The sequence below is a fragment of the Enterobacter sp. MGH119 genome, assembly GCF_001037675.1.
GTDB lineage: Bacteria > Pseudomonadota > Gammaproteobacteria > Enterobacterales > Enterobacteriaceae > Enterobacter > Enterobacter hormaechei_C.
Window position 1 is genome coordinate 1 of record NZ_KQ089930.1, and the last position, 55,023, is coordinate 55,023.

Below are 55,023 nucleotides of genomic sequence, written 5' to 3' on the forward strand. Positions count from 1 at the left end.
CCACTAACACACAAGCTGATTCAGACTCCGGGCTGCTCCCCGTTCGCTCGCCGCTACTGGGGGAATCTCGGTTGATTTCTTTTCCTCGGGGTACTTAGATGTTTCAGTTCCCCCGGTTCGCCTCGTTAACCTATGTATTCAGTTAACGATAGTGTGTCGGAACACACTGGGTTTCCCCATTCGGACATCGCCGGGTCAAGGGTTCATATCACCTCGCCGGCGCTTTTCGCAGATTAGCACGTCCTTCATCGCCTCTGACTGCCAGGGCATCCACCGTGTACGCTTAGTCGCTTAACCTCACAACCCGAAGATGTTTCACTTCTGATTGCGAAAATTTGAGAGACTCGAACACACATGAGCTGTGTGTCGTTTCAATTTTCAGCTTGATCCAGATTTTTAAAGAGCAAATATCTCAAACGTGACTCGCAAGTCAGTTTTGAGATATGACGGCAGGTGACTTTCACTCACGAACCAGCAAGTGGCGTCCCCTAGGGGATTCGAACCCCTGTTACCGCCGTGAAAGGGCGGTGTCCTGGGCCTCTAGACGAAGGGGACGTACAGTCTCAATCGCAAGACGCCTTGCTATTTACTTTTCATCAGACAATCTGTGTGGACACTACAAAGGCAGGTTCTTTAAGGTAAGGAGGTGATCCAACCGCAGGTTCCCCTACGGTTACCTTGTTACGACTTCACCCCAGTCATGAATCACAAAGTGGTAAGCGCCCTCCCGAAGGTTAAGCTACCTACTTCTTTTGCAACCCACTCCCATGGTGTGACGGGCGGTGTGTACAAGGCCCGGGAACGTATTCACCGTGGCATTCTGATCCACGATTACTAGCGATTCCGACTTCATGGAGTCGAGTTGCAGACTCCAATCCGGACTACGACGCACTTTATGAGGTCCGCTTGCTCTCGCGAGGTCGCTTCTCTTTGTATGCGCCATTGTAGCACGTGTGTAGCCCTACTCGTAAGGGCCATGATGACTTGACGTCATCCCCACCTTCCTCCAGTTTATCACTGGCAGTCTCCTTTGAGTTCCCGGCCGGACCGCTGGCAACAAAGGATAAGGGTTGCGCTCGTTGCGGGACTTAACCCAACATTTCACAACACGAGCTGACGACAGCCATGCAGCACCTGTCTCAGAGTTCCCGAAGGCACCAATCCATCTCTGGTAAGTTCTCTGGATGTCAAGAGTAGGTAAGGTTCTTCGCGTTGCATCGAATTAAACCACATGCTCCACCGCTTGTGCGGGCCCCCGTCAATTCATTTGAGTTTTAACCTTGCGGCCGTACTCCCCAGGCGGTCGACTTAACGCGTTAGCTCCGGAAGCCACGCCTCAAGGGCACAACCTCCAAGTCGACATCGTTTACGGCGTGGACTACCAGGGTATCTAATCCTGTTTGCTCCCCACGCTTTCGCACCTGAGCGTCAGTCTTTGTCCAGGGGGCCGCCTTCGCCACCGGTATTCCTCCAGATCTCTACGCATTTCACCGCTACACCTGGAATTCTACCCCCCTCTACAAGACTCTAGCCTGCCAGTTTCGAATGCAGTTCCCAGGTTGAGCCCGGGGATTTCACATCCGACTTGACAGACCGCCTGCGTGCGCTTTACGCCCAGTAATTCCGATTAACGCTTGCACCCTCCGTATTACCGCGGCTGCTGGCACGGAGTTAGCCGGTGCTTCTTCTGCGGGTAACGTCAATCGACAAGGTTATTAACCTTATCGCCTTCCTCCCCGCTGAAAGTACTTTACAACCCGAAGGCCTTCTTCATACACGCGGCATGGCTGCATCAGGCTTGCGCCCATTGTGCAATATTCCCCACTGCTGCCTCCCGTAGGAGTCTGGACCGTGTCTCAGTTCCAGTGTGGCTGGTCATCCTCTCAGACCAGCTAGGGATCGTCGCCTAGGTGAGCCGTTACCCCACCTACTAGCTAATCCCATCTGGGCACATCCGATGGCAAGAGGCCCGAAGGTCCCCCTCTTTGGTCTTGCGACGTTATGCGGTATTAGCTACCGTTTCCAGTAGTTATCCCCCTCCATCAGGCAGTTTCCCAGACATTACTCACCCGTCCGCCACTCGTCAGCGAAGCAGCAAGCTGCTTCCTGTTACCGTTCGACTTGCATGTGTTAGGCCTGCCGCCAGCGTTCAATCTGAGCCATGATCAAACTCTTCAATTTAAAAGTTTGATGCTCAATGAATTAAACTTCGTAATGAATTACGTGTTCACTCGTTGAGACTTGGTATTCATTTAGTGTCCGAGGACATTAAGAATCCATGTCACTTTGAGTGCCCACACAGATTGTCTGATAAATTGTTAAAGAGCAGTGCCGCTTCGTTTTCGCTGCGGCGCGGGGTGTGCATATTACGCTTTCCCGCTTCAGAGTCAAGCGTTTGTTTTGCTTTTCTCTGCTGACCCGGCGGCGTGTGTGCCGTTGTTCCGTGTCAGTGGAGGCGCATTATAGGGAGTTATTCTGAGGCTGCAAGTGCAAAGTGAAAATTATTTACCGACTGCTCACTTTCCAGGCAAAACACATCTCAGACATTAATTCTTGCCTGGTTTTTAAACAAAAACGAGCCGCAAGCGGCCCGTTTTTGCGTTTTGTGACTTACTGCACTGCCACAATTCGGTCTTCGTTGGCTTCCAGACGGATAACTTTGCCCGGAACCAGCTCCCCAGAGAGGATTTGCTGCGCCAGCGGGTTTTCGATCTGCTGCTGGATAGCACGTTTTAACGGACGCGCACCATAAACAGGATCGTAACCATTCTCGCTCAGCAGTTTCAGCGCATCGTCGGAAATGTGGATTTCATACCCACGCTCTTCCAGACGTTTGTACAGACGCTGCAACTGGATCTGCGCAATCGACGCAATGTGTTTCTCACCCAGCGGATGGAACACGACCACTTCATCAATACGGTTGATGAACTCCGGACGGAAGTTTTGGCTGACCACACCCAGCACCAGATCTTTCATATGGCTGTAATCCAGCTCACCGAAGCGTTCCTGAATTAAATCGGAACCCAGGTTCGAGGTCATGATCACCACCGTGTTACGGAAGTCAACCGTTCTCCCCTGCCCGTCCGTCAGGCGTCCATCATCCAGTACCTGCAACAGGATGTTAAATACGTCAGGATGTGCCTTTTCCACTTCATCCAGCAGGATGACGGAATAAGGACGACGGCGAACCGCTTCCGTCAGATAACCGCCCTCTTCATAACCGACATATCCCGGAGGCGCACCGACCAGACGCGAGACGGCGTGTTTCTCCATAAACTCGGACATATCGATACGCACCATCGCGTCATCGCTGTCGAACATAAAGTTAGCCAGCGCTTTACACAGCTCGGTTTTACCGACACCGGTTGGCCCCAGGAACAGGAACGAGCCGATTGGACGATTCGGATCGGACAGCCCCGCACGGCTACGACGAATGGCGTTAGATACCGCTTCGACCGCTTCGTTCTGTCCAATGACGCGCTGATGCAGATCCTGCTCCATACGCAGCAGTTTCTCGCGTTCGCTTTCCATCATGCGAGCCACAGGAATACCCGTCCAGCGCGCCAGCACTTCGGCAATCTCGGCATCCGTCACTTTATTACGCAACAGACGCATGGTTTTGCCTTCCGATTGCGTGGCGATCTCAAGTTGTTTTTCCAGCTCAGGGATCTTGCCGTACTGTAGTTCGGACATCCGTGCCAGATCCCCTACGCGACGCGCCTGCTCAATGGCAATTTTAGCCTGCTCCAGCTCCGCCTTGATTGTCTGGGTGCCAGAGAGGGAGGCTTTCTCAGCTTTCCACTCTTCTTCCAGCTCAGAATACTGACGCTCTTTCTCGTCCAGTTCTTCGTTGAGCATATCAAGGCGTTTCTTGCTCGCTTCATCAGACTCTTTGCTCAGCGCCTGCTGTTCCAGCTTGAGCTGGATAATACGGCGATCGAGTCGGTCCAGCTCTTCCGGTTTCGAGTCAATCTGCATACGGATGCTGGACGCCGCTTCATCGATAAGGTCAATGGCTTTATCCGGCAACTGACGGTCGGCAATGTAACGATGCGAAAGCGTCGCCGCCGCAACGATGGCCGGGTCGGTGATCTGCACGTGATGGTGCAGCTCATAACGCTCTTTCAGACCACGCAAAATGGCGATGGTATCTTCAACGCTTGGTTCAGCGACAAACACCTTCTGGAAACGACGCTCCAGCGCGGCATCTTTCTCAATGTACTGACGATACTCGTCAAGCGTAGTGGCGCCGACGCAGTGAAGTTCACCGCGCGCCAGAGCAGGTTTCAGCATGTTCCCGGCATCCATTGCGCCGTCAGCTTTACCCGCCCCCACCATGGTGTGCAGTTCGTCGATAAACAGGATGACGTTACCTTCCTGTTTCGCCAGATCGTTCAGCACGCCTTTCAGACGCTCTTCAAATTCACCGCGGTATTTCGCCCCGGCCACCAGCGCGCCCATATCCAGCGCCAGTACGCGACGGCCTTTCAGCCCTTCGGGCACTTCGCCATTAACGATACGCTGCGCCAGCCCTTCAACAATGGCGGTTTTACCGACGCCTGGCTCACCAATCAGCACCGGGTTGTTTTTGGTACGACGTTGCAGTACCTGGATTGTCCGGCGGATTTCTTCGTCGCGGCCGATCACCGGGTCAAGTTTGCCCTGCTCGGCACGTTCGGTCAGGTCGACCGTAAATTTCTTCAAAGCCTGACGTTGGTCTTCGGCTCCCTGGTCGTTCACGCTTTCACCTCCGCGCATGTTCTCAATCGCCTGGGTCACATTAGCGGTGGTTGCACCGGCGGATTTCAGCAGGTCGGTTAAGGTACCGCGTGATTCAAGCGCCGCCAGAACAAAGAGCTCTGACGAAATAAAGTTGTCCCCACGTTTTTGCGCCAGCTTGTCGCAAAGGTTCAGCACGCGCACCAGATCCTGCGACGGCTGCACGTCGCCGCCGGTACCTTCTACCTGCGGTAAACGGCTCAGCGCCTGATCGATGGCGGTGCGTAACTGGCCGGCATTAATGCCAGCGGACGTTAATAAAGGACGTACCGATCCCCCTTCCTGATTCAGCAAGGCGCTCATTAGATGAAGAGGTTCGATAAATTGGTTGTCGTGCCCCAGTGCAAGGGACTGGGCATCGGCGAGAGCAAGCTGGAATTTATTAGTAAGACGATCCAGACGCATAACTCCTCCCATAACAGGTCAAATTTGCTACTGGAGATTAAATGAGGTCATCCCTCAATTATTCAAGGTTAATAACCTGAATTATGTGAAAAGAAAACGGCGCGTACCGGATCGTCTTGATTCTTTAGGTTATATCAGCCAAATGAAACTTGCCATACGGCCTGTCGTCTTGTCGCGGCGATAGGAGAAAAAATCACCCTTTTCGGTGAAGGTACAGCGATCTCCGCCGAAGATTTGGGTCACACCGACGTTATTCAGGCGCTGGCGGGCAAGCTGGTAAATATCGGCCAGATATTTATCTCCGGAAGCCACAAACGCTTCGACCGCTTGTGGATCTTTTTCCATAAAGGCATCGCGCACTTCGGGCCCGACCTCAAATGCCTGCGGGCCAATCGCCGGGCCAAGCCAGGCGATGAGATTTGCAGAATCGTCCTGGAAGCAGGCGACGGTCTCTTCCAGCACGCCTTCGCACAGGCCTCGCCATCCGGCGTGGGCAGCAGCCACTTCAGTTCCTGCCTGATTGCAGAACAACACCGGCAGGCAATCAGCAGTCATCACCGCGCAAACCGTTCCCGGCGTATTGCTGTACGAAGCATCGGCGCGTTTAGACGCATAGGGCTCACCCGTCAGCTTCAGCACCGCTTTACCGTGCACCTGCTCAAGCCAGACCGGTTTTGAAGGAAGGTTTCCCGCAGCAAAGAGGCGTTTACGGTTCTCTTCAACGTGCTCCAGGTTATCGCCACAGTGCGCACCGAGGTTCAAAGACTCCCACGCGCCCTGGCTCACGCCACCGATACGGGTTGAACTACAGGCGGCCACGCCTTCAGGCAGTGGCCACTCCGGGACAATCAGTTTGGTCATAACCAGTCCACGTGATCCTTATGTTCTTCGAAATCTGCGCGCATCGCGTCGATAAGTTCCACCATATCCTGTGGGATCGGCGCATGCCATTCCATCTGAATTCCGGTGATTGGGTGGTAAAGACGCAGCATCGTCGCATGCAGCGCTTGGCGATCGAATTTACGCAGCACGGAGATGAATTCATCCGATGCGCCCTTTGGTGGACGCGGACGACCGCCGTAAACCGGGTCACCCACCAGCGGATGGGTAATATGCGCCATGTGCACGCGGATCTGGTGAGTACGCCCGGTTTCCAGGCGCAGACGCAGGCGCGTATGAATACGGAAATGTTCCATGATGCGGTAATGGGTCACCGCCGGTTTGCCCATCGGGTGTACGGACATATGCGTACGCTTGGTTGGGTGACGGCTGATAGGCTCTTCCACCGTGCCGCCAGAGGTCATATGACCAATCGCCACCGCTTCATACTCACGGGTGATTTCGCGCAGTTGCAACGATTCCACCAGGCGAGTCTGGGCGGGAACCGTCTTCGCCACCACCATCAGACCCGTGGTGTCTTTATCCAGACGGTGAACAATACCGGCACGCGGTACGTCGGCAATCGGCGGATAATAATGAAGGAGTGCGTTAAGTACCGTACCGTCAGGATTGCCCGCGCCCGGGTGAACAACAAAGTCGCGCGGCTTGTTGATGACCAGAATGTCGTCATCTTCGTAGACGATATCCAGCGGGATATCCTGCGGCTCGAAGCGGATTTCCTCTTCGATTTCAGCATTGATGGCGACAGCTTCCCCACCAAACACTTTCTCTTTTGGTTTGTCCCAGATCTTGCCGTTTACCAGCACGCGCTGGTCAAGGATCCATTCTTTTATGCGTGAACGCGAATAATCAGGGAACAATTCGGCCAAAGCCTGATCTAAGCGTTGACCGAGCTGATTTTCGGAGACTGTTGCGGTGAGTTCTACTCGTTGTGCCATAAACTGCTTCTTCGTTTAACGTTGGGTTTTACGGCTTTGCCGTTTAATATAGTGTGCTATTGTAGCTGGTCTTAATCGGGAGCAGGAACTGAGTTTCTCCCGGACAAACATTTGAGGAAAGTCAAAACGTCATGACGCGCATGAAATATCTGGTGGCAGCGGCCACGTTGAGCCTGGCTTTGGTGGGCTGCTCCGGTTCGAATGAACAGGTCCCTGACAATCCGCCGAATGAAATCTATGCGACTGCACAACAAAAGTTGCAGGACGGTAACTGGAAACAGGCGATAACGCAACTGGAAGCGTTGGATAATCGCTATCCGTTTGGTCCGTATTCGCAGCAGGTACAGTTAGATCTTATCTACGCCTACTACAAAAATGCCGATCTGCCGCTGGCTCAGGCAACGATCGATCGTTTCATGCGTCTGAACCCTACCCATCCTAACATCGATTACGTGATGTACATGCGCGGCCTGACTAACATGGCGCTGGATGACAGTGCATTGCAGGGCTTCTTCGGGGTGGATCGTTCAGACCGTGACCCGCAACATGCGCGTGATGCTTTCAATGACTTCTCCAAACTGGTGCGTAGCTACCCGAACAGCCAGTACATTACCGATGCCACTAAGCGTCTGGTGTTCCTGAAAGATCGTCTGGCGAAATATGAGTACTCCGTTGCGGAATACTACACCCGCCGTGGCGCATGGGTTGCCGTGGTTAACCGTGTAGAAGGCATGCTGCGTGATTATCCGGATACCCAAGCCACGCGTGATGGCCTGAAGCTGATGGAAAATGCGTATCGCCAGATGCAGATGACGGCTCAGGCTGACAAAGTGGCGAAAATCATCGCCGCGAACAGCAGCAAAACCTGATACCGCTACAACGCATAACGGCAGCCCGCGGGCTGCCGTTTTTTTATTCTTTCAGACTTACGCTGAAGCGGTTTAGCTTCAACACATCCATTCAACTATGACCGCAATTGTTGGCTTCGACAAGGTAAATCTCACCTCTTCCTGCCCTGCCTCACAAAAAAGATTCCCTGACAAAAACCGACAAAATAACGTGATCTAAATCACACATTTTGACATTGGGTCGGGTATGCTGGAATCACCAAGACGGAAAGACAAGAGGTAAAATTTATGACAATGAACATTACCAGTAAACAAATGGAAATTACTCCGGCAATCCGCCAGCACGTCGCAGACCGTCTCGCCAAACTGGATAAATGGCAAACACATTTGATTAATCCACATATCATCCTGTCCAAGGAGCCGCAGGGTTTCATCGCTGATGCAACTATCAATACTCCAAACGGCCATCTGGTCGCCAGCGCAAAACACGAGGATATGTACACCGCAATTAACGATTTGATCAACAAGCTGGAACGGCAGCTCAATAAAGTGCAACACAAAGGTGAAGCACGTCGCGCCGCAACCTCGGTGAAAGACGCCAGCTTCGCGGAAGAAGTTGAAGAAGAGTAATCCTCTAAAATTGAGTGTACCGACAACGCGCCTTCGGGCGCGTTTTTTATTGACAGGATCAAAACAGTGCAGGTACTTTAACCCTATCAATTTCAGGATGACTTTATGAAACAGACGCCGTTTTTCTTCGCATTCTTTTTTACCTTCCCCTGACCGGGAGGCGTTTCGTCGTGTGATAAAGAATGCGAAGACGAACAACAAGGCCTCCCACACCGGGAGGCCTTTTTTATTGATAACGATAAAATGAGACAGACAACACTATGACACCGGAAAACCCGCTCCTGGATTTACGCGTAAAAATCAGTGCACTCGACGAAAAATTACTGGCCCTGCTGGCAGAACGCCGCGCACTCGCCGTTGAAGTGGGAAAAGCCAAGCTCGAGTCCCATCGGCCGGTGCGCGATATCGATCGCGAACGTGATTTACTGGAACGGTTGATTCAACTCGGCAAAGCGCGTCATCTGGATGCGCACTACATCACCCGCCTGTTCCAGCTCATCATCGAAGACTCCGTTCTGACGCAACAGGCCCTGCTCCAGCAGCATCTGAACAAAACCAACCCGCACTCTGCTCGTATCGCTTTCCTCGGCCCGAAAGGGTCCTATTCTCACCTGGCGGCTCGCCAGTACGCAGCCCGCCATTTCGAAGAGTTTATTGAGAGCGGCTGCGCGAAATTTGCAGACATTTTCAACCAGGTCGAAACCGGCCAGGCAGATTACGCCGTGGTGCCTATTGAGAACACCAGTTCCGGCGCCATCAACGATGTTTACGATTTGCTCCAGCACACCAGCCTGTCGTTAGTCGGCGAGTTGACCATCCCTATCGATCACTGTGTGCTGGTCTCTGGCTCAACCGATCTGAGTCAGATCGAAACGGTGTACAGTCACCCGCAGCCGTTCCAGCAGTGCAGCCAGTTCCTGAACCGTTATCCGCACTGGAAAATTGAGTACACCGAAAGCACCTCGGCGGCGATGGAAAAAGTGGCGCAGGCAAACTCTCCTGCCGTCGCGGCTCTCGGTAGCGAAGCGGGCGGCGCGCTGTATGGCTTACAGGTGCTGGAACGCAATCTGGCCAACCAGACGCAGAACATCACCCGTTTCGTGGTTCTGGCCCGCAAGGCCATCAACGTATCGGATCAGGTCCCGGCGAAAACCACCCTGCTGATGGCGACCGGCCAGCAGGCGGGTGCGCTGGTTGAAGCGCTGCTGGTGCTGCGTAATCACAACCTGATCATGACGAAGCTGGAATCCCGTCCAATCCATGGCAACCCGTGGGAAGAGATGTTCTATCTCGACGTTCAGGCCAACCTGGAGTCTGCATCCATGCAGAAAGCCCTGCGCGAACTGGGCGAGATCACACGCTCCATGAAAGTGCTGGGCTGCTATCCGAGCGAAACCGTGGTCCCGGTCGATCCGGCTTAATGTTCGATAAAGCGGCTTTTCTTCATCCCTGCCACATTTACTGGCAGGGTGAAGATGGCACCGGAAAGCGGGTATTTCGCCAGCTCCTCCGCCTCCATATTTTCCCGCGTGGTGGTGATAAACAGCGTTTTCATATCGTCGCCGCCAAAGCAGACCATTGTCGGGCAGCGTACCGGCAGCCGGTGCTCTTCCAGCTGTTCGCCTTGCGGTGAAAACCGTGCGATACGCCAGCCGTCAAACAGTGCGCTCCAGTAACAGCCTTCCTCATCCATTGCCGCACCGTCGGGAATACCGTCTCCCTCGCTAAACCGGCGAAACTCTTCGCGCTTACCGGGTTCCCCCTGCTCATCAAGCGGCGTACGGTAAATCACACCGTTCGGCGTATCAGAAGTAAACATCCACCGTTTGTCAGGACTAAACGCTAAACCGTTATGTCCGTGAATATCGCACTGGATCACTTTCGGCGTCAGGTCGTTGTCGATACGCATCAGCATGGCGCCGTTATAATCTCCCGGCCCCCAGAACGTGCCCGCATAAAACCGTCCCTGATGGTCGGTGCTTCCATCGTTAAAGCGTGCAAGCTGCGGGTTGGACGGGTTATCGCAAACCTTACGCTGGAGCAGGCCGTGTTTATCGGTCAGCCAGATGGCGTTTCGCATCGCGACGATAAATCCGCCGCGTTCACGCAGGGCAAAACACCCAACTTCTTCATGGAATGAGAGCACCGAGTGTTCCGCGGTGGGCAGATGGTACCGATGGATCTCCCCTTCCAGGATATCCGCCCAGTAGAGCGCCTTCTCTTCTGCACTCCACGTCGGGCATTCAGGCAGATGCCCGGTATAGTTCAACAGCAGCTGCGGTTCAGCCATGACAGTTCCCCAAAATGAAAAAAGCCAGCAATGCTGGCTTTCAGTATATACATCATTACATTACTGGCGACTGTCATTTGCCTGGCGCAACAGCGTGCGGCTTTCACTCTGGAATCGCGTGGCGTAATCACCGAACCAGTGCTCCACTTTACGGAAACTGTCGATAAACGCTTGTTTATCGCCGTGTTCCAGCAAGGTGATCGCTTCGCCAAAACGCTGATAGTAGCGCTTGATCAGCGCCAGGTTATTTTCAGACGACATGATGATGTCGGCGTAAAGCTGTGGATCCTGGGCAAACAGTCGCCCCACCATCGCCAGCTCCAGACGATAGATTGGCGAGGAAAGCGCCAGCAATTGTTCAAGCTGAACGTTCTCTTCCGCCAGGTGCAGACCATAGGCGAAGGTTGCAAAGTGGCGCAGCGCCTGAATAAACGCCATGTTCTGATCGTGCTCAACCGCACTGATACGGTGCAAACGTGCCCCCCAGACCTGAATCTGTTCCAGGAACCACTGATACGCTTCCGGCTGACGACCGTCGCAGTAAACCACTACCTGCTTCGCCAGGCTGCCGCTGTCCGGGCCAAACATCGGGTGTAACCCAAGCACGGGCCCGGTGTGCGCCGCCAGCATTGCCTGTAGAGGACCATTTTTAACGGACGCCAGATCCACCAGAATGCAATCTTCCGGCAGCGGAGGAAGTTTCGCGATAATCTGCTCCGTCACATGAATCGGTACGCTGACGATAACCATTCCGGCATCCTTCATGAGTTCCGGTGCATGCGGCCAGTCCTCTTTTTCCAGGATGCGCACCTGATAGCCAGAAAGCGTCAGCATTTTTTCAAACAGACGCCCCATCTGGCCGCCGCCACCGACAATCACCACCGGACGCAGCGACGGACAGAGGGTTTTGAAGCCCTTGTCGTTTTCGCTGGAATAGGATTCCCGCATCACACGACGCAGGACATCTTCAATTAAGTCCGGTGAAACGCCCAGCGCCTGTGCCTCTTTACGGCGGGAGGCGAGCATAGAGGCCTCACGCTCCGGAACGTAAATTGGCAGGCCGTATTTGCTTTTAACTTCGCCGACCTCAGCAACCAGTGCCATGCGGCGCGCCAGCAGATCCAGCAACGCCTTATCCACTTCATCAATTTGATCGCGTAATGCGGTCAATTCAGCAACCATAACTATCCTCTTATGCCAGACGCGTCGCCAGCTGGCCGTTCAAATCTTTGTGGATCTCACGCAGTAGCGCATCAGTGGTTTCCCAGCTGATGCAAGCATCCGTGACGGAGACGCCGGGCTTCATCGCGCTACGCGGCTGTTCCGATGACTGATTGCCTTCATGAATATTACTTTCAATCATCAGGCCGATAATTGAACGGTTACCATCTTTAATCTGTGCAATCACAGATTCTGCAACCGCAGGCTGGCGACGGTAATCTTTATTCGAATTACCATGACTGCAATCTACCATCAGCGCCGGACGCAGTCCCGCCTGTTCCATCTCTTTTTCACACTGCGCGACATCCGCCGGGCTGTAGTTTGGCGCTTTACCGCCGCGCAGGATCACATGCCCGTCCGGGTTGCCCTGAGTTTGCAGCAGGCATACCTGGCCCGCCTGGTTGATCCCGACAAAACGATGGGGCATAGCGGCGGCGCGCATGGCGTTAATCGCCGTAGCCAGGCTGCCGTCGGTACCGTTTTTAAAACCAACCGGCATAGACAGGCCAGACGCCATCTCGCGGTGGGTTTGCGACTCGGTGGTGCGCGCCCCAATCGCAGACCAGCTAAACAGATCGCCGAGGTACTGCGGGCTGTTCGGATCCAGCGCTTCGGTTGCCAGCGGCAGCCCCATGCTGACCAGCTCCACCAGCAGGCGACGCGCAATCTTCAGGCCCGCTTCCACATCAAACGAGCCATCCATGTGCGGATCGTTAATCAACCCTTTCCAGCCAACCGTAGTACGTGGCTTTTCAAAATAGACGCGCATCACCAGATAGAGGCTATCGCTGACCTCCTCCGCTAATGCTTTAAATCGACGAGCGTACTCAATGGCGGTTTCAGGATCGTGAATGGAGCAAGGACCACATACCACCAGCAGGCGCGGATCGCGGCCTGCGATAATGTCAGAAATGGTCTGGCGCGAGTGCTCAATCTGAGCTTCCTGCGCGACGCTCAGCGGGAATTCCGCCTTCAGTTGATCCGGGGTGATTAACACCTGTTCGTCAGTGATATGTACGTTGTTCAGCGCGTCTTTTTGCATGATTGCGATCCTGTCAAACTCGTTTGCGATAGTGGTTTTCCTCGAAGAGGTGACACAACGATATCACATCAAGTAAAGATTTCAATCCAAAATACGTACACATTACTTTACAGAAGCCCTTTAGTTGCAAAATTAATGGCCTAAAACCGTAAATTTAAAATTACACACGCACACTTGTAAGCCAGGCTATGCTCACAAAAAGGAGAATAGCCATGCGTTCAATTACTCTCATGTTGTTGTCGCTGATTTTGTCGGGTTGCCAGATCAATCCTTATACTTTTCAGCCTGGCTGGACCAGCCCGGACTGGTTCACTGCCGGTAAAGAAGACGCTATGAATGGTGTTCCGGTTAAAGATAACCAGGCGCTGGCCGATAGTTTTAATGACCCCCAGGTTGATCGAGGGGAATATCTTCGTGGCTACGCTGACGGACAGAAAAAAATATGCGAAGAGGGCTTTATTCACGCCTGGGGATTAGCGGGAAAATCATTTCCTGCCAGCTGCGATACAACTGAAAATGCAGTAAAACTGCATGAATCCTGGCAACAAGGATTGGATGAAAGTATGCGTTCCAGCAGGCTTAATTGAGCCTGCCTTAATTCCTCTGAATATAGCTCACTGTAAGATTTAGCTTAGGTCAAAACAGGGATATTTCTGACATAATGACGGCTTTGATAAACAATGGTATTCTGCCGACAATTCTTAAGGACATCTATTTCCGGGGCGGTTTGGCGGATTCTGATGAGAAATGCAATCTTGATCGCTTTGCTCCGACTCCCCCTGGCGCTAATGCTGTTCATTTTAGTGGCCCCTGCAAAGGCAGGCTCGTTCACTGAAACGGATAAATCAGTACGTTCGATTGTTTCTGGTATTGTGAGCTACACCCGATGGCCAGCACTGTCTGGCCAGCCTAAGCTCTGTATTTATGCCTCTTCCCATTACAGACAGGCGCTCAGCAGTGAAGATGAACACAACCCGTTGCCCTATAGTCCTGTCATTGTGCATAGCGATCGGGAAGCACTCACAGCAAGGTGCGATGCCCTCTATTTCGGGAGCGAGTCGCCAGCAAAACAACAGGAAATAATAAATCAATATCAGGACCAGGCGTTGCTATTAATGTCAGAACAAAATCCTGAATGCGTTATTGGCAGCGCATTTTGTCTGATAATAGAGCACAACCAGGTCAGGTTTTCCGTAAATCTGGATGCGCTGGCGCGCAGTGGCGTAAGAGTCAATCCGGATGTATTAATGCTCGCACGGAATAAGAAGCATGAATAAGGAAGTCGTACCAACACCGCGTCCGACGTTTAAAAGAACGTTGCGGCGAATCAGCATGATAAGCGTCATTATAACGATGACGTTTATATGGTTGCTGCTGTGTTTCGCTTCCGTGGTGACATTAAAGCAATACGCGCAAAAAAACCTCGAACTTACCGGCGCCACCATGAGCCACAGCCTTGAAGCCTCTCTGGTGTTCAACGATGCCATGGCAGCAAATGAAACGCTGGCGACCCTCGGCAAGCAGGGGCAGTTTGCCGTGGCGGAAGTGCTTAATGCACATCATAAACGGTTTGCCTGGTGGTCGTGGAACCCGGCGGATAATACCGACACGCTGGGCGCGCTGGTCAACCGGTGGCTGTTCCCTGTTCCTGTCGCACAGCCCATCATACATAACGGCAATGTGATTGGCGAAATTCGTCTGACCGCACGCGACAGCCTGATTAGCCACTTTATCTGGCTCTCGTTTGCAGTCCTCACCGGGTGCATTCTTTTTGCTTCTGCCGTCGCATTGACCATCACCCGCTCGCTACATCATGGCATGGTTGTTGAAATGCAAAACATCACTGACGTTGTGCATGACGTTCGCACCAACCGCAACTTTTCTCGCCGGGTAACGGAAGGCCGCATTGAAGAGTTCCACCAGTTTGGAGAAGACTTCAACAGCCTGCTGGATGAAATGGAAGAGTGGCAGCTCAAACTACAGGCGAAAAACGCTCAACTGTTGCGTACCGCCATGCACGATCCGCTCACGGGGCTTGCAAACCGCGCCGCGTTTCGCAACAACATTGCAGCATTAATGAATGACGCTTCGGCAAAAACCAATTCCGCCCTGCTATTTCTGGACGGTGATAACTTCAAGTTTATCAATGACACCTGGGGTCATGCCGCGGGTGACTGCGTTCTGATCGAAGCCGCAAAAAGGATGGTCGAATTTGGCGAAAAACGTCATCAGTCTTACCGTCTTGGCGGCGACGAATTTGCCATGATCCTTTACGGCGTCCACACCGCGCGTGAGGTCGAATATATTTGCGCTGCGCTGTCGCAGCAATTTATCCGTCCGTTTGATCTGCATAACGGGCACACAGCATCAATGTCACTCAGCATTGGCTTTGCTCTGGCATGGGAAAATGCCTCCGTTGAGGCCTTACTGGAGCAAGCCGATCGCAATATGTATCTGGTCAAAAACCAGCGTTCGAAAACAATATCCTGAAAGGAAGACGATATGTTAAAGCGATATTTTGCGCCGTTGTTACTGGCATCACTGGCAATGTCCGGATGCCAGTCATCCCCTGAAGGGAAATTCACGCCAGAGCAAATCGCGGCCATGAAATCCTATGGCTTTAACGAACTGAATGGCGACTGGTCTCTGGGCCTGTCAGATAAGATCCTGTTTGATAAAAATGACGCCAGGCTGCGCCCGGAAAGTGAAACGCAGATCCAGACTATGGCCTCACGCCTGGCGGCAACCGGCCTGAACCACGCCCGGATGGATGGCCATACGGATAACTATGGCGAAGAGAGCTACAACGAAGCGCTTTCGTTAAAACGTGCCAATGTTGTGGCGGATGCCTGGGCGAAGGGCGCGAACATCCCGCGCAGCAACCTCACCACGCGGGGCTTAGGCAAAAAATACCCTGTCAGCAGCAACCGCACTGCACAGGGGCGCGCTGAAAACCGCCGGGTTGCGGTAGTCATCAGCACGCCTTAAGGCTATTTAACGGATGTTCCGGCGAGCGACACGCCTGAAACCGCTCGCCAGCGCAGCCAGTCAATCACAATAAAGACCAACAGACTGACGCCCATTACCGGCAACACCAGCCCCAGCAGGAGGCTTATCAGGAACGTCACTCCCCTTCCCCACAGCGGCAATGCCAGCCAGCTTTGACAGAGCGTCTGTACCGGGTTCGCGGCTGACGTTGCAGGGCGACGCATCCACCACATCCGGTATCCCCAGATAATCAACACGCACAGCGCAACGCCAAACGCGATGAGCAGCAGCTGATTTGCCAGACCAAACAGGATCCCCATATGGAAATCCACGCCCCAGCGGGTGAGTTTAGCCATCAGCGGGAAATCCCCGAAGCGAGTGCTGTCCAGCACCTTCAGTGAGTGGGGATCCACGGCAACGGCATCAACCTGCGTCGGCCAGCGGCGATCGATTTCCGTCACCGTCCAGGCCCGGTCTTCCCTGCTTGCCGGGCGGATCTCAACCTTTTTCGCATCAATTCCTGACTGGCGGGCGGCCTGCAATACGCTGTCAAAAAGCGACAGTTCAACAGGCATTTCAGGCATCGTCATTCCCCCGTGATGACCACGATGTTCGGCGTGTTCATCCCTCATTTCCGGCGCACCGGAAAGGGTGGTATTTACCTGCGGCGTCAGCCAGTTCATCTCTGCACGCAGCTTATCGACGTTGCCACCGGCCCATTGTGACCAGGTTAACCCGGTGACTGAGAACAGCAGCATTCCCGTCAGTAACGTCCAGCCTAAGATCACATGCAGGCGACGACGATTCTGGAAACGATTGTTAATACGGCGCTTCGGTCGGGTGTAGAACCACAGCGCGATCCCGCCCAGGGCAGCAACCCACATCCACGAGGCGGCTAACTCGCTATAGAGGCGCCCGATGTTGCCCAGCATCAGCGAGGTATGCAGATAATCGATAGTCTGACGCAGCGGTAAAATCCCGCTGGTGCCGTACACAGTCATATCCCCTCGAACCTCAAGGCTGGCGGGATCAATAAAAATAGCCCGATGCTCGGAGGGACCCAGCGCCGGGTCGGCAAACATCACGCGGGTCGTTTCACCCTCTTCCAGCCCCGGACGAACAGCGTGTAAACGCAGCGCTGAACCCACGGCCTTTTCTGCCACGGCAATTTGTTTAGCAAGAGGCTGCGCCTCACCAACGGCATCCGTGTGGAGTGCATAATGGTACAGCGCATTTTCAAGCTGCGGCGTGGCGACATACAGCGTACCGGTCAGCGCTGCGAAGAAGATAAACGGACCGACAAACAGCCCGATATAGAAATGGAGGCGACGCAGCAGGTTTCCCCATGCCGCGCGCGGAGTGCAGGTAGTCATACTTTTCCTTTTTAAGGCAAAAAGTGAGTGATTTTGTTTTAAAGGGAGAAAGCAGACCGACGCGGCGGCGCGCGGGTATCGGGGTAAAGCCAGGGGAAAAAGTGCCAGTGGCTGACCGCCTGACGAGGCGGCTTCACGCGCAGCCGCTGCAACACCACGCTGAGCAGAACGATAAGCGCCAGCATCACGCCCGGTACATGCGCTAACAGCACGCAGTAGCCGCATGCTTCAGCATGGTCAACTGGCATAGAATGCGGCATATCACCATGATGCTCGTCCACCGACATCATGCTCATGTCGTGGTGCATGCCCGGCATGGCGCTCATGGGATCTTTTTGCAGCGAGACGGAGATCAGCGGCGCCACGACGATCAGCAGGATCGCAAACAGCGCGGTCAATGCCGCTGTGCGTTTCCAGCTATGCTGATGCAGTACGTTATCCACTTACCCTCCACCCAAGAGGCGAACATTGTAAATGATTTATGACGGAAGGGTTAACGCGAGAGGTGCGATGAGATAAAAAAAGGGCCAGCCTTTCGGCCAGCCCTTTCTAACAGGATGTCGCTTAAGCGAATCTTAGTTCAGACGCTCTTTAATACGAGCAGACTTACCAGTACGCTCACGCAGGTAGTACAGTTTAGCTTTACGTACAGCACCACGACGTTTAACAGCAATGCTGTCAACTACCGGAGAGTGAGTCTGGAAGACACGCTCAACGCCTTCGCCGTTGGAAATTTTACGAACAGTGAATGCAGAGTGCAGACCGCGGTTACGAATAGCGATAACCACGCCCTCGAATGCCTGCAGACGTTTTTTGGAACCTTCAACAACCCATACTTTCACTTCCACGGTGTCACCTGGACGGAAGGAAGGTACGTCCTGCTTCATCTGCTCTTGTTCAAGTTGCTTAATAATGTTGCTCATAATTTAATCTCTTATCCTGGGTAAACTGATATTCGGGAGCGTATTACGCTTTCCCATCATGTTCATGCTGCTGGTGCGCGTGTTCAGTTTTGAACTCGGCCAGCAACTTTGCTTGCTCTTCAGTCAGAGCCAGGTTTTCCAGAAGTTCAGGTCTTCTAAGCCAGGTTCGGCCCAGCGACTGCTTCAAACGCCAGCGACGTATCTCGGCATGGTTTCCAGACAGTAACACTGCCGGGACTTCCATCCCTTCTAACACTTCAGGACGAGTATAGTGTGGACAGTCCAGCAACCCATCGGCAAAGGAATCTTCCGTTGCCGAAGCTTCATGGCCCAGAACCCCCGGAATAAACCGGGCGACGGAGTCAATCAGCGTCATTGCCGGTAACTCACCACCGCTGAGAACGTAATCGCCGATAGACCATTCTTCGTCAATCTCGGTTTGAATTACGCGCTCATCTATTCCTTCGTAGCGACCACAGACCAGAATCAGTTTTTGATTCGTCGCCAGTTCGCTCACGCCCGCTTGATCAAGCTTGCGTCCCTGAGGTGACAGATAAATCACCTTCGCGCCTTCACCTGCCGCGGCTTTTGCTGTGTGAATGGCGTCCCGTAAGGGTTGCACCATCATCAACATCCCCGGTCCGCCGCCGTAAGGACGATCGTCCACGGTACGGTGCCGGTCGTGCGTGAAGTCACGAGGACTCCAGCTCTGGATGCTCAGCAGGCCATTCTTTACTGCCCGGCCAGTTACCCCGTAATCGGTAATCGCGCGGAACATTTCAGGAAACAGGCTAATTATGCCAATCCACATAGCGCCGTCTTTTACCGTTTATCCGGAGAATTTAAAAACCAGGATCCCAATCTACTTCAATGGTTTGAGTAGTGAGATCGACTTTCTTGATAACCTGTCCATCGAGGAACGGAACCAACCGCTCCTTGATGCCAAATGCATCTTTCAGGTTTGCCTTAATGACGAGAACGTCATTTGACCCGGTTTCCATCATGTCGATGACTTTCCCCAGGCTGTAGCCTTCAGTGGTCACTACCTGGCAACCCATAAGGTCTTTCCAGTAGTAGTCACCCTCTTCCAGCTGCGGCAACTGCGACGAATCCACGACAATCTCACAATTAGTCAGCGCATTCGCGGCATCACGATCGTCAATGCCTTTCAGCTTGATGATGATGTCCTGATTGTGGTGACGCCAGCTTTCCAGCTCGACCTCTTCCCACTTACCGGCTTTCTGGATAAACCAGGGCTGGTAATCAAAAATGCTATCAGCGTCTTCAGTGGAGGAAAACACTCTGAGCCAACCACGGATACCGTAGCAAGAACCCATTTTTCCCAATACGATCGGTTCAACAGGTGCTTTATTGCTCATCATGACCACCGTGACAGATTAAGCTGCTTTGTTTGCTGCTTTGATCAGCGTAGCAACGCGATCGGAAACAGTAGCGCCCTGGCCAACCCAGTGAGCGATACGATCCAGATCCAGACGGGTTTCTTCTTCTGCGCCAGCGGCCAGTGGGTTGAAGAAACCAACGCGCTCGATGAAGCGACCGTTGCGTGCATTACGGCTGTCAGTCACAACAACCTGGTAGAACGGACGCTTTTTAGCGCCGTGACGTGCTAAACGAATAGTTACCATAACATCCTCTTGTGTGAATAAAACAACCGGGCCCCATCGAGGAACGGAGCCCGGGTGTCATATTAAAAGCCCGAAAATTTTACTCATTTTCGGGCAAAAAGCAATCTCAAAAGCGATTATCGCCCAGGAAAACCGGGCGGCATCATGCCTTTCATGCCGCGCATCATCTTCGCCATGCCGCCTTTCTTCATTTTCTTCATCATGCGCTGCATGTCGTCGAACTGTTTCAGAAGGCGGTTTACGTCCTGCACCTGCATGCCGCAACCGGCAGCGATACGGCGTTTACGGGAACCTTTGATGATTTCTGGCTTCGCGCGCTCTTTCAGCGTCATCGAGTTGATGATGGCCTCCATACGCACCAGCACTTTGTCATCCATCTGGGATTTGACGTTGTCCGGGATCTGGCCCATGCCTGGCAGTTTGCCCATCAGGCTTGCCATGCCGCCCATGTTTTTCATCTGACGCAGCTGCTCAAGGAAGTCGGTCAGATCGAAACCGTCACCTTTTTTCAGCTTGCTGGCGAGTTTTTCCGCCTGGGCGCGGTCAACCTTGCTTTCAATATCTTCGATCAGCGACAGCACGTCGCCCATGCCGAGGATACGGGAGGCAATACGATCCGGATGGAACGGCTCCAGCGCTTCGGTTTTCTCGCCCACGCCGAGGAACTTAATTGGCTTACCGGTAATATGACGAATAGACAGCGCCGCACCGCCGCGGGCATCGCCGTCGACTTTGGTCAGCACCACGCCGGTTAACGGCAGGGCTTCGTTAAACGCTTTTGCGGTGTTTGCCGCATCCTGACCGGTCATGGCGTCAACAACAAACAGGGTCTCTACTGGATTGATAGAGGCATGAACCTGCTTGATTTCGTCCATCATCGCTTCGTCAACGTGCAGTCGACCGGCGGTATCCACCAGCAGCACGTCGTAGAATTTCAGCTTCGCCTCTTTCAGCGCCGCGTTAACGATGTCGACAGGCTTCTGGGCCACGTCGGACGGGAAGAAGTCCACGCCAACCTGCTCGGCCAGCGTTTCCAGCTGTTTGATCGCCGCCGGGCGATACACGTCCGCCGACACCACCAGCACCTTTTTCTTGTGCTTTTCGCGCAGGAATTTCCCCAGCTTACCGACGCTGGTGGTTTTACCCGCACCTTGCAGACCCGCCATCAGCACGACGGCTGGCGGCTGAGCCGCCAGGTTAAGCACCTGGTTCTCTTCGCCCATCGCCGAAACCAGCTCGTTACGGACGATTTTGACGAACTCCTGACCCGGAGTCAGGCTCTTGTTCACTTCATGGCCAACCGCTTTCTCTTTCACGCGGTTGATAAAGTCACGCACGACCGGCAACGCGACGTCTGCTTCCAGCAGCGCCATGCGCACTTCGCGCAGCGTTTCCTTGATGTTCTCTTCGGTGAGGCGTCCACGGCCGCTGATGTTGCGCAGCGTGCGCGACAAACGATCGGTTAAATTATCAAACATTGTCTCTCGCCTGGGGTAGAAACGTTAGGTCGCCTGGGCGACACATACACAGAATTTTGCCGGAGTATAACATGAAGGCGCCTTTGTTGTTATGCAACGGTTGGAGCAGGCGTCACGTAACGTTATACTGCTTCTCTTTCTTATTAAGACAACTGTCGACGCCTATATGCCTGTTTTCGCACTGATCGCCCTTGTTGCCTACTCTGTCAGCCTCGCGCTGATCATTCCTGGCCTGCTGCAAAAAAACAGCGGCTGGCGGCGCATGGCTATTCTTTCGGCAGTGATCGCACTGATTAGCCACGCCTTTGCGCTGGAATCACGCATTATCCCCGGCGACGGCAGCGTGCAAAATCTGAGCGTACTGAACGTCGGCTCGCTGGTCAGCCTGATGATCTGTACGGTCATGACCATTGTCGCGTCTAAAAACCGTGGCTGGCTGCTGCTGCCGATAGTCTACGCCTTTGCGCTGATCAATCTGGCGTTAGCCACGTTCATGCCCAATGAGTTTATTACTCACCTGGAAGCCACGCCGGGGATGCTGGTGCATATCGGCCTGTCGCTCTTTGCCTACGCGACGCTGATCATCGCCGCCCTTTACGCCATGCAGCTCGCCTGGATTGACTACCAGCTGAAAAATAAAAAGCTGGCGTTTAACCACGAAATGCCGCCGCTGATGGTGATTGAGCGTAAGATGTTCCACATCACCCAGGTCGGCGTGGTGCTGCTGACGCTCACGCTGTGCACAGGCTTGTTTTACATGAAGAACCTGTTCAGCGTGGAGAATATCGATAAAGCGGTGCTCTCCATCATCGCGTGGTTTGTCTATATTGTCCTGTTATGGGGCCATTATCATGAAGGCTGGCGCGGTCGCCGCGTGGTCTGGTTCAACGTTGCGGGTGCGGGCATTCTCACGCTTGCCTATTTTGGTAGCCGCTTCATACAGCAATTTGCTGGCTAAGTAACAAAAGGAGTTCCCCCTGGAACACATCTCTACCACCACGCTGATCGTCATTCTGGTCATCATGGTGGTCATCTCCGCTTATTTCTCTGGCTCTGAAACCGGCATGATGACGCTGAACCGCTACCGGTTACGTCATCGCGCCAAGCAGGGTAACCGTGCCGCGCGTCGTGTCGAAAAGCTTCTGCGTAAGCCGGACCGTCTGATTAGCCTGGTGCTTATCGGTAACAACCTGGTCAATATTCTCGCCTCTGCACTGGGCACCATCGTCGGGATGCGTCTGTACGGCAACGCAGGCGTGGCGATTGCCACAGGTGTGCTCACGTTTGTGGTACTGGTGTTTGCGGAAGTGTTGCCCAAAACCATCGCGGCGCTTTACCCGGAAAAAGTCGCCTACCCGAGCAGCTTCCTGTTAGCACCGCTGCTTATTCTGATGATGCCGCTGGTCTGGCTGCTGAATATGGTGACACGGGTGCTGATGCGCATGGTCGGTATAAAGGCAGACGTCACCATCAGTAGCGCGCTCAGCAAAGACGAACTGCGTACCATCGTGAACGAATCCCGCTCGCAGATCTCCCGCCGCAATCAGGACATGCTCCTGTCGGTGCTGGATCTGGAAAAGGTCAGCGTTGACGACATCATGGTGCCGCGCAATGAAATCGTCGGGATTGATATCAACGACGACTGGAAGGCCATTGTCCGCCAGCTGACGCACTCCCCGCACGGGCGTATCGTCCTCTATCGCGATTCTCTCGACGATGCCATCAGCATGCTGCGCGTGCGCGAGGCCTATCGCCTGATGACCGAGAAAAACGAGTTCACCAAAGAGGTAATGCTGCGCGCCGCCGACGAAATTTACTACGTGCCGGAAGGCACCCCACTCAGCACGCAGCTGGTGAAGTTCCAGCGCAACAAGAAGAAAGTCGGCCTGGTGGTGGATGAATACGGCGATATACAGGGGCTGGTGACGGTCGAAGATATTCTGGAAGAGATTGTCGGGGACTTTACCACCTCAATGTCGCCTTCCCTTGCGGAAGAAGTCACCCCGCAAAACGACGGGTCAGTGCTTATCGACGGCAGCGCCAACATTCGTGAAATCAATAAAGCGTTCAACTGGCATTTGCCGGAAGACGAAGCGCGGACGATGAACGGAATGATCCTGGAAGCGCTGGAAGAGATCCCGGCGACAGGCACGCGCGTGCGTATTGAGCAGTATGATATTGATATTCTGGACGTTCAGGACAACATGATTAAGCAGGTTAAGGTCCTGCCCGTTAAACCTTTACGCGAAAGTATCGCCGAGTAATGTTGTAGGCCGGGTGAGGCGAAGCCGCCACCCGGCACTACGGGTCGGCAAATTACGCTTTCGCTTTCGCCACGGTCACCATCGCAGCGCGAATAGTACGGCCGTTCAGGGTATACCCTTTCTGCATCACGCCCAGCACGTTACCCGCGGCAACGTCTTCGGATTCCACCATCGCAATGGCCTGGTGAACGTTTGGATCCAGCGGTACATCCGTATCGGCAATCACTTCAACACCGAACTTACGCACCACATCCAGCATGGATTTCAGCGTCAGCTCAATGCCTTCAATCATTGCCGCGTTATCCGGGTTAGCTTTATCCGCCACTTCCAGCGCGCGATCCAGGCTGTCGATCACCGGAAGCAGTTCGTTGACGAATTTCTCCAGCGCAAATTTGTGCGCCTTTTCAACGTCCAGCTCGGTACGACGGCGCAGGTTTTCCATTTCCGCTTTGATACGCAGTACGCCATCGCGTTCGCGATTCTGCGCTTCTACCAACTGAGCTTCCAGGTTGGCAATTTTTTCATCGCGCGGGTCCACCTGCTCAGCAGACGTGTCTGGCTCTACTGCCTCAACTTCATCGTGCTGTTCCGTGATAATTTCTTCAGGGGCTTGCCCCTCAGGCGTTTTCTGTTCTTTACTACTCATGAATTTCTCCGCGTTTTTCTGCATTCATCTCGCTAACTTCGCTTATTATGGGGATCAGTTTCCTGGATTCAAGGGAACAAGGCAGATTGTCATCATTCATCAGGCACAAGGACCTCCAGAAAATGAATAATCATTTCAGGTGTATTGGGATCGTCGGCCATCCGCGTCACCCTACCGCATTGACGACACATGAAATGTTGTATCGCTGGCTGTGTGGTAAAGGCTATGAAGTGATGGTCGAGCAGCAGATTGCCCAGGAGTTGCAGCTTAAAAGCGTCAGAACCGGCACGCTGGCGGAAATTGGCCAGCAGGCGGATCTCGCCGTGGTGGTCGGTGGCGACGGCAATATGCTGGGCGCGGCGCGAACGCTGGCTCGCTATGATATTAAGGTTATTGGTGTTAACCGTGGCAATCTCGGTTTCCTGACCGACCTCGACCCGGACAATGCGCAGCAGCAGCTGGCGGACGTGCTGGAAGGCCACTATATCAGTGAAAAAAGGTTTTTGCTGGAAGCCCAGGTGTGTCAGCAGGACTGCCAGAAGCGCATCAGCACCGCCATTAACGAGGTGGTTCTCCACCCCGGTAAAGTGGCGCACATGATCGAATTCGAAGTCTATATCGACGAAATCTTCGCTTTCTCGCAGCGGTCTGACGGGCTGATTATTTCAACCCCGACGGGGTCCACCGCCTACTCGCTTTCAGCCGGAGGTCCAATCCTTACGCCATCGCTGGATGCCATTACTCTGGTGCCGATGTTCCCGCATACGCTCTCGGCGCGTCCGCTGGTGATCAACGGCGACAGCACCATCCGCCTGCGTTTTTCTCATCGCCGCAGCGATCTGGAGATCAGCTGCGACAGTCAGATTGCGCTCCCCATTCAGGAAGGTGAAGATGTCCTCATTCGCCGCTGCGATTACCACCTGAACCTCATTCACCCAAAAGATTACAGCTATTTCAACACATTAAGCTCCAAGCTCGGCTGGTCAAAAAAATTGTTCTGATTTTGCATCCAGCACTTTACTGTATATAAAACCAGTTTATACTGTATACAAACACAGTTATGGTTTTTCACACAGGAAAACAATTATGCTGGCACAACTGACCATCAGCAACTTTGCCATTGTTCGTGAGCTTGAGATCGACTTCCATAGCGGAATGACGGCGATTACCGGTGAAACCGGTGCAGGTAAATCCATTGCCATTGATGCCCTCGGCTTGTGCCTCGGTGGTCGTGCAGAGGGGGATATGGTGCGCACAGGCGCCGCCCGTGCCGATCTCTGCGCCCGCTTCTCGTTAAAAGACACACCTGCCGCCCTGCGCTGGCTGGAAGCAAACCAGCTCGAAGACGGACGTGAGTGTTTACTTCGCCGCGTCATCAGCAGCGATGGCCGCTCCCGCGGTTTTATCAATGGTACAGCGGTTCCCCTCTCCCAGCTTCGCGAGCTGGGCCAGCTGCTCATCCAGATCCATGGTCAGCATGCGCACCAGCAGTTAATCAAACCCGAACAACAGAAAGCCCTGCTTGATGGCTACACAGGTGAGTACGCGCTTACTCAACTCATGGCGGAGCACTATCGTCAGTGGCATCAAAGCTGCCGCGAACTTGCGCAGCATCAGCAGCAAAGCCAGGAGCGTACTGCGCGCGCCGAGCTGCTGGAATATCAGCTGAAAGAGCTGAACGAATTTAACCCGCAGGCGGGTGAATTTGAGCAAATCGACGAAGAGTACAAGCGTCTGGCCAACAGCGGTCAGCTGCTCTCCACCAGCCAGAATGCCCTTAACATGCTGGCGGATGGCGAAGACGTGAATTTGCAGAGCCAGCTGTACAACGTGCGTCAGCTTGTGACCGAGCTGACCGGCATGGACAATAAGCTTTCTGGCGTACTGGAAATGCTGGAAGAGGCCGCGATTCAGATTTCAGAAGCCGGGGATGAGCTGCGCCACTACTGTGAACGTCTGGATCTCGATCCGAACCGTCTGTTCGAGCTTGAGCAACGCATCTCCCGTCAGATTTCACTGGCGCGTAAGCATCACGTTACCCCGGAAGAGCTGCCGAATTACTATCAGTCTCTGCTGGAGGAACAGCAGCAGTTGGACGATCAGGCCGATTCCCTTGAAACCTTGTCTCTGGCGGTTAATCTGCATCATCAGCAGGCGCTGGAAACGGCGAAACGGCTGCACGACGTGCGGCAACACTATGCGCAGGAGCTTAGCCAGCACATTACCGACAGCATGCATACGCTGGCGATGCCGCATGGGGTGTTCACCATAGATGTTCGCTTTGAAGAGAATCACCTGACGGCGGAAGGCGCAGACCGCGTAGAATTCCGCGTCACCACCAACCCGGGCCAGCCTTTGCAGGCAATTTCGAAAGTGGCTTCCGGTGGTGAACTGTCGCGTATCGCCCTGGCCATTCAGGTGATTACCGCCCGTAAAATGGAAACCCCGGCGTTGATTTTCGATGAAGTGGATGTGGGTATCAGCGGCCCGACTGCGGCCGTTGTCGGCAAACTGCTGCGTCAGTTGGGTGAATCGACGCAAGTCATGTGTGTGACTCACCTGCCGCAGGTCGCCGGATGTGGTCATCACCACTTTATCGTCAGCAAGGAAACCGATGGTGAAATGACGGAAACGCACATGAAGCCGCTGGATAAACGCTCACGCTTGCAGGAGCTGGCACGCTTGCTCGGCGGCAGTGAAGTCACTCGCAATACCCTCGCGAATGCGAAAGAACTGCTGGCGGCATAAACTTTTTCGGGATCTCAGGGTCATACAGAACAACAAAAACGCCGCCAGACCGGTTTCAAAGTGGGGCAAGGTCTATTATCATCGGCATATTACATATGAGCCGCGTACTGCTCGGGCCCGAAAAGGAATCAAATCACTATGCGCTGTAAAACGCTGACCGCTGCCGCAGCGGTTCTTCTGATGTTGACCGCAGGCTGTTCCACTCTGGAGAAAGTGGTTTACCGTCCTGACATCAACCAGGGGAACTACCTTACCCCTAACGATGTGTCCAAAATCCGCGTGGGTATGACACAACAGCAGGTCGCTTATGCCCTGGGAACCCCGATGATGTCCGATCCCTTCGGCACAAACACCTGGTTCTATGTATTCCGCCAGCAGCCTGGTCATGAAGATGTAACCCAGCAAACCCTGACGCTGACCTTCAGCAGTGCCGGCGTTCTGACCAACATCGACAACAAGCCTGCCCTGACCAAATAATCAGGCGTCAGCAACGCAAAAAGGTGCTCAATGAGCACCTTTTTTGTGTACATTTATTTGGCTACTTACCGGATTTCTCTGCTCGCTGACGGCGCAACTCTTTCGGGTCGGCAATCAACGGACGATAGATTTCAACCCTGTCGCCCTCTTTCAGCACATCACCGAGCTTAACCGGACGGCTATAAATGCCGACTTTATTCTTCGCCAGGTCAATATCACGGCGAAGTTCAAGGATGCCGGAGGCCCGGATAGCCGCCTCAACGGTGGCGCCCTCTTCAAGCGTCACGCGCTGCAAATACTGCTTCTCCGGCAGCGCATACACCACCTCAACAGCAATCTTATGCGACACTGTAAACCTCTTTGGCGCGCGTGGTGAACGCCTGAACCATATTCGAGGCCAGCTCTTTAAAGATTCGGCCAAACGCCAGTTCGATCAGCTTATTGGTAAATTCAAAATCCAGATGAAACTCAATGCGGCAGGCGTCAGCGCTCAGTGGCGTAAACTTCCACCCTCCCATCAGTTTTTTAAACGGACCATCCACCAGATGCATCAATATACTCTGATTGCTCGTCAGGGTATTGCGCGTGGTGAACGTTTTGCTGATCCCCGCTTTGGAGACATCCACGGCCGCAGTCATCTGCGTCGGGCCAGATTCCAGCACCCGGCTACCGGTGCATCCTGGAATAAATTCCGGATAGGACTGAACGTCGTTCACTAACTGATACATTTGTTCCGCGCTGTAGGGAACAAGCGCAGTACGGCTAATCTGAGGCATAGCATTTTCCATGGTCACACAACAGACAAATAATAACATTTATCACCTGTTAAAAAAACGCTAAGCCTTATCTCGTGCTAATATAGCGCGTTAGACCTCACAGGACGCAATGAGGTGACTTTTTAAAATCAGATTACCGACGGCTTTACGACACTTATGACGAAGAAAAAAGCACATAAACCTGGTTCGGCGACCATTGCGCTTAACAAGCGTGCTCGCCACGAGTATTTCATCGAAGAAGAATTCGAGGCCGGCCTTGCGTTGCAGGGCTGGGAAGTAAAATCGCTGCGTGCCGGGAAAGCCAATATCGGCGACAGCTACGTGATCCTGAAAGACGGTGAGGCCTTCCTGTTCGGCGCGAACTTTACGCCGCTGACCGTCGCCTCTTCACATTACGTTTGCGATCCTACCCGCACCCGTAAGCTGCTGCTGAACAAGCGCGAACTGGAATCCCTCTACGGACGCATCAACCGTGAAGGCTTCACAGTGGTGGCACTCTCTTTGTACTGGAAAAACGCCTGGTGCAAAGTGAAAATCGGCGTGGCGAAAGGTAAGAAACAACACGACAAGCGTACTGACCTGAAAGCACGCGAGTGGCAGCTCGACAAAGCACGTATCATGAAAAACGCAGGACGTTGATTCTGCGCGCTTATTGTACTATTCAATAAGTTAGCGTTTCGGGCTGGTGTCGAGGAAGTAAAATCTGGTATACTAAGTTCAACACTATTGGGGCTGATTCTGGATTCGACGGGATTTGCGAAACCCAAGGTGCATGCCGAGGGGCGGTTTGCCTCGTTAAAAGCCGCAAAAAAATAGTCGCAAACGACGAAAACTACGCTTTAGCAGCTTAATAACCTGCTAAGAGCCCTCTCTCCCTAGCTTCCGCTCTTAAGACGGGGATCAAAGAGAGGTCAAACCCAAAAGAGATCGCGTGGAAACCCTGCCTGGGGTTGAAGCGTTAAAACTAATCAGGCTAGTTCGTTAGTGGCGTGTCTGTCCGCAGCTGGCGTGCGAATGTAAAGACAAACTAAGCATGTAGTACCGAGGATGTAGAAATTTCGGACGCGGGTTCAACTCCCGCCAGCTCCACCACTTTTGATAGGACTGCAACCGGACAGTGGCAATAAAAACAGCCACTTACGGACACTGACCAGACAGCAGGCAGACCGAGAAAAGACAAAAATATGCACGTGAAATGCACGTGCACTTTAAAAGAACCCCAGATTTCATGCGCTGGGGTTTTTCTATTTGTAACTAAGGGTAACAAAAATCCTTCACCATTTTGCACCCTACTCGCCTCGAGACTGTTTTTTTCACAGCAAGCGCTGTATATAATCACAGTCATATTTAAGCAGCGTTCGATGACTAATTTACTAAAGGTGCACAAACTGGTGTGCCAAAGTATTGACCAGACGTTGACATTCTCAGTATCAATAACCGAGATTTTTGCTTCATCGGAAGTTGAAATAACCCCCCTCCACAAACTGACACGACATGCCCTGCCGCCAGCAATTTATCTAAGGCCATATAAACAGCTGTATATAACTCTTATTTGATCATTAATAAACTACGCTAATCGCCCAACCGAATTACCTTACCACCCAACCATTCTTGCTTATACATTAACTGTCTAACAAATTCATAAGTCATGCTTACAGAACCATTATTTTTATCAGGTAAAGAATCCGTTAAATTAACCAACTCTACAATAGCGTGTTTTTTGCATATTTCCGTAGTTATTTTATGTAAGGCATCCAGTCTCCGCCTGCTTGACCTTGCTTTTACGCCGTCAATTTTCTTTTTAGTTTTTAGCCAGTTACTGCTGTATTTTACTTTTCTGCCTAGTATATTATTCAGGTTCCTTAGCTTTTTATTACCTTCCATGTTGGCAAATTGCTCGACCAGACTCTCACACGCTGTGAGTTGCATAAGCCATTCATTATTTAGCAAAATTTTGGTTTTGCTAAATGATGGATGAAGGGGTTCAGGAACAACTTCTTCTGTATTAAAGCTTATATACCATTTATCAAGCTTTCTTGAAATAGTAACATTCTTTAATACTCCTGTTATCTCTCGGCTTTTACGATACTTAACCCACCCTAGTTTGGGCAATGATACTAAATGCTTTTCTTGGTCCAGTCTGACTCTTTGGCATGGCACTCTAAAAGAATCATTACGGCCTTTCTTTTTGAATCGAGGATATTGTGACTTTCCCGAAAAGAAGTTTTTAAAAGCTCTATCCAGATCTCTTAATGATTGTTGCAAGCACTGTGATGGAGCCATTTTTAGCCATGCAAGGCACTCTTCGTTTTTCCAATTAACTAGTTCTGATGCTAGTTGATTGTAATTCAAGAATTTCTTACCCGAATCATAATTCTCATTAATAAGAGCAAGTCCTTTATTGTATACAAATCGACAGGAACCTGCGAAAACCAAAAAGTCATTCATATGAGTTTTATTCGGCTCAAGCAAAAATTTAAATGCCTGTTTCTTAATCACAATAGAACCTATACACGCTCAATTTGAGAAAGCCAATTTTAAATGATGATCGGCTTTTTTATCGAGTGAATATGACGGCTATGTTCAGCTATATTCATTCGATAAAAAAGCCCTGCATGTGCAGGGCTTTACGGTTTAGTAGTGCTGAATTAGCCTTGCAGCAGAGACAGAACCTGCTGAGGAACCTGGTTAGCTTTAGCCAACACGGAGTTACCGGCCTGCTGGATGATCTGCGCTTTAGACATATTTGACACTTCGGTCGCATAGTCGGCGTCCTGAATACGGGACTGCGCTTCAGACAGGTTGGTGGTGGTGTTGTTCAGGTTGGTTACTGCAGAATTCAGACGGTTCTGTACAGCACCCAGGGAAGAACGGAATTTGTCGATAGAGCTGATTGCATCGTCCAGCGCTTTCAGTGGGTCAGCAGTGGTTGCTGCTTTAGTTGCTGCATCTGTGGTGAATTTCCCATCTTCCTGTACATATACAGCCTTACCGGAATTGTTAGTAATGGAGCCGTCTTTCTGCAGGAAAATCTCAGTTTCATTCTTGGCAGCTAACGTACCGTCAGTCTGAGTGTAAGCTTGATTACCACCAATTGTAACTTTGCCAGTATTAGCTGCTACTGTCGTTGTGCCAGTTGTGAAACCAGTCGTTTTGGTAGCAGACTGCATAGCTTCAGCGCTGATTCGGGCACCAGTAACTACAATTGCACCACTCTGACCAGCAACAGTTGCACCCGCTAATTTGATTTCAGTCTTATCTTCGGTCGTAATGGTGACTGGAACTGCCGCCGCAGGAGTAGTTGTGTTTTGAGTAAGAGCATCAAGAGTTGCAGGCTTAATACCAGCACCAGCACTGTTCTGAGTCAGGTTGCCATCAATACCAATGAAAAGCTCGGAACCATCTTTCGCAGTGATTTTACCATCGCTTGACAGAACAACATCTACAGATGTTGCACCAATCTTAACGTTCAGATTAGCGGTATCACCTGCTTTAGGAGTCAGGATAGATTGTAACTTGGCGCTATTACTTGGAGTTGTTGCGTCACCAGCTGCAATAGTAGCATTGAATGTAAAATCATTAGTATCTTTATGATACGTATAGTTATTACCAGTAACAGCGTCGAAACCACTGGTAATATTAGCATTAACTACGGCAGTATCACCTAAGCCAGCAAACACGTCAGCTACGGTAGATTCGTTCAATCCCGCGCTTACTGTATACTTAGTTACGCCATTAGCATCTGCAGCAGGAGCAGCGATAGGACCGCCAGCAGCTGTTGTAGTGAGCTGAGCAGCTGTCAAATCAGCTTTAGTTGCTGCCTTATTAGCCACTGAACCTTCACCATTAACGTTAAAGCCAGTCAGGTTCAGAGTAGACGAGTCAATTTTTTTCAGGTCGATAGTGATGGTCTGGCCATCGTTCGCGCCAACCTGAATTTTCATGGAGCCGTCTTTTGCCAGCACGTTCACGCCGTTGAACTGGGTCTGACCGGATACGCGGTCAATTTCGTCCAGACGGGATTTGATTTCGTCCTGGATGGAGTCCAGGTCAGACTTGGAGTTGGTGCCAGTAGAAGACTGAACAGTCAGCTCACGGATACGCTGTAAGTTGTTGTTGATTTCAGACAGTGCGCCTTCAGTAGTCTGTGCAACGGAGATACCGTCGTTGGCGTTACGGGCAGCCTGAGTCAGACCTTTGATGTTAGAGGTGAAACGGTTAGCAATCGCCTGGCCAGCAGCGTCATCTTTTGCGCTGTTGATACGCAGACCGGAAGACAGACGCTCAATGGCAGTAGACATTGAAGACTGGTTTTTGTTGATGTTGTTCTGGGTGATCAGCGAGAGGCTGTTGGTATTGATGACTTGTGCCATGATAGTAATTCCTATTTGACTGAACTTAAATTAAGTTTACGGCTTCCACCATTTGGCTCCTGCGCCGCTATGTTCACTATCGGCAACGTACTCTGGACCTTTAGAAGAAAAAGTGAAAAACCATCCCCATCTGCTTTCAGGCATCAAACGAAAGATAGTTGTTTACTTTTAATACAATGTGATAAGTTCGTTTTAACGCCCCCTAAACCACCATGATAAAGCTAAACAATTCAATATGTTGAGCATAGTAAATAAACTATCTCGTTTGACAAACTGGCTCCCCCTTCTGAACCTCTAATCTCTTCATTTCTCAGTACTCAACAAGCCAGCATAACTCCATGCTCCGATGGTAAGACCTATCCAAGGCGCAAATGCTTAGCTATCTCATCGGATGGCACCTTGTTTTATCTGTCTTTTTTAGTAGGTGTATGTAAGATGGTTTTACATTACAGTCATTCTCTGTCTAATACATGATCAGGAGATTTGTTCAGTGAATGTTTCCGCCCGTTTTGTTATACTCTTAAATCTTGCATGCGCTGCTTTATTATTTACTCTACTCAATGCCAGGTTTGATTTATTCTGATCAGGATCTCATTTTACTTACTCGAAATCCCTCCTAAGATTCATGCATGTACATATCTTACATCCAATCGAGTAGTAAATCGAAAAGCATCAGGGATGAATAATGACTTGATAAAGGATGTGCTCATAGACCATCGCCCTAACCTTCCATACACAGGTGGGTATGTAGTGTATGAACCCCCGTCCATCTAGTTCCTTCCGATCACCCTTATAGCACTTTTCATGGTGATGTTTTTCCTTGTTACATATTTGGATGCTTGTTTTAAGGCATTATTCATTGCTATTACAGTCACAGGCCTAGCTAATCCTTTAACTCGATTTGATCTACTCTGGAAAACATAAATATCAGAAGGATTGCAATCCTTTCTGTACGCAATTAACTTAGAAAGCAATAAATTTAATCTAATTGTTCGTGGCTCAAATTTTGGAGTTCCAGCCAAGTGCAGCATGTCATCTTCGATATCGGAATATCTCATAGTAATCACCCTGCTGCCTTCAGCACGGAGAGAAAACAATGTTAACCATAAGTCTGCCCATGTTGATGAGATTTTAGACAATTCAAAGTGAATAGCCCTAAACTCTTCAGGTGTAATAGAATCTGTTTTTGCCATGAATACCCCCAATGCTCAACCCAACCGCTTACCAAAATTTCAACAACTTCATTACATTATTTCAATACTTTATTACGAAAATTGGATTAAATGTTCAATATTTTTTTCCTCTGCCACTACCGCGCCGGAAATTTCTTATACAAGGTGCACACCGCAACTCGCAGTAAGCTGGTCGACAGCTGTCGCCCTTGCCTGAGCTTCATCTGACAGAGCCTGCCTTACCTCGGTAATTCCCGCCTCGTTCTGCTCAGTTTTTGCCTCAAGACGAGTAACATCCGTGACGCGAGCCTCCGTCTCAGTGGCGATCACCTCCCGGAGTTGTTCGAAGGTCGCAGAGTTAGCGCCCTGCTGGGCTGTCTGCCGCACGACAACATCAGCAATAGCAAGCGCGTTGCCGATGATTGCTTCTGCTGTCTGCTTATTCGATCCAACCGCCGCTGCAAGACCGTTTGCATTCTCTTTGATTGCATCAGCCAGTTCTGCGAACTTTTCACTGCTCTCCACCGCGCTCTCGATCAGGTCTTTGAACGTATCAGTCTCTTTAATCTCCTCCAGGATTGCATCGGTGATATCGGATACATCAATGCTGGCCTGACTTAATAAGCTCTTCAGCAGCCCGTTCAGAGAAGGATTTCTTCTCACCAGGATTCTCAGCGCCGGATGCCAGTTTCTGTTCCAGATCGAATAGGCGAGTGCCGGATTTGGTCAGCTCTTCCTGTACTTTCATCAGGTCGGACTGCAACTGTTTGGAAACCTGGCCCGTGCTTTCGATTTCTGCTTTCTGCGCATCGAAAAGCTGGGTCATTTTCTGCTGGGATTCTTCGATAGCTTTTTGAATGAGAGCGAGTTCAGACATAATTATTTACCTAAGTTAGAAGGGAAAGATTGGATGCTCTGAAGCAGAGCTTTGATTTGTGCTTCGTTTCCGTCGCCCTCGGACTCGCTCCGAATCGCTGACTTAAACCGGGCAATTAGCCCAACTGCCTGTGATTTGGTGAGGCCGACTGAATCCCTCAGCCAGTTCTCCACATCACGGATCGTTTCAATGCCGTCGACACTTTTCATGGCTGCAATGCCGGCCTGTTCGTTGGCCGGGAAAGTGCAGACGCTTATTTCACGCAGTGCCTGGACATTCTTGAAAATTCGACCGGTGGGAATGGTGGTGTAATCATCTTTTGCAACGGAAAAGCCAACCGACATGCCCTCAACCGTACCGTGCTGCATTGCAGCTTTCAGATCAGTGGCCCCGCTGTGCCCTGGCGTTAGTTGACCGCGCACATACAGCCCTTTTTGGTCTTCTTCCAGACTGTCCCATTTTCCTACTGGCAGTTCCCACGTCCTGTGGTTAAAAAACATCGCCACTTTTCGGGTCTGGTTTGCCAGTGCGTTTTTAAACGCCCCGGGAAGAATGATGTCGCCATCGGAATCAGTGTTATTAAAGACAGAGGCATATCCTTCAAAGATCCCCTGCTTTCCGTCACCAGTGAATTTGATTTCTGTCTCGTCGAAAGAGAGCGTTTTTACAATTTCAGGCATTACGGCCCCCATAAAAATTAAGCCCCGTCATTACGGGGCTCTTTGTTGGTTCCTAAGTCGGTGATCGGCACGTATTGCGCCTGTCGCATTGCCACATCGCCACCAGGTAATGGAGGCATGTTGTCAGTTCGACGCATCTCGTTAATAGTGCGGAGCCCAGATTCGCCCATTGCCTTCATGAAGGCTGCGCGGGATGCAGAATCGCCCCTTAAAAGACCATCAAGATTATGCTCAGCGTGAATCCGGCCAACATCCTTAGCCGGGATAAGCCAACGCTGAATGCTGTTTTCCCACCGGGAGATATAGGGCTGTAGTGTGTACTGTAGAAAACCGAGATTTTGCTGCTCGATGCCTGAGCCCCAGCTCGTTGACTTCTCCACATCGCCGACAAGGTGAGGCGGTACGCCAAAGAATCGCGCCAGCTCGCTAACCTGGAATTTTCGGGACGCCATCATCTCGGCATCCTGTGGCGTTACGCCGATAGGTGAGGTGGTAAATCCTGCTTCCAGAATCCAGAGCCTTTTTTTTACAGGCCCGCCGGCGATCTCTTTAAAGTTCTCTTCAAGCTGATTTCGCTGTGGTTCGGTTAGAACTCTGTCTCCGGTCATGAGAATTTGCGGAGACTTGGCGCCATTAGCAAAGAAATCACGTTGCTGATCCTCCATCGCCACCGCCACCCCTGCCGATTTACAGGCAAAAGCAATTGGTGACAGGCCGACCAGCCCGGTGAATCCGAAGCCTTTAAGGTGAAAAATCTCTCTCTGCGAAAAATCGGCATATTCGCTGTCTCGCTGATAGCGATAAACCACTTTTTTTCCGACAAGTTTCACATCCATACTGGCTGACTGAAGCGGGAGAAGGCTGATCACGTCACCCGCACTGTTGCGGTCAATCAGTGCATACGCGTTACCGAAGAAACAGAGCTGCATTGTCATGGCCTCCCTGAATTCCTGGGCGGTCATGTACTGATTCGGTGAGTAGCGCAGCAGTCGCGCCAGTGGATTGCTCAAATCCACTTTTTTACGGTTGTCATTCTGGTCTGTTTCGAAGACATCAAGCGGTAAGCATGCCGTGAGCGTTGAAATCAGGCTCACGCAGCGCCACACAGTCGAAATTTGCAGTATCCGTGCTTGGGAAAGGCGATCAGGTTGTCGTCCTGGTCCTGATGCCCGTTTTTGGTATTCCGTGCATCACGATCGTTCTGATTACGTTTCTTCTGGTCGCGACTTTCGCCGTTGGTTGCGTGGGAATGGATCTGGAGGTCGCGGCGCTGAGCCAGGATAGTTCGTTGTAGCTCAACAATTTGCTTGCGGAGGTCTTTAATAAGGCCTTCGTCTCGCTCCTCCCCGCGTATACGCTCTTCTTTACGTAAATCCTTGCGTAAAACGGTGATATAGAGCTGATTATTAGCAAGTTCTACGGCGGCCAGCAGGTCGGCAGGCGTCCAGCTGTCCAGAGCTTTCGATCTGATATTGTCATGCCAGAATGGTTCGGCTTTTTTCTCCAAACCTGCATGGGACGGCGGATCGATGGTGTCCACAGCTGCATTTTTCATGGCCTGAACCGCTGCCGCCGAACTGTCGGAACGGGTTCGTTTATCTGCCATATGTCAACACCTTAAAACTAAAAAAATCGGGTTAGCGTTAAATTCAAACTTTGGCGGCGGTCATTTGGGGCAAAGGTTTTGAAGATTTGATCCCCCCCTGCCCTTGATGGGATTCATTCTCACTTGAAATGATTGCAGTTGAAACGATTACAATCGTTCATAATCTGCTTTGCTTCGTCATGCCAGGAGGTCTGTTTATCAACCTGTTCGAGTTTCTGAGCGCCTTTCCCATGCTCGGGCCACACATGACCTGAGAAGGTCAGCGTCGGCACGTTTTCTCCTACCGTGTGAGAGAACTGAATAGAGGTAACAGTCTTCATCGCCACGCCATCAATTGCCAGCTGAACAAACTTACCATCGCGGTATTCAATGATGAGGTCTTTCATTATGTCCTCCAGTGAGATGCAGGATCGAGCGGATAGCCGTTGGCATCACAGCCTATTACCGCGCCGCTCTTCTCCATTCTCTGTTTCGTTGAATCATGATGTGCTTTGCACAGTGGCTGCCAGTTATCTTTATTCCAGAACAGGAGCTGTGCTTTCGATATGGCCAGCGGGTTACCTGACTTAAGCGCATCTTTCAGTTTGTGGGGCACGATATGATCAACCACCGTTGCTGGTGTTATGCGCCCCTGCTGCTCGCACATCACACACAGTGGGTGCTGCTGGAGAAAACGCAGACGGGCCTTATCCCATCGGCTGCCATATACACGGGGCTCTTTGTTCATGCCAGTCTCCATGCACGGCGGCGTTCTGTCCTCGGCTCATTGTCAGGGTGACGCTCAACCGCCGGCATGTCGGCGTGATCCACCAGCGAGTAACACGGATAAATCACCCTGCCACCGAACGCCTCACCGACGGCGTAATCAGCTGCCAGCGTTTTATTCCATGCGCTGAGCATGCGCGCCAGCCTGCCCTGAGGAGGGCTATAACATACCCCGTGAATCAGCTTGCTTAATACGATGTGGTCACCGCAGACGCGATCCGCATCCACCAGCATTCCGGCTATCTCTTTCTGATACTGCGGCGGTCGGCCCGTACCGAGATAAAAGCTCAGCATGTCATCAGGGAAGCGCACCAGCCAGTCAGTTACCTTTTCGGTGAATCCCTGCACCGGTAGCGCGTCATCTTCCAACACTACCACCCGGCATGTTTGTTCTGCTGCCCACTCCAGCGCGCGTCGGTGATTCCAGTTCGCGCCGTGGTTACCGTCATCAACCAGCAGATGAGCATGCAGTAGCGCAGCAAGACGTTGTGCATGATCTATCCGGGTGTGATGAGCGCAAACTACGAATTTCATGTGTAAGCCTCTGTCGGTGCGTGGGTGTGAACTCGTTTTCTGGCAGCGATAATTTCTTTTTCTGCGTCAGAAAGATTTTTAAACCATTTTTGCCACACCACTTCTCCACAGTTGAACAGAGTGGCCCGCCACATATTTCCGTCCTTATATACACCTCTCACACCTGATTCGGCTCTCCCGGCAAGTGAAAGATTTTGCATATTCTGAGAGCGAGTAGCCAACCTAAGATGATTTACATTCACACATGCTCTATTGCGGCAAATGTGGTCAATCTCCATTCCGTCAGGTATTTGGCCTTTTTCTCTTTCCCAGGCATATCGGTGGGCTGAAATGATGCGGCCTTCCGATTTTAGTTGTGGGTATCCTTTGCTGTTTTTTGCACCGGTCCACAGTAAGCACTCACCTGATATCTCGGTACTGAATTCAAATCTCACCTCAGGTGAGGCAAACCTGTCTTTCCCGGCGAGAGGATCGCCAAATTTCCTCATCCGAATGTAGTGTTTGTTGCATAGGTTACGCGCTAAAACTTTATTGCAGCATCCGGAAACATTGCAGAATCTAGTCATAGATAATTTCCTTCGCTCATAAAAAAAGCCGCACAATGGCGGCTACTGTTTGAATATCAGGGTGTTACTTCTCATTAACCCTGGTTAAGGTAAGCACTCAGCCCGTCAGTGGTGGGACACTGGCGCACTCATATAAAGAGGGATGGCTGATAACCTCTGGATAAGGGGTATAAATGACCAACTATAATTTTGATAGTGTTAATACAGACGTACCTGTAAACCATGAAGAAGTTTCATATGCCCTTCTTGCAGTTTTAGCCGCGCTTGGTAAATCAATTGCTGGTGATGATCCAAAGAAACAAGAGGATTTACTGAAAAATCTAGACCATGCATATATGTATAATAATGGTTTAGGCACCAATGTAGATGTTGAGATAGCCCGGATGGCAAAAATCATCAAAGCGGCCCTATAACAACCCTGGCAATACCTTTGCTATCATACTGAGTTATGATCACTTCTTTCGTCTGTAGCTCCCGTGCGGCTTCTGTTTGAGCCGCATTTTTCTTTTCAGTTTTTGGGTTCTTCAACACTTTGGCTTTCTGTTCATTTGCCATATAACCTCCTACTATTTGTGACGCCACCAGGCGCTCTCTTTGCCTAAGCCGTCAGTTTTGAAAACGGTATGCACCAGAGGGTCGGTGACCAGCCTGTCAGCGAATGACTGCGCAACAATGCCGAACGCCATCATGTCACCCACCGCAGCGACAGCCTGTTCTTTCTTCCAGAAACGATAACTCTCGATCCGGTAGTAAAGACGGATGATGCCGTGAGCAAACGCCATTACATCAGCGCGGGTACCACCCAGCAGCCCAGCGTTAAGCATCACATCGTTTCGGTGCGCTTCAATGAACTCCTGATAGATGCGCTCTGGGTGATTCTGCTTTGCCCAGGTGTCGGCGTAGGTCTTCGGTTCTGAACCGACATACACCTTTCCGGCTTCCATTTCTTCCCACGGCGCGCGAAGCATTTCGACATCGGTACCATCGGTACACCAGACGAACCGGTATTCAGGGTGATCTCGTAGGTGCTGCCAGATGTGCAGCCAGCGACGAAAGTAGACATTCATCTTCACGTCAGGTACGAGATACAGCTCAACATCTGCCGGGGCAGTCAGTAATTCATCCACCAGCGCAATACGTCCACAATTCCGAAGCGAGTCCGCCCACTTGATCAGCATGTCAGGTGAGGCCGTCAGTTTCGTGCCGCGCTGAGGGTCAGGCTGGCTGGTCAGTAACGTAGTGATAACCACGTCGCTCTGCTGCCGGTATTCAACGTAACCAGTAAACCCGGCATCACGCCGTTCGTTGTGGATCTTCACGTTACGTTCCACCAGCGCCTGTCGGTCGGGACGCGGCACCGAACGATCTACCGCTTCATGCTCGTCGAGAGAATGAATCAGCTTTTCTGAACCGACCACATCACCGTAAGCCCACGTCGTCAGGCCAGCGTTATGGATACGTAGCGCGAGGTCACTGTGTTCATACATACCACGGCCGTATATCGGATCGAATCCACCTACTTTCTCAATGGCGCTGCGGTGGTAATACAGCATCACGCCGCGCTGCCCGGTATACGCCACATGCTGATCGTCACGGTAAAGCACCGAAAGGTCATTGAGCTTATTCTGGCCAGCAAGATCGAGAAACTGGTAAGCCAGGTGCGGTTCGGGTGATTCGATGTATGGCAGGTGCCAGTTATCAGCGATGGGCCAGGCGTCATCATCCCAAAGGAAAAGATGCTCACACCCGGCATCCATCAGCGCGGTTAAACTGGCGTTCTTCGAAGCAACAATGCCGAGTGATGTTTCATGGCGAAGCAGCTGCACGCCGTCAGGTACTACTGCGACAGGTTTAGAGCCGTCGTCGATAACCACCACCAGCGCCCCGGCGGGCAGATGTTTAATGTGCTGCTCAATGGCGCGGTTTAAAACGTCTGGCCGATTGTGGGTAGTAATGGCAATGCCAATCCGTGACGCTGAAGCGCAGGCAGGCACAAACGGGACACCATCAATAGTGACCTGCATAATTTTCCTCTGGGAGTTTATTAATCATCTCATTCGCAATAATGGATGAGCTGACGCCAACGATGGATGATGCTGATAGTTAATCAATCAATAGATAGAACAAAATCTACCCACTGGTCTGATATGTATTGGTTGATGATACGTGTCATTATTTTTGCGAATTAAACAAACAATAAGGTCATTTATGAAAAAGTTAATTATGGTAGCCCTGATTGCAGGCGCTGTTTCTGGCTGTGCCCAGCAATCATTCTCAGTAAACAAAGCGCCAGTGACTGCCCCACAGCAAGTCACGACACATCATTTCTTCGTTAGCGGGATTGGTCAATCCAAGCAAATTGATGCAGCTCAGGTTTGCGGTGGTGCAGATAAAGTTGTTCGTACTGAAGTTCAGCAGACTTTTGTAAACGGACTGCTGGGATTTGTCACCTTCGGCATCTATACCCCTCGTGAAGCACGTGTCTATTGCGCGAAGTAATATTTCAGTGCAAGTGAAACTGAGACTCTGGTAGCCCTCCATGCGAGGGCATTTTTTTACTATGCTGCCCTTCGCTTGTTAAATATCGAGTCTTTTCTACAATTTAATGGTGCTTTGCTATGTCAGGTAAAGCCGTCGTTCAGAAGTACCTGTGAGCTCAAGGACGAGCCAACTTATTGCAGTTCGCCTGCCACGCTTTGTTATACGTCAGGATGTCTTTCTTGGTCTGCCGGTCCAGCACATCCCAGTCGTGGTCCGTTCCGTAGATGGGTTTAACCCAGTCGCAAGCCGTGTCCACTACCTCAACCCTTACGGGTCCAGTTGTCCCGCAGCTCGCGATCAACATCGTCATCAGGCATACGGTTAACATTCTGCTGTACATTGCTGGCCTCTTTCGTTGCTTCTACACGGCGTTCGGCTGCTGACTCAATGGCGAGGCCTTTTCTTCTGTGCGCTGTCGGTCTGCTTTTTCTTCAGCACGTTCACGCCCGCGAAAACGGCCCACACCAAACGCACCAAGCACCATCAGGATCGCAACTCCGATTGCCGCCAGTACAGATTTGAGTGTCGTCATAGGCTCACCCGCTCGCGCATCCAGCCATAAACGAATGACTCGTTAGCCGGCCGCTGTTCTGCCAGCTCAAGATAACGCTGGCCCTGGCTACAGTTCAGTGCGCGAAGCAATACGATTTCCCCTTCGCCGCCTCGTTTCTCCAGGAAGGACTTTAGCGCGCTGATGCTACGTGGGCCGATTTGCCCGTCGGCGATCAGATCCGGATAGGCTAGCACCGCGACACTCAGGCGATGACGCTTTCCCTCTTTCCGGAAAAACATCAGCCTGACCATGATTAGCAGGCAAACTATGGCGTTTGCATCCATCAGAAGAAGCTGCCATGTCATTTATCTTCCTCCCCCAGCCCCGGCATCTTCCCGCTTTTGGATTTGCGGAGAATACGCAGCAGGACTGCCACGGAAATGGAAGCAGTGACAATTGCACCGACAGCTGGCGATACCTCAATGCTGGCCGGTGGCTTCATCAGGCTTAACGGCGTGTTGATGATTCCGGCCATGATTTTCGCCATGGGGACGGAGAAGAACACGCCACTGATAAACGATATCAGCGCAAAGATAGCCTGCTTCCAGAGTTGATGGGGATCTGAGGTCAGAACGTATAGCGCCGTTCCGGCGAGTGATCCGAGCATCACTGCTGGAGTCGCCTCCGGAAACAGCGTGGCAAAGGTTACACCGACTGATGACGATGTAAGACCAACGCCTACGATAGTGAAGGTCTCAGACATATTTATTCCGTGTGTAGTTGGTTCAGGCCCTCGGGACGATTTAACAAGTAGGCGTGTCGATGATGGTTCCCGGAGCCTGAAAAAGAAAAGCCCCGGCAGGATGCCGAGGCTTATGATTGTTGGCCTGACCTCGCGGATAATTCCAACTTACCACCATCCATTAGCGACGAGACCAATGGCGCGGGGATAAAGCAGGAATTGCGACCATAAAAAAACCCCGCCGGCTGGCGAGGTTTCGAATGTTATGTGTCAGTGCGTAGTGACAACTCATAGCAGAATACTATATATTTTGCGTACGCGTTAGTTTTTTAAAGTATGCTCGCCTAAACTCTAACCTTAAGGAAAAGCGATGAACTTCTCAAAACAAAAGCAAGCCAACCTAACCCGCAAGGTTACGGTTAGGGCATTTAAAGTAAACTCAAATAATAACAACAACTTATATAAGCAGATCGCAGCTAGTAAAAGTTTAGCTGCGGGCACCATCATTCAATATTCAGCTACCAAGCACATCAAATGCAAAGAACTCAAAACTATAAATAATACACATTTTATTCACTTTACTTCATACAACCCTAATGAGCAGGTCTCAGTCTCACCTATCAATCCTAAAGATAAAGATCTTTTTCCAGTCAAAAACCATGACAACCTGCATGCTTTCTACATGATTAAAGGGAACAAAATAGCATCACTAATGTTAATATCGACTAATTGGCCAGAGGTTAAGACCAGCAAATTATTTGGTCATTTTAAGATAGACATTATTCCAACATGCATCCTCCGCCAGGATACAGTTGCGAAATTGCAATCAGACGGATTAAAAGCGGTCCATGTAAATCTGGAAGTAATGAGCTCTGATTTTAATAAACAACCTGGCTTTTTAAAATCATTAATCCAAAATGAACCAGCTGTAAAACAGACAGGAATTTCAGGTCATCTAACTATTGATCATAAAGGAAACCCACAACTCGCTAAATCTATTGAAAATAATCCAACCCCTTGGATAAGTGATTTAGATAGTGACTTTTACTTTGAAACAAAAAAAAGCGAAAAAATAACCAGTGACAGCTTAAGGCTAACACAGGTATACTACACTATTCCCTATGGGGCAAAGTCGATCCTGTCAAAATATGCGGAAGAAATTTTAAGCGATTTTGTAAAAAACGAGTTTTAATGAGATTTCTAAGAGGCTTGAGATAATGAGAAACCTTGATATAAATGCAATTGCTATCACAGCGTTAAACATGCTCGCCTCTTTATTTTTTTCTTATTTCTTTACTGAAACTCTTACTAATAACACTGACGCACTCAACTTGGTTGCCAATATATTCTCAATATTGACTGGCTTTTTATTGTTAGTCATCACACTGTCAGGCGATAATTCTTCCGTTTCACTTGGACTAACTGAAGTTGAGCGCACATATCAAACAAATAGATTCTTAATTAGATTCAATAGATATTACAGTTTGTTTTTGTTGTATCTTTTAACATTAGCACTAATTTTCATATATTACTTACTCTCAAAAGATAAAAGCCACGCAGGTTTGGCTTTATCATTATCAATAAGCGTGATAACCCATGCAATATCATTCTTAACTTGCTTCTCATTTATTCAGTCTACGTTCATACCTTTGAAATTGAAAAAGCTTTACACAGAGAAGAAAGAACTTAATGATAAATCAGGCAGCTAGTGCTGCCTGATACTCAGCTTAACATACAAATGCAGCCATCAATAAACCCCATTGCAGTTTGTAGTTCTTTCCTAATAGTACCATCGGAGACTTTTCTTTTTTTCGCAATTGCTCTCAATGAGATTCCGATAACGAAATGAGCAATCAGAAGTTCACATTCATTAGGTTTGAATTTTTTCAACCTCGCAACGCATCCATCAATCATGATCCCCTCATCATCGTTACACTGAGGCCGTGATTTCTTACCGTGCGGCAGGAGCCCTTTGAATCCAGCTGCAATTGGCTGCCAGTCCACTCCGTTGTGATCTGAGGCAGCCCAGGCCCCCCAACGATCCATAACCTCGTACATATCACGCATTGCGGTTTCTCTTTCCTGTTCTTTGTCACTAATATGCATGCCCTGCGGGCTGAAATGTTTAAGAGCTGCTTTCAGTTTCATGCGGCCACCTGCTGTTTTTTATAGAAAACCATTTCACGAACCTGATCGCCGTTCATGAGCATGTCGTTAAAGTCCCCTTTATCCGGCCAGTAGATACTGACCTTTTCGAGGTCGTTTTTTGCCATCAAATTGGCATGAGCACATTCCATAGCAGCCGCTAAACCGGTAGCACTGTTGACGTCACGGTCTGCAAAAATGATGAAGTTCTTCACGCCAGCCGGCACACGGAATTTCTTCATGAACCCGCTGGTCATGGTTGCCCAGGTGTTGACCCCGTAAAGCTGGTGCGCTGACAGAGCTGTTTCGATGCCCTCGGCGATGCCCAGCGTGGTGGTAACTGGGAACATACGGATCGCCACAGAACGGGCGTGATCTAGGTAACTTTCTTCCTGAAGTGATTTTTGACGCTTCGCCCCTGATGAATCTTTCAATTGAGCTTTCCGGTTTCCGTCCAGCAAGGTTCTGTGCAGATAGCACAGCTCGCCCTTGTCATCTGTTGCGAGTGAATACAGGCTCTGGAAAACCTTTCCGCCGTAGCGCTCATGATCGTTGAATCTGATAGCGTCCTGCGGGAGCTGGTAGACACCACGGGAGCTGAGATACTCAGCCGCGGATGTGCCGCGCAGCGGTGCAAGCTTCGAAAACTTACTGATCACCCTTTTGCGCAGGCTGCCAGCGTTACTGGTGACCGGTATTTTTTCCCGAGCAAAGGTATTGCCGATCAACTCGTCGATTTCACGGCAGATCTCATTGAAGGGTTTGCCCTGGGTTTGCGTAACCAGTTTTAATCCATCACCGCTGCCGCAGGTACAGATCCAGGTGCCGGCACCGTCACGATCATCGATACGGAACTTTCCAATCGAATCACACAGAGGGCACTTCCCCTTAAAGTGATTTTTACCGGTGATCGGCGGCAGGCCGTAATGCTCAAAAATCATGGCCCAATGGCCTTTTGCTGCTTCTACCGTTTTCATGCTCGTTTTCCTAACTGCTGTCTGATGTCGCTGACGTGTTTAAGCGCCTGTTGAACTCTTGCCGGGTTCGGCTGCTCTTCTGCCTGCTTTTGCAGGCGCTGTTCTTTCTCGCGTTGCTTAGCGAAGGAGATCTGTTTGTGCTTAATGAAGTTTGAAACTGTCGGCGTGATGTCCATCGGGTAATCGCTCAGGCCGTTCGGCCATACGCCAAAACGTTCGCGGAAGGTATGAGAACACCAGGCATCGCTGACAGGCTTTTTCCCGAGCGATACGCGCTGGCGCTGATAGAATTTGATCTGACTCCACCAGGCTTGTTTCTCTGCTTTCGTCGGCTGGCGCTGCTCGCCCCCAAGTTTTTTGAGTTTTCGCCAGGTGTCGGTATCAATGTCCTCACCGGCCAGCGGCTTATGGCCACATTTAGGGCAGACATAAATACCAGCTGGTTTCATGAAGTGGCATTGCGAACATTCGTGCGGCAGCTTCTCCGCCCTTTCCTCAGCGGCCCGGCGCGCGCCCTCTTCCATCCCGTCAGATTTTCCCGGGAGATCGTCATATTCGATAGAGTCCGGATAACCAAGGCGGTGCACAGTGCCGCTGTGATCGAAGATAAGGCAGGAATCTTTACCTGGCGCCGTGCGCAGGCCTCGCCCGATCGCCTGTAACCAGCGAATTTCGCTCTTAGTTGGCCTGGCGTAGATAATGCAGCGAACATCACTGTCGAACCCGGCCACCAGCACGCCCACGCTGACTATGATTTTTGTGGCCCCAGTCTCAAAGCGATGGATGATGGTCTGTCGCTCTTCGGCCGGAGTGTCTGCGGTCATCACCTCGGCATTAACACCGGCCTGGTTGAACTGGATGGTCAGATAATTGGCATGGGCCACATTGACGCAGAAAGCGATTGTCGGCAGATCCCGGCCATTCTCAAGCCAGTTCTGGACGATATCGCCAACCAGCGTGGAACCACACATGATCTCCGCCAGTTGAGTCTCGTTGTAGTCGGTACCGTACTGGAGAGACGGAGAGGTTTTAACGCCCTTCAGATCCGGCTTAGTTGGCGCGTAAAATTCGTATTTACTCAGGTCGCCACGCTGGATCAGCTCGCCGATGGTGGTTGGCTTAATCAGTCGGTCATAGTATTTGCCAAGGAACGGGGAAAATGGTGTCCCCGAAAGGCCAATCACTTTCACGCCTTTTTCGCGCAGGCGTTCGATATCCTTCAGAATGCGTTTTTTTCGCAGGTGCGCTTCGTCGATAATCAGCAGATCAATATTGTCAGGGAACACGCGACGAATAAGCGTATCAGCGCTGGCAATTTGTATTTTGAGGGAAGGATCGTAGTTTGGGTGATCCGCCCAGACATAGCCGATTTCATCACCCGGCAACCCGTACTCCACAAAACGCTTCGCGGTTTGGGTAATGAGGATCTGGTAAGGCGCGCAAAACATTACCCGCATGCCACGACTGACGAACCCGGCAACGATGAAGGCGGCAAGTCCTGTTTTACCACTGCCCGTCGGCGAGTACACCATGAAGGTTTCTGTATCCTTCCAGTTACGGCGCAGCTGATTAAGGGCTCGTTCCTGTGCAAAATTAGGTGTGATCGTCAGCTGCATTGTGCGGACCCCGCGGTAATGAGATAATAATTTTGTGATGTGGTTTTCATGGATTCCCCCTCACATGGCTGGTGGCCTCCCCAAAGGCTGCCAGCCTCCCTTCTGAATCAGTTCCCCTGAAAAATCACTCTTCCAGAAAGAACCCTTTTTCTCAGCGCCTGAGCGCTCTGTACTACCTTGCTGATACAGGCTTTTTTTAATTTCGCCTTTAAGACAGTGATCTACTTAACCAATGGATCTCTCCTGTTGGAAAAGAACCTATTCCTACCCCTACACCCAATCCCCCCTTACCCCCCTTTCCCTCTTCCCCATAAAAACGTACTGCCTACCTAGTACACATGAGGAGCTGGGTCAGTTGGTTGCCAACCTGAACAGGCACCTTTAAGCCTGTTCTTGTCCGGGTACCTTTAAACCCGCAACAATCAGGAACGCGTTGGCGTTCCGGCCAGGGGAGGTTCGGCGGTATACCCCTGTAAAGCCATGCCGTGATTTCTCACAAACAGGCGAAGCCGCATATTTGCTTCATGCCTTGCCCGGTTCTCCTTGCGGTATGAAACGGGCTCGGCTTCGAACGATTCCTGATACACAGCTGCATAACGCTGAATGGCTTTTTGTCGTGCTGCTGCCGTGAGGCTCAGTAACTGCTGCTTGATCCACTCTTCATCGGCCAATGCATATACTGACGGGAGCAGATCGGATTCACGCTTCATCCCTTGCGACATCATCTGAAAATACCTCGTCCAAACTTGTATTCAGACCAAGCTGTTTAAAGGCACTGACAATCCGCTTTCCGACAGCAACATCAGGAATCCTTCTTCCTGTTTCGTAGTGGCTAACGGCCCCTTGGGAGCTATCGATCAACGCAGCCAGCTCTCCCTGAGTTACCTTTGCTTTGCGTCTAAGGCTCTTGATTCCACTCATTCGATTATTCTCGCATAAATAATACATAACGTACTATACACGCTCATCGTAATAATACAAAATGGAAGTTGCTCACTAAATACAGAATGTAATAATCATGACTATGAAACAGAGATGGCAGGACCTGGCCAAAACCAGGATGAAAGAGGTCGGCATGACTCAAGAACAGCTGGCAGAGGCGCTCGGCATAACGCAGGGCGGCCTAGGCCATTGGCTAAATGCCAGACGCGAACCAAACCTAGAGGTTATAGCCAAGATTTTTAACATATTGAAAATGCCAGGCTTCGTAGTAAACGCTGATGGCACGGTCAGCGACTCAAGAGCCGATCACAATGTAAGTTTTAATAGCATTAACGAATCCAAGGGAAGTTACCCTGTTATTAGCTGGGTTAGCGCTGGAGACTGGATGGAAGCAGTAGAACCGTATCACCGTAAAGCGATCGATAGATGGTATGACACAACCGTAGAATGTTCTGAGGATTCATTCTGGTTAGACGTCCGAGGCGATTCAATGACATCACCAGCAGGGCTGAGCATACCAGAAGGTATGGTGATACTTGTCGATCCCCAGGTGGAAGCAATCAACGGGAAATTGGTTGTAGCGAAACTCGACGGTGACAATGAAGCTACATTCAAAAAGCTTGTTATAGATGCTGGTCAAAGATTTTTAAAACCCCTCAACCCCCAGTACCCCATAATCCCTATAAATGGCAACTGCCGTATTATCGGGGTTGTGGTCGACGCAAAAATCACCAACCTCCCATAAAATGGCCGCGAAAGCGGCTTTTTTTATGCCTCAAACTTCCTGCGATCAACTAAAAAACCTTCAAAAACAAAATGATGTGAAATAATACGCACAAATACTCCGTTTTGTATTGATCTTATTTAATACGTTATGTATTGTTTATGCATTGGCGGATTAATGGAGTGCATAAGATGAGTACAGAGAAATTTTTTCAACTTGTAGATATTCCCGATTACCGATTCTCTTCTGACAAAGAGAAATGTCATGACATTGATTTTGACAAAATTGCTACTGATTGCGATACAAAAACAATCTCTATTTTGGAGGCCATCAATCATATAGGGGTTAGCATTATGAATGAGGTTGAAGAAAAGAATTTGAATAAAAATAAAATAATGACTTTATCTGGCGTGATTTCCGACCTCGCTGAATTAGCAATGGCTACTAACAAAATTGCCATATCAGCGACCTACTCCTCTGGTTATAAGGATGCAGAAAATGTCTGAAATCACATTGCATAAAGCGGCATCAAAGGCATATCAGGCTGAGATTGTCGCAAGGATGCTTGAGAAGTACCCTCATAAGCTTACCAACTCAGATGTAGAATCAGTCGCATCACTATTGGCAGACCTCATTGGTCCAGTTGCAGCTTATCTTATCGAGGCAGAGTCCAAAAACCCTGCTTAAAAATTATTAGTCATTTTGATTACAGGAATATTCCTGGGGATTTCTGTAATCAAATTCAGGTGAATCATGATTAATCCACAAGCATTTAAAACAGCTCAATTATTTTGCTCAACAGGTTATTGGCATATCGGAATGCTTTATTTGAAAAAGGCTTATGGCAAATGAAAATGACTAACTTGATAGACACATACCGACGCAGAATTTTAAAAGCAGCGTTATTACGCCACCAGCGTAAAACAGGCAGTAACTGCCTTGTTATTAAGCTCAATAAAGGGGGTATTAACACGGTCGAGTTAACAGAGATTCTTCTGGATGGATTATTACGAAAATTCGAAAGACTTGCGATCAGTGAGTACGGGAATGTCGAAGGCGTAAAAGCCATCAGGGGAATTTACAGCAGTGCTGTTGATGTAAATGGCAGCGGTGAATTCCTTACGGATAGCGGGAAGGAGTTAATCGACGAGCTCATTTCTGAGCTGGTTGAGTTCGTCAAAAAACAAAAAGTGGAGTCTCCGAAAACTGAGGGTCATGTAATGGGGGGATCTGATGGCACTGACAGCGATAAGAATTCCTGAGTGGGTTCACCTCAAAGCGGTACACGTTTTAAGTCAGTTCAGGGCAAGGCGCATTCACCCTTGCCGTATGCACGGCTCCGGGAATTTGAGCCTCAAAGTTAACCATCGCTGGCGGCTACTCTCCCGCGATGGCGGCAAGAACTGGGAAGTAATGAGTCACGAACGATACAGCAAAGTTAAGGACCGGAAATGAAAGATAAACGCACCGTAAGCATGATTGACCTGGCATTACAGAAACACGATACGCCAGTTGGCCCTTTGTTCGTAGCAGTACGTCACGGTCGTATCAAAAAATGCTTCACGCGAGATACGGCGATCCGCTATCTGGCTTTCTTCATGACCACCGAGGCTTTTGAGCGTTCAGGTTTTCCGCAGCATCACCCGCGAGTGCGTATTGATCGCGATGATATGGAGGTATGGCGAGACGGGGAAACGAAGGCTGAGTATCTGGCCGCCCACCAGCGTTGTGTTCGCCGTCTGCGTCGCATCCTGGCGCGCAAGCGAGAAATGGAGAAATGGTGTGAGAAATGGGACGCGATGCATGACCGATTCGTTAAAGAGGTTGATGCTTTGCAGTCCTGCAAACCTGACGGGGTGAAATGATGAAGCCCTTCATTTTCAGCATCATTGTTTCCATGCTGCTGGCGGCCACAGTTATCGGCGCGCTGATTGAATATAAATTTTTGGTGAGGTAGCGAGGCGCTCCATGAATAAGCCAGTTTTAGAAATTATTAAGCGTTGGACCCGTCTAGCAACGGAGGCCAAGCAGTTGGGGCTTACCACCATCCCCATCGACCCGGAAAATATGTTGATGGTGCTGGGTGTAATGCCGGACAGTTCGGCGGACTTTTCCGCCGATTACCAGAATGACTATCAGGATGCGATCGACATTCTGCGCAAGAGAGCGGCCAGCGAACTTGATGGCGGTTTTAGAGCGCACCACAACGCACTTATCTATGCGGCAAATGAACTGGAAAATGCCCAGGCATTTGGGCGGGAGGTCGGTCATGAGTCTTGATTGCGTACCACTTTCAACCTACTGCCGGAACGCCGGAGAAACGGTTGAAGCCGTTAACAAACGGATACAAAGGGGGTTATGGAAAGAGGGTGTCCATGTATTAAAAGTCGATGGCGTTAAAGAGCGCTGGATAGACTTAACGGAGGTTTCGAAGTGGGCAAGAAAGAACAAGGATCATTATCTCTCCCAAGAGGAGTAACCATTCGCCAGCATAAAACTGGCGATACCCTGGTGATCACATTCACCTACAAGGGGGTTCTCTGCCGGGAGCCCCTTTCCAGAATGGAAGCAAACGCGCGCGGCGTGAAGTATGCCGAGCGCCTGCTGGGGGAGATACAGAACCAGATTGCCGGCGGCACATTCGATTATGCGAAATACTTCCCCACCTCAAAAAAACTGGAGCTGTTCGGGGTAGTGAAAAAAACCAAAAATATAAAGTCCTATCTGGACGAGTACCTTAAAATCTGCCAGAACCGCAACCTTTCTCCGTCGACTATTAAAGGTTATGAAAAATGCCTGTCGGCGTTGTCAGCTCTGCATAAGCTCCATGTGTCAGAGCTGACACCAGCGGTTCTTAAAAACTGGATAGCCAGCCGGAAAACAAAGCTGAAAACTACAAGAAATAACCTTTCGTTTCTGCGCAGCGCCATCGATGAAGCGGTCACGGATGGCCTGCTGACCATTAACCCGGTAACCCTTGTCAGCGCCAGCCGATACCATGTGATCGACAGCAGCCCAAGCGCCGACGATTATGAGGTTGATCCATTTACGCCAGCGGAAACCCTCGCGATTTACAAGGGTTGCAGATATCCGGAATGGGAAAACCTGTTCCGCTTCGCCTTCAATACAGGCCTGCGGAGTTCCGAGCTGTGCGCGCTACGCTGGCCTGATCTCGACACGATAGCAAACACAGCTCACGTAAAAGCTGCCAGTGTCGTAGGGGTACTTAAAGGTACCAAAACAAAAGCCGGTACACGTAAGGTGGAGCTGAACAGTGAGGCGCTGGCAGCTTTGCAGGCGCAGAAACAATACACCTTTTTGAAAAGCGAATTTATATTTAGCGACCCGAAAACGGGAGAGCCTTGGGCGAACGCTGACGCTATTCGTAAAAAAGCATGGGTGCCGACCCTGAAAAAAGCTGGTGTGCGCTACCGTAACCCATACCAGACGCGACACACTTTCGCCACCAAGCATATTAGCCAGGGCGTGAACCTCTTCTGGCTTGCCGGGCAGATGGGCCATAAGGGGCCTGAAATGATATTCCGCAATTACGGTAAATACCTGGCAGAATATGACGGTAAAACCGCGATTTCAGCCGCTCTGTAGCGGGGTGAATATTTCAAAATGTTGGACGGAATCAGGACGTTAGAAAGACCTCAATATGCACGTAAAATGCACTTGAGGTATATAGCAGCAGTAGAATTGTTTATTTTCAATGAGTTAAATATATTTCGGACGCGAGTTCAACTCCCGCCAGCCCACCAAATAATGATACGGATATGTCCGGTGAAGTACAGAAAGCCCGCACGGCACAAGCCCTGCGGGCTTTTTTGTATCTATCCCTTCTCGCCCAGCGCCCCCTCACACGCCAGCGCCAGCACCATCAGTGCCGCCTCATCCTCCTGCACCGATAACATCTCCATCCCCACCGGCAGACCGATACGGCTTACGCCACAGGGCAACGTAATGGCAGGCAGGCCGCTGATGGCGGCCAGTTCCGGCGCGCAGCCTGGCGGCATCTTCGCCATACTTTCTGGTAATCGTTGTACGGTGGGATACACAAATCCGTCGATGCGCTGCGCCTCCGCCACCTGGCAAAGGTTCTGCCGCAACAGGCGCTGAAAGCGACGCCCCGCCAGCCAGAGCGGGGTTTTCAGCGTGTTACTCGCCAGCATCTGACGTAGAAACGGCGCAAACTCCGGCAGGAAAGCGCCGGAGTCCACAATGCTCGTCAGTCCGGAGGGAGCGCCAGGCTGTTTGCTAAGCCAGTCGTCAATCGCCACGCGAAATTCATACAGACTGAGGCAGGTGGCCTGCCTCACCTCTTCAAGGAAAGGGAGTGAAACCTCCACCAGCGTCGCTCCGGCACGGCGCAACGTGTGCAGCGCCGACTGCCAGACCTCCAGCTGTACCTCATCCTCTCCCTGTAACGCGGTTACCACACCAAAGCGAACGCCTTTCAGCGAACGCACAGGAAGCGCAACCGGCGGCAGGCCATGGATCACCGCATGCAGCAAGGCGGCATCTTCAACGCTATGTACCATTGGCCCAACGGTATCTTTGCTGGGCGAGAGCGGCGCCACACCGTTAAGCTGTGAACGGCGAAAGGCAGGCCGTAGCCCCACCAGCCCGGTATAGCTACAGGGAATGCGGATAGAGCCGCCGGTATCGGTACCCAATGCGCCATCCGCCATTCCCGCCGCCACGGCCGCAGCGCATCCTCCGCTGGAACCTCCGGCGGTGAGTGTCGGGCAAAGTGGATTCGCCACATCGCCCCCCAGCGAGCTTCGCGAGCGCACATCGAACGCGAACTCGGACATATTGGCCCTGGCGAGAATAATCGCCCCCGCGCTGCGCAATCGCTGCACCACCCGTGCATCCGCTGTCGCGTTAAGTGAGGCCAGCGCCCGGCAGCCAAGAGTAATGGGCATCGGCGCGCAGGCAATATTATCTTTGACGATCAGCGGCACGCCGTGCAGGGGGCCGATCGGTTCTCCACGTCGACGCTGCTGCTGATGCTGTTCCGCCTGAGACATAGCGTCAGGGTTAACCCCGAGGATCGCGTTGAGCGCCCGGTGCTGCTGTATGACGTCGATACGGTGGGCAATTTCCTCCGGGCAGTCGTCTGGCGGTATCAGGCGCTTCATAGTCTCAGGCTCTCTCGTGATGAAAACCGGGCAGAAGGCTGCCCGGGATACGTTTTAGTCCCGCATGCCGGTAGTAATGGCATCAATGTCCTGCGGACGCAGACGAATTTCCGCCGCCCGTCGGTGCCCCTGCATCCCCTCGGTACGGCTCTGGCGGATCGCCGGTTCTGCGATTGCCGGGATACCCTGCTCGTCAATCCACTGATGGGTACAGATTTTGACGTACGCGCCAACCCACAGACCGCCGGTATAGCGTGCCGCCGCCATCGTCGGTAACGTGTGGTTGGTGCCGCAGCATTTATCAGAGAACACCACACTGGCGTTCTGACCAATAAACAGCGAGCCATAGTTGCGGATCTTCGCCGCCGTCGCGTGCGGATCGCGGGTATGCACCTGCAAATGCTCCGTCGCCATATGGTCAGCAAAAGCAATCAGCTGCGCTTCATCTTCGCAGAGCACAATCTCACCCTGCCGGCGCCACGCCTCCCCCGCCGTTGCCGCCGTTGGCAGGCTGGCGAGCTGACGCTCAACCTCCGCCAGGGTACGCTCAGCGATATCCCGGCTGGTTGTCGCCAGCCCGACGCGGGTATGAATATCGTGCTCTGCCTGCGCCAGCATATCGGCGGCCAGAATGCGCGGGTCGGCGCTGTCGTCCGCGATAGTGAAAATCTCGCTCGGCCCGGCGAGGGCATCAATGCCGACCCGACCAAAAACCTGGCGTTTCGCTTCATTAACGAAGGCGTTGCCTGGC

General features: G+C 51.2%; 63 protein-coding genes, 1 tRNA gene, 2 rRNA genes, 1 other RNA gene, 3 pseudogenes and 1 other annotated feature (1 of these 71 only partly in view). Of the genes and pseudogenes, 26 read left to right on the forward strand and 44 right to left on the reverse strand.

Annotated elements, in window-relative coordinates; genetic code table 11:
* From SK53_RS11325 to rluD, 6 genes are all read right to left on the reverse strand, one after another.
* Positions 1 to 297 (reverse strand): 23S ribosomal RNA (locus SK53_RS11325); the annotation flags it as partial.
* A gap of 182 nt (positions 298 to 479) precedes the next feature.
* Positions 480 to 555, reverse strand: a tRNA-Glu gene (locus SK53_RS11330).
* An 84-nt stretch (positions 556 to 639) separates the two neighbouring features.
* Positions 640 to 2,181 (reverse strand): 16S ribosomal RNA (locus SK53_RS11335).
* 429 nt (positions 2,182 to 2,610) lie between these two features.
* A complete protein-coding gene (gene clpB, locus SK53_RS11340; protein ID WP_048209437.1) occupies positions 2,611 to 5,184 on the reverse strand; it encodes an ATP-dependent chaperone ClpB in 2,574 nt (857 codons plus the stop codon).
* A 129-nt stretch (positions 5,185 to 5,313) separates the two neighbouring features.
* Entirely contained in the window at positions 5,314 to 6,045 is a 732-nt protein-coding gene (gene yfiH / locus SK53_RS11345; RefSeq protein WP_003863167.1) for a purine nucleoside phosphorylase YfiH, read from the reverse strand.
* On the reverse strand, positions 6,042 to 7,022 hold the full coding sequence (gene rluD / locus SK53_RS11350) for a 23S rRNA pseudouridine(1911/1915/1917) synthase RluD (protein WP_003863165.1): 981 nt from the start codon (positions 7,020 to 7,022) through the stop codon (positions 6,042 to 6,044). Before rluD ends, yfiH begins: the two co-directional genes overlap by 4 nt.
* A 131-nt stretch (positions 7,023 to 7,153) precedes the next feature.
* On the opposite strand from rluD, the gene bamD reads away from it, so the two are divergent.
* From bamD to pheA, 4 genes are all read left to right on the forward strand, one after another.
* A complete protein-coding gene (gene bamD, locus SK53_RS11355) occupies positions 7,154 to 7,891 on the forward strand; it encodes an outer membrane protein assembly factor BamD (protein WP_048209438.1) in 738 nt (245 codons plus the stop codon).
* A gap of 267 nt (positions 7,892 to 8,158) precedes the next feature.
* Positions 8,159 to 8,500 (forward strand): ribosome-associated translation inhibitor RaiA, encoded by a 342-nt coding sequence (gene raiA / locus SK53_RS11360; RefSeq protein ID WP_003863162.1) that lies wholly within the window; start codon positions 8,159 to 8,161, stop codon positions 8,498 to 8,500.
* A 104-nt stretch (positions 8,501 to 8,604) separates the two neighbouring features.
* Positions 8,605 to 8,730 (forward strand) — a sequence feature (Phe leader region).
* The gene (pheL, locus tag SK53_RS23615; protein WP_100229775.1) at positions 8,606 to 8,653 is read left to right on the forward strand and encodes a pheA operon leader peptide PheL; all 48 of its coding nucleotides are present in this window, start codon (positions 8,606 to 8,608) and stop codon (positions 8,651 to 8,653) included. It overlaps the preceding feature by 48 nt.
* A gap of 30 nt (positions 8,731 to 8,760) precedes the next feature.
* Positions 8,761 to 9,921 (forward strand): bifunctional chorismate mutase/prephenate dehydratase, encoded by a 1,161-nt coding sequence (pheA, locus tag SK53_RS11365; RefSeq protein WP_048209439.1) that lies wholly within the window; start codon positions 8,761 to 8,763, stop codon positions 9,919 to 9,921.
* Here pheA and SK53_RS11370 read toward each other — a convergent pair.
* From SK53_RS11370 to aroF, 3 genes are read right to left on the reverse strand one after another with little or no spacing between them, the layout of a single operon-like run.
* Complete coding sequence (locus tag SK53_RS11370) at positions 9,918 to 10,790, reverse strand: SMP-30/gluconolactonase/LRE family protein (RefSeq protein WP_048209441.1); 873 nt, start codon at positions 10,788 to 10,790, stop codon at positions 9,918 to 9,920. The genes pheA and SK53_RS11370 overlap by 4 nt on opposite strands.
* 60 nt (positions 10,791 to 10,850) lie before the next feature.
* Positions 10,851 to 11,972 carry a bifunctional chorismate mutase/prephenate dehydrogenase gene (gene tyrA / locus SK53_RS11375; RefSeq protein ID WP_022649060.1) on the reverse strand — a complete coding sequence of 374 codons (1,122 nt, stop codon included), beginning with the start codon at positions 11,970 to 11,972 and terminating at the stop codon, positions 10,851 to 10,853.
* Positions 11,973 to 11,982: 10 nt separating this feature from the next.
* Positions 11,983 to 13,053, reverse strand: a complete 1,071-nt coding sequence (gene aroF, locus SK53_RS11380; protein WP_006811632.1) for a 3-deoxy-7-phosphoheptulonate synthase AroF — start codon at positions 13,051 to 13,053, stop codon at positions 11,983 to 11,985.
* Between the two features lie 212 nt (positions 13,054 to 13,265).
* On the opposite strand from aroF, the gene SK53_RS11385 reads away from it, so the two are divergent.
* The 4 genes from SK53_RS11385 to SK53_RS11400 all read left to right on the forward strand — a co-directional run bounded on the left by SK53_RS11385 (position 13,266) and on the right by SK53_RS11400 (position 16,041).
* Positions 13,266 to 13,640, forward strand: a complete 375-nt coding sequence (locus tag SK53_RS11385; protein ID WP_003863151.1) for a DUF2799 domain-containing protein — start codon at positions 13,266 to 13,268, stop codon at positions 13,638 to 13,640.
* Positions 13,641 to 13,793: 153 nt separating this feature from the next.
* Positions 13,794 to 14,330, forward strand: a complete 537-nt coding sequence (locus SK53_RS11390) for a regulatory sequestration protein YfiR (RefSeq protein WP_023323613.1) — start codon at positions 13,794 to 13,796, stop codon at positions 14,328 to 14,330.
* The gene (dgcN, locus tag SK53_RS11395; protein WP_023323614.1) at positions 14,323 to 15,543 is read left to right on the forward strand and encodes a diguanylate cyclase DgcN/YfiN; all 1,221 of its coding nucleotides are present in this window, start codon (positions 14,323 to 14,325) and stop codon (positions 15,541 to 15,543) included. Before SK53_RS11390 ends, dgcN begins: the two co-directional genes overlap by 8 nt.
* A gap of 12 nt (positions 15,544 to 15,555) precedes the next feature.
* Positions 15,556 to 16,041, forward strand: a complete 486-nt coding sequence (locus SK53_RS11400; protein WP_003863144.1) for an OmpA family protein — start codon at positions 15,556 to 15,558, stop codon at positions 16,039 to 16,041.
* 2 nt (positions 16,042 to 16,043) lie between these two features.
* On the opposite strand, the gene SK53_RS11405 is transcribed toward SK53_RS11400, so the two are convergent.
* From SK53_RS11405 to ffh, 7 genes are all read right to left on the reverse strand, one after another.
* Complete coding sequence (locus SK53_RS11405; RefSeq protein WP_048209442.1) at positions 16,044 to 17,414, reverse strand: PepSY-associated TM helix domain-containing protein; 1,371 nt, start codon at positions 17,412 to 17,414, stop codon at positions 16,044 to 16,046.
* Positions 17,415 to 17,452: 38 nt separating this feature from the next.
* Entirely contained in the window at positions 17,453 to 17,857 is a 405-nt protein-coding gene (locus SK53_RS11410; protein ID WP_046621127.1) for a DUF2946 domain-containing protein, read from the reverse strand.
* 132 nt (positions 17,858 to 17,989) lie between these two features.
* On the reverse strand, positions 17,990 to 18,337 hold the full coding sequence (gene rplS / locus SK53_RS11415; RefSeq protein WP_002914145.1) for a 50S ribosomal protein L19: 348 nt from the start codon (positions 18,335 to 18,337) through the stop codon (positions 17,990 to 17,992).
* A gap of 43 nt (positions 18,338 to 18,380) precedes the next feature.
* Entirely contained in the window at positions 18,381 to 19,148 is a 768-nt protein-coding gene (gene trmD / locus SK53_RS11420) for a tRNA (guanosine(37)-N1)-methyltransferase TrmD (protein WP_003863138.1), read from the reverse strand.
* Between the two features lie 31 nt (positions 19,149 to 19,179).
* Positions 19,180 to 19,719 carry a ribosome maturation factor RimM gene (rimM, locus tag SK53_RS11425; protein WP_003863136.1) on the reverse strand — a complete coding sequence of 180 codons (540 nt, stop codon included), beginning with the start codon at positions 19,717 to 19,719 and terminating at the stop codon, positions 19,180 to 19,182.
* Between the two features lie 15 nt (positions 19,720 to 19,734).
* Positions 19,735 to 19,983 carry a 30S ribosomal protein S16 gene (rpsP, locus tag SK53_RS11430; protein ID WP_003863133.1) on the reverse strand — a complete coding sequence of 83 codons (249 nt, stop codon included), beginning with the start codon at positions 19,981 to 19,983 and terminating at the stop codon, positions 19,735 to 19,737.
* Between the two features lie 116 nt (positions 19,984 to 20,099).
* Positions 20,100 to 21,461, reverse strand: coding sequence for a signal recognition particle protein (gene ffh / locus SK53_RS11435; protein ID WP_003863132.1), 1,362 nt, complete (start codon positions 21,459 to 21,461; stop codon positions 20,100 to 20,102).
* A gap of 166 nt (positions 21,462 to 21,627) precedes the next feature.
* Here ffh and SK53_RS11440 point away from each other — a divergent pair, with 166 nt between their 5' ends.
* Together SK53_RS11440 and SK53_RS11445 are read left to right on the forward strand one after the other, a co-directional pair.
* A complete protein-coding gene (locus SK53_RS11440; RefSeq protein ID WP_003863130.1) occupies positions 21,628 to 22,419 on the forward strand; it encodes a cytochrome C assembly family protein in 792 nt (263 codons plus the stop codon).
* A gap of 19 nt (positions 22,420 to 22,438) precedes the next feature.
* On the forward strand, positions 22,439 to 23,725 hold the full coding sequence (locus tag SK53_RS11445) for an HlyC/CorC family transporter (protein WP_032609927.1): 1,287 nt from the start codon (positions 22,439 to 22,441) through the stop codon (positions 23,723 to 23,725).
* A 52-nt stretch (positions 23,726 to 23,777) separates the two neighbouring features.
* Here the strand turns inward: SK53_RS11445 and grpE are convergent, their stop codons facing one another.
* Complete coding sequence (gene grpE, locus SK53_RS11450) at positions 23,778 to 24,371, reverse strand: nucleotide exchange factor GrpE (RefSeq protein WP_003863126.1); 594 nt, start codon at positions 24,369 to 24,371, stop codon at positions 23,778 to 23,780.
* Between the two features lie 122 nt (positions 24,372 to 24,493).
* Here grpE and nadK point away from each other — a divergent pair, with 122 nt between their 5' ends.
* From nadK to bamE, 3 genes are all read left to right on the forward strand, one after another.
* Positions 24,494 to 25,372 carry an NAD(+) kinase gene (gene nadK, locus SK53_RS11460; RefSeq protein ID WP_003863124.1) on the forward strand — a complete coding sequence of 293 codons (879 nt, stop codon included), beginning with the start codon at positions 24,494 to 24,496 and terminating at the stop codon, positions 25,370 to 25,372.
* 85 nt (positions 25,373 to 25,457) lie between these two features.
* Entirely contained in the window at positions 25,458 to 27,119 is a 1,662-nt protein-coding gene (gene recN / locus SK53_RS11465) for a DNA repair protein RecN (RefSeq protein ID WP_048209444.1), read from the forward strand.
* A gap of 138 nt (positions 27,120 to 27,257) precedes the next feature.
* Positions 27,258 to 27,596 carry an outer membrane protein assembly factor BamE gene (gene bamE, locus SK53_RS11470; RefSeq protein WP_003863121.1) on the forward strand — a complete coding sequence of 113 codons (339 nt, stop codon included), beginning with the start codon at positions 27,258 to 27,260 and terminating at the stop codon, positions 27,594 to 27,596.
* A gap of 61 nt (positions 27,597 to 27,657) precedes the next feature.
* Here the strand turns inward: bamE and SK53_RS11475 are convergent, their stop codons facing one another.
* A complete protein-coding gene (locus SK53_RS11475) occupies positions 27,658 to 27,945 on the reverse strand; it encodes an RnfH family protein (protein WP_003863119.1) in 288 nt (95 codons plus the stop codon).
* Positions 27,935 to 28,372, reverse strand: a complete 438-nt coding sequence (locus tag SK53_RS11480) for a type II toxin-antitoxin system RatA family toxin (protein ID WP_003863117.1) — start codon at positions 28,370 to 28,372, stop codon at positions 27,935 to 27,937. The genes SK53_RS11475 and SK53_RS11480 overlap by 11 nt, the downstream gene beginning before the upstream one ends.
* A gap of 156 nt (positions 28,373 to 28,528) precedes the next feature.
* Between SK53_RS11480 and smpB the strand changes: the two genes are divergently transcribed.
* Positions 28,529 to 29,011, forward strand: coding sequence for an SsrA-binding protein SmpB (gene smpB, locus SK53_RS11485; protein ID WP_003863115.1), 483 nt, complete (start codon positions 28,529 to 28,531; stop codon positions 29,009 to 29,011).
* Positions 29,012 to 29,100: 89 nt separating this feature from the next.
* Positions 29,101 to 29,464, forward strand: a transfer-messenger RNA (tmRNA) gene (ssrA, locus tag SK53_RS22775).
* 480 nt (positions 29,465 to 29,944) lie between these two features.
* On the opposite strand, the gene SK53_RS11490 is transcribed toward ssrA, so the two are convergent.
* The 12 genes and pseudogenes from SK53_RS11490 to SK53_RS22290 form a co-directional block, all read right to left on the reverse strand.
* Entirely contained in the window at positions 29,945 to 30,871 is a 927-nt protein-coding gene (locus SK53_RS11490; RefSeq protein ID WP_048209445.1) for an RNA-guided endonuclease InsQ/TnpB family protein, read from the reverse strand.
* 149 nt (positions 30,872 to 31,020) lie between these two features.
* Positions 31,021 to 32,745: a FliC/FljB family flagellin gene (locus tag SK53_RS11495; protein ID WP_048209446.1), complete on the reverse strand. Its 1,725-nt coding sequence runs from the start codon at positions 32,743 to 32,745 to the stop codon at positions 31,021 to 31,023.
* A 770-nt stretch (positions 32,746 to 33,515) separates the two neighbouring features.
* Positions 33,516 to 33,938, reverse strand: coding sequence for a hypothetical protein (locus SK53_RS23620; RefSeq protein WP_075262529.1), 423 nt, complete (start codon positions 33,936 to 33,938; stop codon positions 33,516 to 33,518).
* A gap of 135 nt (positions 33,939 to 34,073) precedes the next feature.
* The gene (locus SK53_RS11500) at positions 34,074 to 34,580 is read right to left on the reverse strand and encodes a hypothetical protein (protein ID WP_242637247.1); all 507 of its coding nucleotides are present in this window, start codon (positions 34,578 to 34,580) and stop codon (positions 34,074 to 34,076) included.
* Positions 34,531 to 34,794: pseudogene (locus tag SK53_RS11505) on the reverse strand (phage major capsid protein); the annotation flags it as partial. The pseudogene SK53_RS11505 and the gene SK53_RS11500, both read right to left, overlap by 50 nt.
* A 2-nt stretch (positions 34,795 to 34,796) precedes the next feature.
* Positions 34,797 to 35,474, reverse strand: a complete 678-nt coding sequence (locus SK53_RS11510) for an HK97 family phage prohead protease (protein WP_048209449.1) — start codon at positions 35,472 to 35,474, stop codon at positions 34,797 to 34,799.
* A 17-nt stretch (positions 35,475 to 35,491) separates the two neighbouring features.
* Positions 35,492 to 36,613: pseudogene (locus tag SK53_RS11515) on the reverse strand (phage portal protein); the annotation flags it as partial.
* The gene (locus SK53_RS11520; RefSeq protein WP_048209451.1) at positions 36,565 to 37,080 is read right to left on the reverse strand and encodes a terminase; all 516 of its coding nucleotides are present in this window, start codon (positions 37,078 to 37,080) and stop codon (positions 36,565 to 36,567) included. The gene SK53_RS11520 and the pseudogene SK53_RS11515, both read right to left, overlap by 49 nt.
* 119 nt (positions 37,081 to 37,199) lie before the next feature.
* Positions 37,200 to 37,466: a hypothetical protein gene (locus SK53_RS11525; protein ID WP_048209452.1), complete on the reverse strand. Its 267-nt coding sequence runs from the start codon at positions 37,464 to 37,466 to the stop codon at positions 37,200 to 37,202.
* On the reverse strand, positions 37,466 to 37,807 hold the full coding sequence (locus SK53_RS11530; protein WP_048209453.1) for an HNH endonuclease: 342 nt from the start codon (positions 37,805 to 37,807) through the stop codon (positions 37,466 to 37,468). The genes SK53_RS11525 and SK53_RS11530 overlap by 1 nt, the downstream gene beginning before the upstream one ends.
* Complete coding sequence (locus SK53_RS11535; protein ID WP_048209454.1) at positions 37,804 to 38,379, reverse strand: hypothetical protein; 576 nt, start codon at positions 38,377 to 38,379, stop codon at positions 37,804 to 37,806. Before SK53_RS11535 ends, SK53_RS11530 begins: the two co-directional genes overlap by 4 nt.
* Positions 38,376 to 38,945, reverse strand: a complete 570-nt coding sequence (locus tag SK53_RS22290; protein WP_053070168.1) for an HNH endonuclease signature motif containing protein — start codon at positions 38,943 to 38,945, stop codon at positions 38,376 to 38,378. Before SK53_RS22290 ends, SK53_RS11535 begins: the two co-directional genes overlap by 4 nt.
* A 173-nt stretch (positions 38,946 to 39,118) precedes the next feature.
* Between SK53_RS22290 and SK53_RS11545 the strand changes: the two genes are divergently transcribed.
* On the forward strand, positions 39,119 to 39,358 hold the full coding sequence (locus SK53_RS11545; protein ID WP_047359596.1) for a hypothetical protein: 240 nt from the start codon (positions 39,119 to 39,121) through the stop codon (positions 39,356 to 39,358).
* Here the strand turns inward: SK53_RS11545 and SK53_RS23625 are convergent.
* On the reverse strand, positions 39,342 to 39,500 hold the full coding sequence (locus SK53_RS23625; RefSeq protein WP_154816538.1) for a hypothetical protein: 159 nt from the start codon (positions 39,498 to 39,500) through the stop codon (positions 39,342 to 39,344). The two genes, SK53_RS11545 and SK53_RS23625, sit on opposite strands and share 17 nt — an antisense overlap.
* 11 nt (positions 39,501 to 39,511) lie before the next feature.
* Entirely contained in the window at positions 39,512 to 40,969 is a 1,458-nt protein-coding gene (locus SK53_RS11550; protein ID WP_048209455.1) for a glycosyltransferase family 2 protein, read from the reverse strand.
* Between the two features lie 184 nt (positions 40,970 to 41,153).
* Here SK53_RS11550 and SK53_RS11555 point away from each other — a divergent pair, with 184 nt between their 5' ends.
* The gene (locus SK53_RS11555) at positions 41,154 to 41,444 is read left to right on the forward strand and encodes a Bor family protein (protein WP_048209456.1); all 291 of its coding nucleotides are present in this window, start codon (positions 41,154 to 41,156) and stop codon (positions 41,442 to 41,444) included.
* Positions 41,445 to 41,601: 157 nt separating this feature from the next.
* On the opposite strand, the gene SK53_RS11560 is transcribed toward SK53_RS11555, so the two are convergent.
* From SK53_RS11560 to SK53_RS11575, 4 genes and pseudogenes are all read right to left on the reverse strand, one after another.
* Positions 41,602 to 41,742 carry a hypothetical protein gene (locus SK53_RS11560; RefSeq protein WP_242637248.1) on the reverse strand — a complete coding sequence of 47 codons (141 nt, stop codon included), beginning with the start codon at positions 41,740 to 41,742 and terminating at the stop codon, positions 41,602 to 41,604.
* 4 nt (positions 41,743 to 41,746) lie between these two features.
* Positions 41,747 to 42,018 (reverse strand): annotated as a pseudogene (locus SK53_RS11565) (hypothetical protein).
* Complete coding sequence (locus SK53_RS23925; protein WP_075262531.1) at positions 42,015 to 42,344, reverse strand: putative peptidoglycan-binding domain-containing protein; 330 nt, start codon at positions 42,342 to 42,344, stop codon at positions 42,015 to 42,017. The pseudogene SK53_RS11565 and the gene SK53_RS23925 overlap by 4 nt, the downstream one beginning before the upstream one ends.
* Complete coding sequence (locus SK53_RS11575) at positions 42,341 to 42,742, reverse strand: putative holin (protein ID WP_001514183.1); 402 nt, start codon at positions 42,740 to 42,742, stop codon at positions 42,341 to 42,343. The genes SK53_RS23925 and SK53_RS11575 overlap by 4 nt, the downstream gene beginning before the upstream one ends.
* Before the next feature lie 349 nt (positions 42,743 to 43,091).
* Here SK53_RS11575 and SK53_RS11580 point away from each other — a divergent pair, with 349 nt between their 5' ends.
* Positions 43,092 to 43,913 carry a hypothetical protein gene (locus tag SK53_RS11580; RefSeq protein ID WP_048209458.1) on the forward strand — a complete coding sequence of 274 codons (822 nt, stop codon included), beginning with the start codon at positions 43,092 to 43,094 and terminating at the stop codon, positions 43,911 to 43,913.
* Positions 43,914 to 44,443: 530 nt separating this feature from the next.
* Here the strand turns inward: SK53_RS11580 and SK53_RS11590 are convergent.
* The 5 genes from SK53_RS11590 to SK53_RS11610 form a co-directional block, all read right to left on the reverse strand.
* Entirely contained in the window at positions 44,444 to 44,788 is a 345-nt protein-coding gene (locus SK53_RS11590; RefSeq protein WP_048209709.1) for an antiterminator Q family protein, read from the reverse strand.
* A gap of 77 nt (positions 44,789 to 44,865) precedes the next feature.
* Positions 44,866 to 45,843: a toprim domain-containing protein gene (locus tag SK53_RS11595; protein ID WP_048209460.1), complete on the reverse strand. Its 978-nt coding sequence runs from the start codon at positions 45,841 to 45,843 to the stop codon at positions 44,866 to 44,868.
* Complete coding sequence (locus SK53_RS11600) at positions 45,840 to 47,459, reverse strand: DEAD/DEAH box helicase (RefSeq protein ID WP_048209462.1); 1,620 nt, start codon at positions 47,457 to 47,459, stop codon at positions 45,840 to 45,842. Before SK53_RS11600 ends, SK53_RS11595 begins: the two co-directional genes overlap by 4 nt.
* 422 nt (positions 47,460 to 47,881) lie before the next feature.
* Positions 47,882 to 48,184 (reverse strand): hypothetical protein, encoded by a 303-nt coding sequence (locus SK53_RS11605; protein ID WP_048209463.1) that lies wholly within the window; start codon positions 48,182 to 48,184, stop codon positions 47,882 to 47,884.
* Positions 48,159 to 48,380 carry a helix-turn-helix transcriptional regulator gene (locus tag SK53_RS11610; RefSeq protein WP_004152162.1) on the reverse strand — a complete coding sequence of 74 codons (222 nt, stop codon included), beginning with the start codon at positions 48,378 to 48,380 and terminating at the stop codon, positions 48,159 to 48,161. Before SK53_RS11610 ends, SK53_RS11605 begins: the two co-directional genes overlap by 26 nt.
* Before the next feature lie 97 nt (positions 48,381 to 48,477).
* Here SK53_RS11610 and SK53_RS11615 point away from each other — a divergent pair, with 97 nt between their 5' ends.
* From SK53_RS11615 to SK53_RS11650, 8 genes are all read left to right on the forward strand, one after another.
* Positions 48,478 to 49,146: a LexA family protein gene (locus SK53_RS11615; RefSeq protein ID WP_032682163.1), complete on the forward strand. Its 669-nt coding sequence runs from the start codon at positions 48,478 to 48,480 to the stop codon at positions 49,144 to 49,146.
* A 170-nt stretch (positions 49,147 to 49,316) separates the two neighbouring features.
* The gene (locus tag SK53_RS11620; RefSeq protein ID WP_023294924.1) at positions 49,317 to 49,631 is read left to right on the forward strand and encodes a hypothetical protein; all 315 of its coding nucleotides are present in this window, start codon (positions 49,317 to 49,319) and stop codon (positions 49,629 to 49,631) included.
* Positions 49,624 to 49,812 carry a hypothetical protein gene (locus tag SK53_RS11625; protein WP_048209465.1) on the forward strand — a complete coding sequence of 63 codons (189 nt, stop codon included), beginning with the start codon at positions 49,624 to 49,626 and terminating at the stop codon, positions 49,810 to 49,812. Before SK53_RS11620 ends, SK53_RS11625 begins: the two co-directional genes overlap by 8 nt.
* Before the next feature lie 167 nt (positions 49,813 to 49,979).
* A complete protein-coding gene (locus tag SK53_RS11630) occupies positions 49,980 to 50,387 on the forward strand; it encodes a hypothetical protein (protein ID WP_048209710.1) in 408 nt (135 codons plus the stop codon).
* A 189-nt stretch (positions 50,388 to 50,576) separates the two neighbouring features.
* Entirely contained in the window at positions 50,577 to 50,990 is a 414-nt protein-coding gene (locus SK53_RS11635) for a hypothetical protein (protein WP_048209472.1), read from the forward strand.
* 103 nt (positions 50,991 to 51,093) lie between these two features.
* The gene (locus tag SK53_RS11640; RefSeq protein ID WP_048209474.1) at positions 51,094 to 51,405 is read left to right on the forward strand and encodes a hypothetical protein; all 312 of its coding nucleotides are present in this window, start codon (positions 51,094 to 51,096) and stop codon (positions 51,403 to 51,405) included.
* A complete protein-coding gene (locus SK53_RS23935; RefSeq protein WP_048209475.1) occupies positions 51,395 to 51,604 on the forward strand; it encodes a hypothetical protein in 210 nt (69 codons plus the stop codon). Before SK53_RS11640 ends, SK53_RS23935 begins: the two co-directional genes overlap by 11 nt.
* Positions 51,559 to 52,731, forward strand: a complete 1,173-nt coding sequence (locus SK53_RS11650; RefSeq protein WP_048209477.1) for an Arm DNA-binding domain-containing protein — start codon at positions 51,559 to 51,561, stop codon at positions 52,729 to 52,731. The genes SK53_RS23935 and SK53_RS11650 overlap by 46 nt, the downstream gene beginning before the upstream one ends.
* A 230-nt stretch (positions 52,732 to 52,961) precedes the next feature.
* Here SK53_RS11650 and SK53_RS11655 read toward each other — a convergent pair whose 3' ends face one another.
* Positions 52,962 to 54,272, reverse strand: coding sequence for an amidase family protein (locus SK53_RS11655; RefSeq protein ID WP_048209479.1), 1,311 nt, complete (start codon positions 54,270 to 54,272; stop codon positions 52,962 to 52,964).
* A gap of 54 nt (positions 54,273 to 54,326) precedes the next feature.
* On the reverse strand, positions 54,327 to 55,023 hold the 3' portion of the coding sequence (gene hisD, locus SK53_RS11660; protein WP_022651679.1) for a histidinol dehydrogenase. 599 nt of this gene lie beyond the right edge of the window; only the last 697 of its 1,296 coding nucleotides appear in the window; its start codon lies off the right edge, out of view; it ends in the stop codon at positions 54,327 to 54,329.

Bases quoted from the DNA above. Each gene is read 5' to 3' on its own strand.
- SK53_RS11480 (WP_003863117.1), bottom strand. From the start codon at position 28,372: ATGCCTCAGATTAGCCGTACTGCGCTTGTTCCCTACAGCGCGGAACAA.
- smpB (WP_003863115.1), top strand. From the start codon at position 28,529: ATGACGAAGAAAAAAGCACATAAACCTGGTTCGGCGACCATTGCGCTT.
- trmD (WP_003863138.1), bottom strand. From the start codon at position 19,148: ATGTGGATTGGCATAATTAGCCTGTTTCCTGAAATGTTCCGCGCGATT.
- SK53_RS23620 (WP_075262529.1), bottom strand. From the start codon at position 33,938: ATGGCAAAAACAGATTCTATTACACCTGAAGAGTTTAGGGCTATTCAC.
- SK53_RS11655 (WP_048209479.1), bottom strand. From the start codon at position 54,272: ATGAAGCGCCTGATACCGCCAGACGACTGCCCGGAGGAAATTGCCCAC.
- SK53_RS11605 (WP_048209463.1), bottom strand. From the start codon at position 48,184: ATGATGTCGCAAGGGATGAAGCGTGAATCCGATCTGCTCCCGTCAGTA.
- SK53_RS11615 (WP_032682163.1), top strand. From the start codon at position 48,478: ATGACTATGAAACAGAGATGGCAGGACCTGGCCAAAACCAGGATGAAA.
- SK53_RS11520 (WP_048209451.1), bottom strand. From the start codon at position 37,080: ATGGCAGATAAACGAACCCGTTCCGACAGTTCGGCGGCAGCGGTTCAG.
- rimM (WP_003863136.1), bottom strand. From the start codon at position 19,719: ATGATGAGCAATAAAGCACCTGTTGAACCGATCGTATTGGGAAAAATG.
- SK53_RS11600 (WP_048209462.1), bottom strand. From the start codon at position 47,459: ATGCAGCTGACGATCACACCTAATTTTGCACAGGAACGAGCCCTTAAT.
- dgcN (WP_023323614.1), top strand. From the start codon at position 14,323: ATGAATAAGGAAGTCGTACCAACACCGCGTCCGACGTTTAAAAGAACG.
- pheA (WP_048209439.1), top strand. From the start codon at position 8,761: ATGACACCGGAAAACCCGCTCCTGGATTTACGCGTAAAAATCAGTGCA.
- rplS (WP_002914145.1), bottom strand. From the start codon at position 18,337: ATGAGCAACATTATTAAGCAACTTGAACAAGAGCAGATGAAGCAGGAC.
- SK53_RS22290 (WP_053070168.1), bottom strand. From the start codon at position 38,945: ATGACTAGATTCTGCAATGTTTCCGGATGCTGCAATAAAGTTTTAGCG.
- grpE (WP_003863126.1), bottom strand. From the start codon at position 24,371: ATGAGTAGTAAAGAACAGAAAACGCCTGAGGGGCAAGCCCCTGAAGAA.
- SK53_RS11595 (WP_048209460.1), bottom strand. From the start codon at position 45,843: ATGAAAACGGTAGAAGCAGCAAAAGGCCATTGGGCCATGATTTTTGAG.
- SK53_RS11590 (WP_048209709.1), bottom strand. From the start codon at position 44,788: ATGCGTGATATGTACGAGGTTATGGATCGTTGGGGGGCCTGGGCTGCC.
- tyrA (WP_022649060.1), bottom strand. From the start codon at position 11,972: ATGGTTGCTGAATTGACCGCATTACGCGATCAAATTGATGAAGTGGAT.
- SK53_RS11625 (WP_048209465.1), top strand. From the start codon at position 49,624: ATGTCTGAAATCACATTGCATAAAGCGGCATCAAAGGCATATCAGGCT.
- SK53_RS23935 (WP_048209475.1), top strand. From the start codon at position 51,395: ATGAGTCTTGATTGCGTACCACTTTCAACCTACTGCCGGAACGCCGGA.
- aroF (WP_006811632.1), bottom strand. From the start codon at position 13,053: ATGCAAAAAGACGCGCTGAACAACGTACATATCACTGACGAACAGGTG.
- SK53_RS11580 (WP_048209458.1), top strand. From the start codon at position 43,092: ATGAACTTCTCAAAACAAAAGCAAGCCAACCTAACCCGCAAGGTTACG.
- SK53_RS11575 (WP_001514183.1), bottom strand. From the start codon at position 42,742: ATGTCTGAGACCTTCACTATCGTAGGCGTTGGTCTTACATCGTCATCA.
- bamE (WP_003863121.1), top strand. From the start codon at position 27,258: ATGCGCTGTAAAACGCTGACCGCTGCCGCAGCGGTTCTTCTGATGTTG.
- SK53_RS11610 (WP_004152162.1), bottom strand. From the start codon at position 48,380: ATGAGTGGAATCAAGAGCCTTAGACGCAAAGCAAAGGTAACTCAGGGA.
- nadK (WP_003863124.1), top strand. From the start codon at position 24,494: ATGAATAATCATTTCAGGTGTATTGGGATCGTCGGCCATCCGCGTCAC.
- SK53_RS11535 (WP_048209454.1), bottom strand. From the start codon at position 38,379: ATGAAATTCGTAGTTTGCGCTCATCACACCCGGATAGATCATGCACAA.
- SK53_RS11545 (WP_047359596.1), top strand. From the start codon at position 39,119: ATGACCAACTATAATTTTGATAGTGTTAATACAGACGTACCTGTAAAC.
- SK53_RS11370 (WP_048209441.1), bottom strand. From the start codon at position 10,790: ATGGCTGAACCGCAGCTGCTGTTGAACTATACCGGGCATCTGCCTGAA.
- SK53_RS11385 (WP_003863151.1), top strand. From the start codon at position 13,266: ATGCGTTCAATTACTCTCATGTTGTTGTCGCTGATTTTGTCGGGTTGC.
- bamD (WP_048209438.1), top strand. From the start codon at position 7,154: ATGACGCGCATGAAATATCTGGTGGCAGCGGCCACGTTGAGCCTGGCT.
- SK53_RS11390 (WP_023323613.1), top strand. From the start codon at position 13,794: ATGAGAAATGCAATCTTGATCGCTTTGCTCCGACTCCCCCTGGCGCTA.
- SK53_RS11635 (WP_048209472.1), top strand. From the start codon at position 50,577: ATGAAAGATAAACGCACCGTAAGCATGATTGACCTGGCATTACAGAAA.
- SK53_RS11550 (WP_048209455.1), bottom strand. From the start codon at position 40,969: ATGCAGGTCACTATTGATGGTGTCCCGTTTGTGCCTGCCTGCGCTTCA.
- SK53_RS11510 (WP_048209449.1), bottom strand. From the start codon at position 35,474: ATGCCTGAAATTGTAAAAACGCTCTCTTTCGACGAGACAGAAATCAAA.
- rluD (WP_003863165.1), bottom strand. From the start codon at position 7,022: ATGGCACAACGAGTAGAACTCACCGCAACAGTCTCCGAAAATCAGCTC.
- rpsP (WP_003863133.1), bottom strand. From the start codon at position 19,983: ATGGTAACTATTCGTTTAGCACGTCACGGCGCTAAAAAGCGTCCGTTC.
- SK53_RS11555 (WP_048209456.1), top strand. From the start codon at position 41,154: ATGAAAAAGTTAATTATGGTAGCCCTGATTGCAGGCGCTGTTTCTGGC.
- SK53_RS11405 (WP_048209442.1), bottom strand. From the start codon at position 17,414: ATGACTACCTGCACTCCGCGCGCGGCATGGGGAAACCTGCTGCGTCGC.
- SK53_RS11440 (WP_003863130.1), top strand. From the start codon at position 21,628: ATGCCTGTTTTCGCACTGATCGCCCTTGTTGCCTACTCTGTCAGCCTC.
- SK53_RS11620 (WP_023294924.1), top strand. From the start codon at position 49,317: ATGAGTACAGAGAAATTTTTTCAACTTGTAGATATTCCCGATTACCGA.
- SK53_RS23625 (WP_154816538.1), bottom strand. From the start codon at position 39,500: ATGGCAAATGAACAGAAAGCCAAAGTGTTGAAGAACCCAAAAACTGAA.
- SK53_RS23925 (WP_075262531.1), bottom strand. From the start codon at position 42,344: ATGACATGGCAGCTTCTTCTGATGGATGCAAACGCCATAGTTTGCCTG.
- SK53_RS11400 (WP_003863144.1), top strand. From the start codon at position 15,556: ATGTTAAAGCGATATTTTGCGCCGTTGTTACTGGCATCACTGGCAATG.
- ffh (WP_003863132.1), bottom strand. From the start codon at position 21,461: ATGTTTGATAATTTAACCGATCGTTTGTCGCGCACGCTGCGCAACATC.
- SK53_RS11630 (WP_048209710.1), top strand. From the start codon at position 49,980: ATGACTAACTTGATAGACACATACCGACGCAGAATTTTAAAAGCAGCG.
- SK53_RS11640 (WP_048209474.1), top strand. From the start codon at position 51,094: ATGAATAAGCCAGTTTTAGAAATTATTAAGCGTTGGACCCGTCTAGCA.
- clpB (WP_048209437.1), bottom strand. From the start codon at position 5,184: ATGCGTCTGGATCGTCTTACTAATAAATTCCAGCTTGCTCTCGCCGAT.
- raiA (WP_003863162.1), top strand. From the start codon at position 8,159: ATGACAATGAACATTACCAGTAAACAAATGGAAATTACTCCGGCAATC.
- recN (WP_048209444.1), top strand. From the start codon at position 25,458: ATGCTGGCACAACTGACCATCAGCAACTTTGCCATTGTTCGTGAGCTT.
- yfiH (WP_003863167.1), bottom strand. From the start codon at position 6,045: ATGACCAAACTGATTGTCCCGGAGTGGCCACTGCCTGAAGGCGTGGCC.
- SK53_RS11525 (WP_048209452.1), bottom strand. From the start codon at position 37,466: ATGAAAGACCTCATCATTGAATACCGCGATGGTAAGTTTGTTCAGCTG.
- SK53_RS11530 (WP_048209453.1), bottom strand. From the start codon at position 37,807: ATGAACAAAGAGCCCCGTGTATATGGCAGCCGATGGGATAAGGCCCGT.
- SK53_RS11495 (WP_048209446.1), bottom strand. From the start codon at position 32,745: ATGGCACAAGTCATCAATACCAACAGCCTCTCGCTGATCACCCAGAAC.